The 57671-nt window shown below is 71.6% G+C and carries 49 protein-coding genes and 3 pseudogenes (2 of these 52 only partly in view); 21 read left to right on the top strand and 31 right to left on the bottom strand.

From position 1 onward, the window contains the following. The 3 genes from D6270_RS22605 to D6270_RS22590 all read right to left on the bottom strand — a co-directional run. A protein-coding gene (locus D6270_RS22605; RefSeq protein ID WP_109163781.1) for a peptide ABC transporter substrate-binding protein crosses the window boundary here: on the bottom strand, positions 1-295 show its 5' end (the start). The gene continues 1334 nt to the left of window position 1, outside the view; the window shows 295 of its 1629 coding nt (coding positions 1-295); the start codon lies at positions 293-295; its stop codon lies off the left edge, out of view. 998 nt (positions 296-1293) lie between these two features. Further along, a complete protein-coding gene (gene typA / locus D6270_RS22595; protein WP_109163783.1) occupies positions 1294-3165 on the bottom strand; it encodes a translational GTPase TypA in 1872 nt (623 codons plus the stop codon). A 377-nt stretch (positions 3166-3542) separates the two neighbouring features. After that, complete coding sequence (locus D6270_RS22590; protein WP_109163784.1) at positions 3543-5972, bottom strand: ABC transporter family substrate-binding protein; 2430 nt, start codon at positions 5970-5972, stop codon at positions 3543-3545. Between the two features lie 464 nt (positions 5973-6436). On the opposite strand from D6270_RS22590, the gene D6270_RS22585 reads away from it, so the two are divergent. Then, positions 6437-7507 (top strand): LacI family DNA-binding transcriptional regulator, encoded by a 1071-nt coding sequence (locus D6270_RS22585; RefSeq protein WP_093685982.1) that lies wholly within the window; start codon positions 6437-6439, stop codon positions 7505-7507. Between the two features lie 146 nt (positions 7508-7653). Further along, positions 7654-8841 (top strand): PP2C family protein-serine/threonine phosphatase, encoded by a 1188-nt coding sequence (locus D6270_RS22580; protein WP_109163785.1) that lies wholly within the window; start codon positions 7654-7656, stop codon positions 8839-8841. A 41-nt stretch (positions 8842-8882) separates the two neighbouring features. Here the strand turns inward: D6270_RS22580 and D6270_RS22575 are convergent, their stop codons facing one another. Further along, positions 8883-9956 carry an acetylxylan esterase gene (locus tag D6270_RS22575; protein ID WP_109163786.1) on the bottom strand — a complete coding sequence of 358 codons (1074 nt, stop codon included), beginning with the start codon at positions 9954-9956 and terminating at the stop codon, positions 8883-8885. A 244-nt stretch (positions 9957-10200) separates the two neighbouring features. Here D6270_RS22575 and D6270_RS22570 point away from each other — a divergent pair, with 244 nt between their 5' ends. From D6270_RS22570 to D6270_RS22550, 5 genes and pseudogenes are all read left to right on the top strand, one after another. Then, complete coding sequence (locus tag D6270_RS22570) at positions 10201-11445, top strand: sugar ABC transporter substrate-binding protein (protein ID WP_109163787.1); 1245 nt, start codon at positions 10201-10203, stop codon at positions 11443-11445. Positions 11446-11447: 2 nt separating this feature from the next. Then, the gene (locus D6270_RS22565; RefSeq protein ID WP_109163788.1) at positions 11448-12416 is read left to right on the top strand and encodes a carbohydrate ABC transporter permease; all 969 of its coding nucleotides are present in this window, start codon (positions 11448-11450) and stop codon (positions 12414-12416) included. Next, on the top strand, positions 12413-13288 hold the full coding sequence (locus D6270_RS22560) for a carbohydrate ABC transporter permease (protein ID WP_109163789.1): 876 nt from the start codon (positions 12413-12415) through the stop codon (positions 13286-13288). Before D6270_RS22565 ends, D6270_RS22560 begins: the two co-directional genes overlap by 4 nt. A gap of 98 nt (positions 13289-13386) precedes the next feature. After that, a complete protein-coding gene (locus tag D6270_RS22555) occupies positions 13387-14592 on the top strand; it encodes a glycoside hydrolase family 1 protein (RefSeq protein WP_109163790.1) in 1206 nt (401 codons plus the stop codon). 160 nt (positions 14593-14752) lie between these two features. Then, positions 14753-16215 (top strand): annotated as a pseudogene (locus D6270_RS22550) (glucoamylase family protein). Positions 16216-16304: 89 nt separating this feature from the next. Here the strand turns inward: D6270_RS22550 and D6270_RS22545 are convergent. Both D6270_RS22545 and D6270_RS22540 read right to left on the bottom strand, forming a co-directional pair. Beyond that, the gene (locus tag D6270_RS22545) at positions 16305-17522 is read right to left on the bottom strand and encodes a low temperature requirement protein A (protein WP_109163792.1); all 1218 of its coding nucleotides are present in this window, start codon (positions 17520-17522) and stop codon (positions 16305-16307) included. Between the two features lie 188 nt (positions 17523-17710). Further along, entirely contained in the window at positions 17711-18133 is a 423-nt protein-coding gene (locus D6270_RS22540; RefSeq protein ID WP_109163793.1) for a MarR family winged helix-turn-helix transcriptional regulator, read from the bottom strand. 192 nt (positions 18134-18325) lie between these two features. Here D6270_RS22540 and eno point away from each other — a divergent pair, with 192 nt between their 5' ends. Further along, on the top strand, positions 18326-19624 hold the full coding sequence (eno, locus tag D6270_RS22535) for a phosphopyruvate hydratase (RefSeq protein ID WP_109163794.1): 1299 nt from the start codon (positions 18326-18328) through the stop codon (positions 19622-19624). Positions 19625-19706: 82 nt separating this feature from the next. On the opposite strand, the gene D6270_RS22530 is transcribed toward eno, so the two are convergent. From D6270_RS22530 to D6270_RS22505, 6 genes are all read right to left on the bottom strand, one after another. Beyond that, positions 19707-20093, bottom strand: a complete 387-nt coding sequence (locus D6270_RS22530; RefSeq protein WP_109163795.1) for a hypothetical protein — start codon at positions 20091-20093, stop codon at positions 19707-19709. 111 nt (positions 20094-20204) lie between these two features. Beyond that, positions 20205-20657 carry a hypothetical protein gene (locus D6270_RS22525; RefSeq protein WP_109163796.1) on the bottom strand — a complete coding sequence of 151 codons (453 nt, stop codon included), beginning with the start codon at positions 20655-20657 and terminating at the stop codon, positions 20205-20207. A gap of 23 nt (positions 20658-20680) precedes the next feature. Continuing rightward, on the bottom strand, positions 20681-21088 hold the full coding sequence (locus D6270_RS22520) for a hypothetical protein (protein WP_109163797.1): 408 nt from the start codon (positions 21086-21088) through the stop codon (positions 20681-20683). Positions 21089-21092: 4 nt separating this feature from the next. Further along, on the bottom strand, positions 21093-21572 hold the full coding sequence (locus D6270_RS22515; RefSeq protein WP_225976927.1) for a hypothetical protein: 480 nt from the start codon (positions 21570-21572) through the stop codon (positions 21093-21095). Next, positions 21569-21940 (bottom strand): hypothetical protein, encoded by a 372-nt coding sequence (locus D6270_RS33295; RefSeq protein WP_204117070.1) that lies wholly within the window; start codon positions 21938-21940, stop codon positions 21569-21571. Before D6270_RS33295 ends, D6270_RS22515 begins: the two co-directional genes overlap by 4 nt. After that, the gene (locus tag D6270_RS22505) at positions 21937-22206 is read right to left on the bottom strand and encodes a hypothetical protein (protein WP_109163798.1); all 270 of its coding nucleotides are present in this window, start codon (positions 22204-22206) and stop codon (positions 21937-21939) included. The genes D6270_RS33295 and D6270_RS22505 overlap by 4 nt, the downstream gene beginning before the upstream one ends. 93 nt (positions 22207-22299) lie before the next feature. Here D6270_RS22505 and D6270_RS22500 point away from each other — a divergent pair, with 93 nt between their 5' ends. After that, a complete protein-coding gene (locus tag D6270_RS22500) occupies positions 22300-23139 on the top strand; it encodes a helix-turn-helix domain-containing protein (RefSeq protein ID WP_151414751.1) in 840 nt (279 codons plus the stop codon). Then, positions 23136-23351: a DUF397 domain-containing protein gene (locus tag D6270_RS22495; protein ID WP_109163799.1), complete on the top strand. Its 216-nt coding sequence runs from the start codon at positions 23136-23138 to the stop codon at positions 23349-23351. The genes D6270_RS22500 and D6270_RS22495 overlap by 4 nt, the downstream gene beginning before the upstream one ends. A 185-nt stretch (positions 23352-23536) precedes the next feature. Here the strand turns inward: D6270_RS22495 and D6270_RS22490 are convergent, their stop codons facing one another. Beyond that, the gene (locus tag D6270_RS22490; protein ID WP_109163800.1) at positions 23537-24244 is read right to left on the bottom strand and encodes a hypothetical protein; all 708 of its coding nucleotides are present in this window, start codon (positions 24242-24244) and stop codon (positions 23537-23539) included. A 241-nt stretch (positions 24245-24485) separates the two neighbouring features. Here D6270_RS22490 and D6270_RS22485 point away from each other — a divergent pair, with 241 nt between their 5' ends. Continuing rightward, positions 24486-25274: a D-Ala-D-Ala carboxypeptidase family metallohydrolase gene (locus D6270_RS22485; protein WP_109167305.1), complete on the top strand. Its 789-nt coding sequence runs from the start codon at positions 24486-24488 to the stop codon at positions 25272-25274. A 165-nt stretch (positions 25275-25439) separates the two neighbouring features. On the opposite strand, the gene D6270_RS22480 is transcribed toward D6270_RS22485, so the two are convergent. From D6270_RS22480 to D6270_RS22470, 3 genes are all read right to left on the bottom strand, one after another. Further along, a complete protein-coding gene (locus D6270_RS22480; protein WP_109163801.1) occupies positions 25440-26450 on the bottom strand; it encodes a YdcF family protein in 1011 nt (336 codons plus the stop codon). Between the two features lie 52 nt (positions 26451-26502). Next, complete coding sequence (locus D6270_RS22475) at positions 26503-26961, bottom strand: hypothetical protein (RefSeq protein ID WP_109163802.1); 459 nt, start codon at positions 26959-26961, stop codon at positions 26503-26505. A 173-nt stretch (positions 26962-27134) separates the two neighbouring features. Next, positions 27135-27803 carry a GOLPH3/VPS74 family protein gene (locus tag D6270_RS22470; RefSeq protein WP_109163803.1) on the bottom strand — a complete coding sequence of 223 codons (669 nt, stop codon included), beginning with the start codon at positions 27801-27803 and terminating at the stop codon, positions 27135-27137. A gap of 302 nt (positions 27804-28105) precedes the next feature. On the opposite strand from D6270_RS22470, the gene D6270_RS22465 reads away from it, so the two are divergent. Then, the gene (locus tag D6270_RS22465; RefSeq protein WP_109163804.1) at positions 28106-29089 is read left to right on the top strand and encodes a glycoside hydrolase family 6 protein; all 984 of its coding nucleotides are present in this window, start codon (positions 28106-28108) and stop codon (positions 29087-29089) included. A 175-nt stretch (positions 29090-29264) separates the two neighbouring features. Here the strand turns inward: D6270_RS22465 and D6270_RS22460 are convergent, their stop codons facing one another. After that, positions 29265-29459 carry a hypothetical protein gene (locus D6270_RS22460; protein WP_109163805.1) on the bottom strand — a complete coding sequence of 65 codons (195 nt, stop codon included), beginning with the start codon at positions 29457-29459 and terminating at the stop codon, positions 29265-29267. A 283-nt stretch (positions 29460-29742) separates the two neighbouring features. Between D6270_RS22460 and D6270_RS22455 the strand changes: the two genes are divergently transcribed. Both D6270_RS22455 and D6270_RS22450 read left to right on the top strand, forming a co-directional pair. Next, positions 29743-30150: a YciI family protein gene (locus D6270_RS22455; protein ID WP_109163806.1), complete on the top strand. Its 408-nt coding sequence runs from the start codon at positions 29743-29745 to the stop codon at positions 30148-30150. A gap of 14 nt (positions 30151-30164) precedes the next feature. Then, the gene (locus D6270_RS22450) at positions 30165-31310 is read left to right on the top strand and encodes an RNA polymerase sigma factor (RefSeq protein ID WP_109167306.1); all 1146 of its coding nucleotides are present in this window, start codon (positions 30165-30167) and stop codon (positions 31308-31310) included. Positions 31311-31331: 21 nt separating this feature from the next. Here the strand turns inward: D6270_RS22450 and D6270_RS22445 are convergent, their stop codons facing one another. From D6270_RS22445 to D6270_RS22435, 4 genes are all read right to left on the bottom strand, one after another. Beyond that, positions 31332-32072 (bottom strand): dienelactone hydrolase family protein, encoded by a 741-nt coding sequence (locus tag D6270_RS22445; protein WP_109163807.1) that lies wholly within the window; start codon positions 32070-32072, stop codon positions 31332-31334. 111 nt (positions 32073-32183) lie between these two features. Beyond that, positions 32184-33695: a DUF6056 family protein gene (locus tag D6270_RS22440; protein WP_109167307.1), complete on the bottom strand. Its 1512-nt coding sequence runs from the start codon at positions 33693-33695 to the stop codon at positions 32184-32186. A gap of 5 nt (positions 33696-33700) precedes the next feature. Further along, positions 33701-34210 carry a GtrA family protein gene (locus D6270_RS34045; protein WP_413251965.1) on the bottom strand — a complete coding sequence of 170 codons (510 nt, stop codon included), beginning with the start codon at positions 34208-34210 and terminating at the stop codon, positions 33701-33703. Next, complete coding sequence (locus D6270_RS22435; protein ID WP_413251939.1) at positions 34207-35427, bottom strand: glycosyltransferase family 2 protein; 1221 nt, start codon at positions 35425-35427, stop codon at positions 34207-34209. Before D6270_RS22435 ends, D6270_RS34045 begins: the two co-directional genes overlap by 4 nt. A 239-nt stretch (positions 35428-35666) precedes the next feature. Between D6270_RS22435 and D6270_RS22430 the strand changes: the two genes are divergently transcribed. Both D6270_RS22430 and D6270_RS22425 read left to right on the top strand, forming a co-directional pair. Further along, entirely contained in the window at positions 35667-37811 is a 2145-nt protein-coding gene (locus D6270_RS22430) for a TPM domain-containing protein (protein ID WP_109163809.1), read from the top strand. 121 nt (positions 37812-37932) lie between these two features. Continuing rightward, a complete protein-coding gene (locus tag D6270_RS22425; RefSeq protein WP_109163810.1) occupies positions 37933-38649 on the top strand; it encodes a PspA/IM30 family protein in 717 nt (238 codons plus the stop codon). Between the two features lie 4 nt (positions 38650-38653). Here the strand turns inward: D6270_RS22425 and D6270_RS22420 are convergent, their stop codons facing one another. From D6270_RS22420 to D6270_RS22400, 5 genes are all read right to left on the bottom strand, one after another. After that, positions 38654-41221 (bottom strand): SpoIIE family protein phosphatase, encoded by a 2568-nt coding sequence (locus D6270_RS22420; RefSeq protein ID WP_204117196.1) that lies wholly within the window; start codon positions 41219-41221, stop codon positions 38654-38656. 193 nt (positions 41222-41414) lie between these two features. Beyond that, positions 41415-41903 (bottom strand): ATP-binding protein, encoded by a 489-nt coding sequence (locus D6270_RS22415; protein WP_109163812.1) that lies wholly within the window; start codon positions 41901-41903, stop codon positions 41415-41417. A gap of 140 nt (positions 41904-42043) precedes the next feature. Next, the gene (locus tag D6270_RS22410; protein WP_109163813.1) at positions 42044-42448 is read right to left on the bottom strand and encodes an NUDIX hydrolase; all 405 of its coding nucleotides are present in this window, start codon (positions 42446-42448) and stop codon (positions 42044-42046) included. A gap of 166 nt (positions 42449-42614) precedes the next feature. Next, on the bottom strand, positions 42615-42815 hold the full coding sequence (locus D6270_RS22405; RefSeq protein WP_084749037.1) for a hypothetical protein: 201 nt from the start codon (positions 42813-42815) through the stop codon (positions 42615-42617). 238 nt (positions 42816-43053) lie between these two features. Further along, positions 43054-43806, bottom strand: coding sequence for a GntR family transcriptional regulator (locus tag D6270_RS22400; protein WP_109163814.1), 753 nt, complete (start codon positions 43804-43806; stop codon positions 43054-43056). 352 nt (positions 43807-44158) lie between these two features. Here D6270_RS22400 and D6270_RS22395 point away from each other — a divergent pair. Beyond that, a pseudogene (locus D6270_RS22395) lies at positions 44159-45555 on the top strand (glycoside hydrolase family 18 protein). A 90-nt stretch (positions 45556-45645) separates the two neighbouring features. On the opposite strand, the gene D6270_RS22390 reads toward D6270_RS22395, so the two are convergent. After that, positions 45646-47235, bottom strand: a complete 1590-nt coding sequence (locus tag D6270_RS22390) for a S8 family peptidase (RefSeq protein ID WP_109163816.1) — start codon at positions 47233-47235, stop codon at positions 45646-45648. Between the two features lie 236 nt (positions 47236-47471). Here D6270_RS22390 and D6270_RS22385 point away from each other — a divergent pair, with 236 nt between their 5' ends. Continuing rightward, entirely contained in the window at positions 47472-48638 is a 1167-nt protein-coding gene (locus tag D6270_RS22385) for a threonine synthase (RefSeq protein ID WP_109167308.1), read from the top strand. A 162-nt stretch (positions 48639-48800) separates the two neighbouring features. Here the strand turns inward: D6270_RS22385 and D6270_RS22380 are convergent, their stop codons facing one another. Beyond that, complete coding sequence (locus D6270_RS22380) at positions 48801-49547, bottom strand: TioE family transcriptional regulator (protein ID WP_109163817.1); 747 nt, start codon at positions 49545-49547, stop codon at positions 48801-48803. Positions 49548-49626: 79 nt separating this feature from the next. Between D6270_RS22380 and D6270_RS22375 the strand changes: the two genes are divergently transcribed. Both D6270_RS22375 and D6270_RS22370 read left to right on the top strand, forming a co-directional pair. Further along, positions 49627-50841, top strand: coding sequence for an erythromycin esterase family protein (locus D6270_RS22375; RefSeq protein WP_109163818.1), 1215 nt, complete (start codon positions 49627-49629; stop codon positions 50839-50841). A gap of 341 nt (positions 50842-51182) precedes the next feature. Next, positions 51183-53831, top strand: a complete 2649-nt coding sequence (locus D6270_RS22370; protein ID WP_109163819.1) for a glycosyl hydrolase family 65 domain-containing protein — start codon at positions 51183-51185, stop codon at positions 53829-53831. Between the two features lie 260 nt (positions 53832-54091). Here D6270_RS22370 and D6270_RS22365 read toward each other — a convergent pair. From D6270_RS22365 to ychF, 3 genes and pseudogenes are all read right to left on the bottom strand, one after another. Further along, positions 54092-55206 (bottom strand): annotated as a pseudogene (locus tag D6270_RS22365) (SPFH domain-containing protein). A gap of 64 nt (positions 55207-55270) precedes the next feature. Beyond that, the gene (locus D6270_RS22360; protein WP_109163821.1) at positions 55271-55708 is read right to left on the bottom strand and encodes an NfeD family protein; all 438 of its coding nucleotides are present in this window, start codon (positions 55706-55708) and stop codon (positions 55271-55273) included. 244 nt (positions 55709-55952) lie between these two features. Beyond that, positions 55953-57041 (bottom strand): redox-regulated ATPase YchF, encoded by a 1089-nt coding sequence (gene ychF / locus D6270_RS22355; protein ID WP_109163822.1) that lies wholly within the window; start codon positions 57039-57041, stop codon positions 55953-55955. Positions 57042-57473: 432 nt separating this feature from the next. Between ychF and D6270_RS22350 the strand changes: the two genes are divergently transcribed. Further along, positions 57474-57671 carry the start of a DUF6542 domain-containing protein gene (locus D6270_RS22350; RefSeq protein WP_376198744.1) on the top strand. The gene runs 408 nt beyond the window's last position, so 198 of the gene's 606 nt are visible here — the first part of the coding sequence; it begins with the start codon at positions 57474-57476; its stop codon lies beyond the right edge, outside the window.

The raw sequence follows: 57671 nt of genomic DNA, 5'->3' as shown, positions 1-57671 counted from the left end.
GCTTGATCGTCCAGACCTTGTTGTCCGGGCTCTCGATGGACTCCGCGGCGGCGAGCACCGGCTCGTTCTTCGCGTCGAAGTCGACGAGCGGGGTGAACAGGCCCGACAGGACCTGCGAGCCACCGGACTCCGTGGTCGACTGCGGGATGAGGCGCTTCGGCTCGGCGACGTTCATGCTGAACCCGCCGCCGCTCTTGCCCTTGCCCTCGCTGTCGCCATCGCCACTGCCACCGCCACAAGCGGTCGCAGCCAGGGCGACGACTATCGCGCACCCGACCATCTTGGAACCACGCATGGGTTCTCCTCCTCAAGAGTCCACTTTTGATCACTGCGAGAGGGGCACTGATACGTCGCCGACACCCCTGACGGCGATGAACAGTGACCCCGAAGTGTGCTCGTGAGTCGGCGCTCCCCACAGCGCGTGACCCATTGACCCGAGCTCAATGGAGCCAACTATTGAGTACGACCGGGCCGTAAACCACACTTAAAGGGTCTCGGTTTGACAACATCACCGGCCCCCGGATGCCCGAAATCCGGACAAAGTGATCCTAGACAGACGCCCGCGAAACGGACTGTTAACGCAACTTCCGGAGGGCGACGCCCGATAACCGGACACATGCATCAGGAAAATGGATTGCGTCCGAACCCGCCCCGGACAGCATTCTCCCACCGGAACCAGGGCCCCGACAGGCGTATTGCCGACCCGGCGTCCCCGCGTAGAAGACGTGCGTGCCGTTCTCCGTCAGCTGGAAGGACTCGGACTTCTTGTCGGTTCGAAGGTCACGGACTCGGACTTCCTGGTGGTCCGCCTGCCCTCGGCCTGCCGTCCGCGTCCCACGGAGCCCTCCAGGCCCGCCTGGACGGCCTTCCCGCCGCCCCCGGCCCCGGCGGTCGCCTTCACCGAGCCGCCGGCCTCCCTGACCTTCTCGGCCGCCGGCACCCTGGTCGCGGTCCCGCTCACCGTTCCCCTTGCGGATGCGCAACCTGGTCAGGTCCCCACCGTTCACACTGCCGCCCCCGCTGGTGCGGCCACCACGAATATGGTCCACACGACCAGGCAACTCCAGCTACTTGAGGGAATATTGAGGCTCGGGTGACGACGTGAACTCGGCGCACAACGGGAATGCGACCCTCCATCAGGCCGTGTCCCGGTACCCCTGCCATCGCCCCCGCGCCGCTCCCGATGCGGCCGTGGGGGAACGCGAAAGGTCCGGCCCCCACGGGTCGTGGAAGGCCGGACCGATCTCGTCGCGGGGCGCCGAGGACCCCCTCGGCGCCCCGCCCAGGGGTACGTCAGCGCTTGGCGCGGGAGGCGGCGCGGCCGCGCTCCTTCGCGTCCAGGACGACCTTGCGGATACGTACGGTCTCCGGGGTCACCTCGATGCACTCGTCCTCGCGGCAGAACTCCAGGGACTGCTCCAGGGAGAGCTTGCGGGCCGGGACCACGTTCTCCGTGGTGTCCGCGGAGGCCGCACGCATGTTGGTGAGCTTCTTCTCCTTGGTGATGTTCACGTCCATGTCGTCGGCGCGCGAGTTCTCGCCGACGATCATGCCCTCGTAGACCTCGGTGCCGGCCTCGGTGAAGATGACACCGCGCTCCTGGAGGTTGACCATCGCGAACGGCGTGACCGAACCCGAACGGTCCGCCACCAGCGAGCCGTTGTGACGGGTGCGCAGCTCGCCGAACCACGGCTCGTGGCCCTCGAAGATGGAGTGCGCGATGCCCGTACCGCGGGTCTGCGTCAGGAACTCCGTACGGAAGCCGATGAGGCCGCGGGAGGGCACGATCCACTCCATGCGGACCCAGCCCGAACCGTGGTTCGTCATGGTCTCCATGCGGCCCTTGCGGGTCGCCATGAGCTGCGTGATGGCGCCGAGGTGCTCCTCGGGGGAGTCGATCGTCATGCGCTCGATCGGCTCGTGCGTCTTGCCGTCGATCTGCTTGGTGACGACCTCGGGCTTGCCGACGGTCAGTTCGAAGCCCTCACGGCGCATCTGCTCCACGAGGATCGCCAGCGCGAGCTCACCACGGCCCTGGACCTCCCAGGCGTCGGGGCGCTCGGTGTCCAGGACGCGGAGCGAGACGTTACCGATCAGCTCGCGGTCCAGGCGGTCCTTCACCTGACGGGCGGTGACCTTGTGGCCCTTGCCGCCCTTGCCGACGAGCGGCGAGGTGTTGGTGCCGATGGTCATCGAGATGGCCGGCTCGTCGACCGTGATCAGCGGGAGCGCGACCGGGTTCTCGGGGTCGGCCAGGGTCTCGCCGATCATGATGTCCGGGAAGCCGGCGACCGCACAGATGTCACCCGGGCCCGCCACCTCGGCCGGCTTGCGGGTGAGCGCCTCGGTCATCATCAGCTCGGTGATGCGGACGTTGGACATGGTGCCGTCACGCTTGATCCAGGTGACGGTCTGGCCCTTGCGCAGCTCGCCCTGCTCCACACGGCAGAGCGCGATACGGCCGAGGAAGTTGTCGGCGTCCAGGTTGGTGACGTGGGCCTGGAGCGGCGCGTCCTCGTCGAACTCGGGGGCCGGGACGTGCGAGAGGATCGTGGAGAAGAACGGCTCCAGGCTGTCGCTGTCCTGCGGGACGGTGCCGTCCTCGGGCTTGGTCAGCGAGGCGACGCCGTCACGGGCGCAGGCGTAGACGATCGGGAACTCGATCTGGTCCTCGTCCGCGTCCAGGTCCAGGAACAGGTCGTACGTCTCGTCGACGACCTCGGCGATCCGGGAGTCGGGGCGGTCGGTCTTGTTGATGCAGAGGATGACCGGCATCTTCGCGGCCAGCGCCTTGCGCAGCACGAAGCGGGTCTGGGGCAGCGGACCCTCGGAGGCGTCGACGAGCAGCACGACCGCGTCCACCATCGACAGACCGCGCTCGACCTCGCCGCCGAAGTCGGCGTGGCCGGGGGTGTCGATGATGTTGATCGTGATCGGGTCCCCGCCGTCCTTGGGGTGGTACTTCACCGCCGTGTTCTTGGCGAGGATCGTGATGCCCTTCTCACGCTCCAGGTCGTTCGAGTCCATCATGCGATCGTCGAGGTGCTCGGCGGCGTGGGCGGCGAACGCTCCGGCCTGCTTGAGCATGGCGTCGACCAGCGTGGTCTTGCCGTGGTCGACGTGGGCGACGATGGCTACGTTACGGATGTCGTGGCGCGTGGGCATGGGTGGCTTGCGCTTCTCTCGGATCGTGGGATCAGGCGTCTCAGTCGGTCTTCGAGTCCTCGTACGCCCGCCGGGCGGCACGCCACGGCTCGTCCCATGGTACGGGCCCTGCGCGTCCCGGGCTTCCCGGGCCGATCCGCGAATGCGGTCTTCCCGTGTGATTCAGCCGATATTCAGCCCATGTCAAGAAGCGGCCGCGGCCGCTGGAGGGCCGCGTGCGGAGAGGGTGTGAGGAGGTCGAACGGCCCGGGTCGGGGCGGATACCACCTTGCCCGCCGGGGTCGCCGACGGGCAAGGGTTTTGAGCAGCATCTGAGCTTGTGCGCACCGCTGACCTGCTGTTTTCTCCGCTGACCTGCTGATTCTTCCGGTGACCCGCTACTTCTTGCGGTCTGCGGGGGAACCTGCCGCTTGCCGGTCCGTGAACCCGATGTCCTGGTAACGGGGGGCCGCGAAGCCGAAGGCGCCGGCGTTCGCGAGCTTCTTGTCCACGGCGACGAGTTGCGGGCGCTGGAAGAGCGGAATCGATCCGGCGGCGGCCCAGATCCGGGCGTCCGCCTGCTTCATCAGCTCCCGTGAGGCCTTCTCGTCGAGTTCGGCGACCGCCCGGTCGAAGAGCTGGTCGATGTGGTCGGTGCCGACCCGGGTGTAGTTCTGCTCCACCAGGAGCGACCCGTCGGTGGCCGGCTCCGGCTTGGCGTAGATCGGGCGTCCGTCGGTGGCCGGGTAGGCGGTGGCGGGCCAGGAGTAGAGCGCCAGGTCGTAGTCGCCGGAGGCGATGTGGTCCTTGAAGTAGCTCTCGTCGGGGACCTTGGTGATCTCCGTACCGATCCCGATCTTCTCCAGCATCGCCGCGATCCGATCGCCGACCCCGCGCAGCGACTGCGAGCCGGGTCCGGAGGGGAGCACGAAGCGCAGGGTCAGCGTCTTGCCGTCCTTGCCGAGCGGCCCGTTGACCGAGGCGGGGGCGGGGGCGGGGGTGCCCATGGGGGCGTACGCACCGGCCGCGCCGCCGGGCTGCTTGTCCTGGGCGGTGACCTTGGCGGCTTCGGCGGCCTTGGCGGCGGCGTCGGTGTCCCCGCTGACGGCGCCCGCCTGGCGGAGCAGGGCGATGCTCTGGGCGGCGGCGCTCCCGGCGGGGGCGAGGACGTAGGAGGCGTCGGGGCCCTGGACGGGTCCGGCACCCGGCTTGTTGTCCTGGCCGACGATGTAGAGGCCCTCGGCGCGGGAGGAGGCGCTCTCAGCGGAGCCGGAGGCGGCCTTGTCGGCCTTCTCTTCCTTGTCGTCCTTCCCGGCGTCCTTGTCGGCCTTCTCCTCGGCCTTCTTCCCCTCGGCCTCGCTCTTCTCCGCGCCCTCCTTCTTCCCGTCCTTCTCGGTGCTCTCCTCGTCCTCCTCGTCCTTCTTCTCCGCCTCGCTGCCCGCCTTGGTGTCCTTCGGCTTCTCAGCCGCACCGCCCCGGGTCCACCCCGCGTCGGCCAGCAGCGCCTGGGCCTCCTTGGTGTTCTGGTCGCCGAGCGCCCCGCTGCCGTCCTTGTAGCCGGGCTGTCCGGCCAGGGCCAGGTGGCTGCCGAGCGGCTTCGCCGGGAGCCCGAGCGGCTTCAGTACGTTCTCGGCGAGCTCCTGGCGGTCGAGGGCGCGGGCCACCGCCCGGCGGACCCGGTCGTCCGCGAGCGGGCCGGACTCGCCGTTCAGCGCGAGCTGGGTGTAGGCGGGCTCCAGGGACTTGCGTACGGCGTATCCGCGCAGGGCCTTCTGCTCGGCCCCGTACGCGGCGACGGCCTTGCGGTTCTTCTCCCGGGCGGCCTGGGCGATCTCCGCCTGCTCCTCGTCGGAGCCGTTGGCCAGGGCCCAGGAGCGCAGGGCGGCGGCCGGGGTGAGGTCGGCGCCGGGGCCGTGGGTGAGCGGCTGGCCGTTGTTGCCGTCGCGCCGGGCGAGGGCGATGCGGTTGGCGGTGGCGGCGTCGACGTCGGCGATGTGCACGGTGCCGTCGGCGAGGGCCTTGGCGCGGTCCTTGGGGGCGACCGCCCGGAAGACGAGGCTGTCCAGCTTGGCCTTCTCGCCCCACCAGCGGGGGCTGCGGACGAGGGTGACGGTGCCCTTGGCCTTGCTCACGCTCTGGAGCTGGAAGGGGCCGGCGGTGTTCTTCAGTGCGGTGCGCGCGCCGTCGTTGAAGGTGTCCGGCTTGCCGGTGATCTCCTTCGGGTAGAGCGGCGAGAAGAGCGAGCGCCAGTCGGCGTACGGCTTGGCGAAGGTGACCCGGACCTGGAGGTCGTCGGCGCCGCGTTCGATCTTCTCGATCCGCTCGTAGCCGGCGTTGCGGGCCGTCCAGAAGGCCGAGTCCTTGCCGCTGAGCGCCCGCCACTGGGCGACGAAGTCGGGGGCGCCGATCTCGCGGCCGTCGCTCCAGACCGCCTGCTGGTTGAGCTTGTAGAGCACGACCTGCTTGGGCTCGCGCTCGATGATCTTCGCGGACTCCAGGTAGTCCGGGTTGAGCTTGGGCTGCCCGGTCGCGTCCATCGGGAAGAGCGTCGGCAGCAGGGCCCCGGTGATCTTGGTGGTGGCGCTGTCGGCGTCCGCCTGGAAGGCGTTGAGGGTGGCGGGCATCGCGTCGACGGCCCAGTTCACCGTCGATCCGTCGGCGACCCGGTCGCGGGCGGCGGGGGCGATGTCCTGCGGGGCCCCCCGGGAGGTCTCCCCGGTGTCGGAGCTGCAGCCCGCCAGCGCGGGGATCGTGAGCACCCCCACCGTGAGGAGCGCGAGCGAGCGGCGCTTTCGTACCGTCCCGCGCGGGACGCCGACGTGGGACATGGCTGATACCTCCGGGGCCGGCCCGGACCACCCCGTACCGGAATGGGCCGGATAGTGCTTGTTTGGTGGCATTTGCAGTTGATCAGACTGATTCCTGCCACCCACTGAAAGCGCCTCCGCGCGGGAGGAGCGGCCGACACGACGTACGGGGGCGGCAAGCTCACCCGCCCGGAGGAACGTTCTGGCACACCCCCGCTCCCGCCTTGACCCGCCCCCGTCCCCGCCTTGCCCCGCCTTGACACCTCCCCGGTCCCGCCGTGGCGCGCTCCGGCTCACGCCATGGCGCGCACCCCGCCCCATCCTGGTCGCCCCGGATCGCCCTGTCTTGCTCCCCCGGCGGCCCAGGATCTAGGGTGAATGCGCTTTCACGAGCCCGTGATCGCAGGGGCCGGCACCGGAAGCCGCCGGCCCGGGATCAGCACCCGCGCCAGTCGCGGCGGACGAAGAAGCGGACGGTCGGTCGAGTGAGCGCCCCCACGGTGTACGACGTCGCCGAGCGGTCGGGCGTCTCCATTGCCACGGTCTCGCGGGTCTACCGGAACCCCGACTCCGTACGCGCCCAGACCCGCGAACGGGTGCTGGCGGCGGCCCGCGAGCTCGGTTACGTACCCAGCGGCAGCGCCCGGGGCCTGGCCAGCCGCACCACGGGCGTGCTCGGCCTCTGCTTCCCGGACTACGCCGACCCGGACGCCGAGAGCGCCGCCGCGCTCAACGACGCCGACGACGACCAGGCCGTCATGCTCTACTCCGACCAGATCATCCGGGGCATGGAGCGGGCGGCGAGGCGTCACGGTTACGCCCTCCTCATCGCCGCCTCGCTGGACGGCGGGCCGGAGAGCCTGGTCGCCAAGGTGGCGGGGAGGGTCGACGGGTTCGCCGTGCTGGCCCGGACCGTGCCGACCGAGGACCTGGAGGTCATATCGCGCCGGCTGCCCGTGGTGATGCTCGCCGGGCCCCGCGAGATCGACCACCTGGACCACATCGTCGTCGCCAACGCGGACGGCCAGCGCGCCCTGACCCGCCACCTCATCGAGGACCACGGGCTGCGCCGCCTGGCGTTCGTCGGGGGCGAGGACGACTCACCGGACGCCGTCGCCCGCTTCCACGGCTTCCGGCAGGCGTGCCAGGAGGCCGGGCTCCCGGTCCCCTCCCGCCCCGAACTGAGCACCGGCACCCTGACGCAGGCCGAGGGCGCACGGGCGGCCGATGCCCTGCTGGACCGCTCGGAGGGTACGGGGGTCGAACGGCCGGAGGCGATGCTCTTCGTCAACGACCAGATGGCGATGGGGGCCCTCCAGGCGCTGGAGCGGCGCGGCGTACGGGTCCCCGAGGACATCGCGGTGACCGGCTTCGACGGCATCCCGCTGAGCCGGATCGTCCGCCCGCCCCTGACCACGGTCCGCCAGCCGATCCGCCAACTCGGCGAGCAGGCAGTGGAGTTGCTGGTCCAACGCCTGGCCGACCCGGGCCGCGCCCCGGTCTCGCTGGAGCTGCCGGTCTCGGTGACACGGAGGGCGAGCTGCGGCTGCGGGTGAGCCGGTACGGCCACCGATCGGGTGACACCAGGCGGTCGGGCTCAGTCGCTTCGGGTGGTTTTATGCACATAAACCATGCAGTTCTCTAGGGCGGAGCACTGAGTCCGGGCTGGGAGGGCATAAGCAACCTCCGACCCGAGGAGGCTGTGGTGAGCGACAGGACAGGGCTGGCCGCGGTGCTGGCGGCCGCAAGGGACGCCGCGCCGGTGAATTCACTCGACGTCGTGGCGCGCGACCTCCGCACCCGGTTCGGTGCGCGATATGTGTCGTTCCTCTTCGTGGACCTGGTGGGCAATCGCCTGCTGCGGGTCAGCGACATGACCGACGGCTCCCCCAAGGACCGGACCGAGCCCGTTCCCCTGGCCGCCAGCGGCATCTACGACAAGGTGCTGCGCTCCCAGAAGCTGGTGCAGGGGCAGCAGGACGGGAGGGGCCGGCGGGTCCTCGCTCCGGTGACCAACCGCGGCGACACCATCGGCGTACTGGAGCTGTTCCTCGAAGCCGTCACCGAGGACGTGCTCGCACAGGTCGAGGAGGCCGCGCACGCGCTGGCGTACATCATCGTCACCGACCGCCGCTTCACCGACCTCTACCACTGGGGCAACCGCACCACTCCGGTCAGCCTGGCCGCGGAGATCCAACGCCAGCTCCTTCCCTCCGCCGCCTCCTGCGAAGCGGCGGAGTTCACCCTCGCCGGGGCGCTGGTCCCGGCCTCCGACATCGCCGGGGACACCTACGACTACAGCCTCGACCACAGCGCCCTGCATCTCTCCGTCACCGACGCCATGGGCCACGACGTCAACGCCTCGCTCATCGCCACCCTCGTCGTGAACGCCTCGCGCGGCGCCCGCCGGTCCGGGGTGGAGCTCGCCGAGCAGGCCCGCCAGATGCATCAGGCCCTCCTCGACCACGGCGACCACACGTTCGCCACCGGTCAGTTGCTCCGCATCGCCCTGGACGGGAGCCGCGCGCAGCTCGTGAACGCCGGCCATCCCAGGCCGCTCCGGATGCGCGACGGCTCGGTCGAGGAGATCACCCCGCAGGTCGACATGCCCTTCGGCTTCCCGGCGCAGGACGCCTACCAGGTGCAGGATCTCGACCTGCGCCCCGGCGACCGCTTCCTCCTGTACACCGACGGCGTGCAGGAACGTGAAGCGGCGGCGGTGGGCCTGCCCACGCTGCTGGTCCAGACCGCGGCCGAGCACCCGCGGGAGGTCGTCCGCACCATCGTCACCGCGGTCGCGGACGCGCACGGCGGCCGCCCGCCCCGGGACGACGCCACCGTCCTCTGCCTGGACTGGCACGGCCCCGGGGCAGCCCGACCTGACGCCTGAGGCGCCCGGCACGCCCGCCGGCAGCCACCAGCCGGCAGCCCTCACCCGGCAGCCGTCAGCCACCCCCCGAAGAAGCGCGTCCGATCGGCGTCCAGCTCCGCCGCCTCGGCCACCATCCCCCGGTACGCGAAGTGCCCCGCGCTCAGCACCTGGAGCTCGCGCTCCCCGGCCAGCGCGTTGTATACGGCGAACTGCCCCGGCGGCGGCACGGCAGGGTCGAACGGCGCCGCCGCGACCAGCGTCGGCAGCTCCAGCCGCCCCGCCGCCGTCGCCGCGTCGAAGTAGCGCAGAACGTCGGCGACTCCGGGGTGCTCGCGGTGGTGCGCCCGCACCGCCTCGCCGCTGCCGGTACAGGGCAGGGTCAGCCGCAGCGGGTGGTTGCCGAAGGTGGGGACGGTGAGCTGGGCGGCGCCGAAGCGGTCGTCCCAGGGCAGCGCGAGAGCCCCGAGCCCGCCGCCGAAGCTCTCGCCGAGGTAGCCGAGGCGCGGCCCGCCGGGGTGCCCGTCGCCGGCCGGCCGGGAGCCCGCCGCCCCCGGCCGCCCGCCACTCACCGCACCGGCACCCACGACCGCCAGTTCCGGGACGACCTCCGTGAGGGCCGAGGCGGCGCACCAGAGGTCGGCCACGCACTCCCCGATGACGTACGAGTCGCGGGAGCCGATCCCGTGCAGCACATGCTCATCGGCCAGGTCCGGGATGCCGTCGACCCGCCCCCGCTCCCCCATGCCCCGCACGCACGGCAGGATCGCGGCGGCCCCGGGCAGCGGCGGCGGGAGGTCCCGGCCCGGGTCCTGGCGGCCGCCGTACCCGTGGCCGACGACGAATCCGTACCGCACCGGACCCTCGGCGGGCAGCGCGAGCCAGCCGCCGAGCCGGACGCCGCCCACGGAGGTGTAGGTGACCGGGTGGACCCGTACGCCGTCGCGCTCCTCCTCCACCGGGCCGAGGACGGGCCGCGTCCTGACCGCACGGGCACGCGCGTACCGGTCACGCCAGAAGGCCTCGAAGTCCGCGGGGGCGGGCGGCGCCGGGACCTGGAGCAGCTGGTCGAGGGCGGTGTACCCGTGGGCGGGGTCGAACGGGAAGTCATGGGCGAAGGCGACGGGTGAGGCCATGCGGCGAGCGTAGACGCCGACTCACCGCCCAGGGGAGCGGGGCGACGAATCGGTCACATCACCTATTGTTCCACAAACAGCGCGATTACGGTGCGGGAGTGGGCGCCCAGGTGTCGGCCACGTTGCACGAGTGTGACCCAGCACCCTCTTGCGGATTCCGGAAAGCCTGGCGCAGAGTGATGTATGCGCTTACAGGCAGCGCATACATCGCGCAGCATCAGGATTGCTCAAGGAGGAGCCCTCCATGTCCCGCATCGCCAGAACCGCCCCCGCCGGCCTCGCGCTCGCGCTCGCCGTCACCCTCTCCGCCTGCGGCTCCTCCGGCGGAGATGTCGCCGCGGACGAGAAGCAGACGCTCACCGTCTGGGCCATGGGCGCCGAGGGCGAGAAGCTCGCGGACGTGGCGAAGGTGTACCAGAAGGCCAACCCGAACATCACCGTCAAGGTGACTCCGGTCGGCTGGGACGTGGCCCACCAGAAGCTCGTCTCGGCCGCGGCGGCGGGCACGCTGCCCGACGTGGCGCAGATGGGCGGGAGCTACATGGGCGAGTTCGCCGAACTGGGCGTGCTGGAGCCGGTGGACACCAAGGTCTTCGACAAGAAGGACTTCTTCCCGGCGGGCTGGGAGCAGGGCGAGGTGGACGGCACCGCGTACGGCGTGCCGTGGTACGTCGACACCCGCGTCCTCTACTACCGCACGGACCTGGCCGAGAAGGCGGGCGTGACCAAGGCCCCGGCCGACTGGAAGGAGCTCCAGGAGCTGGCCACCGCGTACCAGAAGAAGGCCGGTACGAAGTGGGGGCTGTCCATCCAGCCGAGCGGCCTGGACACCGTGCAGAACTTCTACTCCTTCCTCTACTCGGCGGGCGGCGAGATCGTCAACGCCGACGGTGAGGCGGTCATCGACAGCCCGGCTGCGGTCAAGGCGCTCAAGGAGTACGGCAGTTACTTCGACAAGGGCCTGTCCAACAAGTCCGTGCAGCCCGGCTACGACGTGGTGAAGGACTTCGGCAACGGCCGGGTCCCGATGTTCTTCGGCGGCCCCTGGCACGTGACCCTCCTCAACGAGGGCCAGCCCCAGATCAAGGGCGAGTGGGCCATCGCCAACGTTCCGGCGGACGCCTCCTCCACCTCGATGGCCGGCGGCTCCTCCCTCGTCATCTCCAAGGACAGCGAGCACAAGGCCGCGGCGACGGAGTTCATCGAGTACCTCACCGACACCGAGGGCCAGGCCGACTGGTACGAGCGGACGAAGGACCTGCCCGCCAACACCTCGGCCTGGGAGTCCGGCAAGCTCGCGGACGACGCCGACCTCCAGGTCTTCAAGAAGCAGATGGACACCGCCAAGTCCTCGCCGTCGCTGGCGCAGTGGACCGAGATCACCGACAAGGTCGACCAGGCCATCGCCAAGGTGACGCAGGGCAAGGCGTCCGCCGAGGACGCGCTGAAGCAGGCGCAGTCCCAGATCGAAGGCCTCGTGAAGCAGTAGCCATGAGCACCACGACCGAGAAGGCAGCCGCGCGGCGGGAACCGCCGCCACCCGCCACCGCGCCCGCGGGCAGAAGAGGCCGCAAGCCGTCGATGGGCGTGCAGAACGCGGCGGGCTGGCTGTTCTCCACCCCGTTCCTCGTTCTGTTCACCGTCTTCATGGCGTTCCCGATCCTCGCCACGCTGGTGATGAGCTTCACGGACTTCGGGCTGCGCAACGTGACGCGCCCGTGGGAAGCGGACTTCATCGGGTTCGACAACTACGTGAAGCTCTTCGGCGACGAGAAGTTCCTCAAGTCCCTCTTCAACACCGGGTACTTCGTGGTGGTCGGCGTCCCGCTGACCATCGCGATCGGCCTGGTCACCGCCGTACTGCTGAACAACGGCATCGACCGGGCGCGGACCTTCTTCCGGGTCGGCTTCTACGCCCCGGTGGTGACCACCATCGTCGCGGTCGCCGTCGTCTGGCGGTTCGTCCTCGATCCGAGCGACGGTCTGATCGCGGGCCTCTTCTCCGAAGTGGGCTGGACGGCACCGGACTTCCTCGGCTCCGAGACGCTGGCGATGCCGTCGCTGATCGTGATGGCGGTCTGGCGGAACGTCGGAACGGTGATGGTGCTGTTCATCGCGGGCCTCCAGGCGGTCCCGACGGAGGTACGGGAGGCGGCGAAGCTGGACGGGGCGAGCGTGTGGCAGGAGTTCCGGGGAATCACGGTCCCGCTCCTGCGGCCGACGGTCCTCTACGCCACGGTGATCACGACGATCGGCTACCTCAACGTGTTCGAGGAGCCGTTCGTGATGACCCAGGGCGGCCCGTCCGACTCGACGCTGACGGTCTCGCTGAACATGTACCGCGAAGGGTTCAACTTCTTCCACATGGGCTACGCGAGCGCCATGGCGTACGTCCTGTTCGTGGTGATCATGGGCATCACGGTGCTCCAGCTCCGACTGCTGAAGGACAACACGAAATGAGCGCCACCAGCAGCCACGCGCCCACCGCCCGGACGCCGGGGAGGAAGAGGCGGAGCGCCTCCCGCCCCCTGGTCTACGTCCTGCTCTCCCTCGGCCTGCTGGTCATGTCGGCACCCTTCCTCTGGATGGGGCTCTCCGCCTTCAAGACGCAGAGCGAGCTGTCGGCCAGCCCGCCGGTGTGGATCCCCACCGAGTGGACCCTGACCAACTTCCGGCAGCTGCTGGACAAGCTGGACCTGCCGCTGTACTTCATGAACTCGGTGATCGTGGCGGTCCTGGTGACCGTCTCGAACCTGGTCTTCTGCTCCATGCTCGGCTACGCCCTGGCCAAGCTGAACTTCGTGGGCCGCAACAAGCTCTTCGGCCTGGTGCTCGGCGCGCTGATGGTGCCCGGCAACCTGATGCTGCTGCCGCTGTTCGTGCTGATGAGCAAGCTCCAGCTGATCGACAGCTACGCCGGTCTGGTGCTGCCGTTCGCCGCCGGGGCCTTCGGGGTCTTCCTGATGCGGCAGTTCATGCAGTCGATCCCGGACGAGCTGCTGGAGGCGGCCCGGATGGACGGGGCGAGCGAGTGGTACATCTTCTGGCGGATCGTGATGCCGCTGGTGAAGCCCGCCCTGGCGACGCTCTCGATCTTCACCTTCCTGGGCTCCTGGAACAACTTCGTCTGGCCGCTGATCGCGACCAACGACCCCGACAAGTACACGCTCCCGGTCGCGCTGGCGACCTTCGCCACGGACCCCAACAAGGCCGGCGGATCGAACGGGATGCTGATGGCCGGGGCGTTCCTGGTCGTGCTCCCGGTGCTGGCCCTCTTCATCGCCCTGCAACGGCACTTCACGCAGGGCATCGCCACGGCGGGCCTCAAGTAGCGCTTCCGCCGAGGCACCTGACGTAACGAGGTCGTCGCACCCCACCCCGTAACAGCGGCGGCCACACCCCTCACCACCCACCAGAAAGACATGTCGCGATGACGAACACCCCTGCTCCCGTCCCGTTCCCCGAGGGCTTCCTCTGGGGCGCCTCCACGGCCGCGCACCAGATCGAGGGCAACAACACCAACAGCGACTGGTGGATCAAGGAACACAGCACCGGCACCCACATCCAGGAGCCGAGCCTCGACGCCTGCGACAGCTATCACCGCTGGCCCGAGGACATGGACCTGCTGGCCTCGCTGGGCTTCACCGACTACCGGTTCTCCATCGAGTGGGCCCGGATCGAACCGGTCGAAGGCTCCTTCTCGCGCGCCGAACTCGCCCACTACCGGCGGATGGTGGAGGGTGCGATCGCCCGCGGCCTGCGCCCGATGGTGACGCTGCACCACTTCACGGTGCCGCAGTGGTTCGAGGCGCGCGGCGGCTGGACGGCCGAGGGGGCGGTGGAGCTGTTCGCCCGGTACGTCGCGGCCTGCGCGCCGGTGATCTCCGAAGGCGTGGCGCACGTCTGCACGATCAACGAGCCGAACATGATCGCCGTGATGGCGGGCCAGGCCAAGCGCGGTGACATCGGTTTCCCGCCCGCCGGCCTGCCCACGCCCGACGACGAGACGACCCAGGCGGTCATCGCGGCCCACCACGCGGCGGTCAAGGAGGTCCGGGCGCTGGACGCGGGCATCCAGGTCGGCTGGACCATCGCCAACCAGGTCTACCAGGCACTGCCCGGCGCGGAAGATGTGACGGCCGCCTACCGCCACCCGCGCGAGGACGTGTTCATCGAGGCGGCGCGCGGCGACGACTGGATCGGCGTGCAGTCCTACACCCGTACGCGGATCGGTCCCGACGGCCCGATCCCGGCGGCGGACGACGCCGAACGGACGCTGACGCAGTGGGAGTTCTACCCGAGCGCGGTGGGCGAGGCGCTGCGGCACACGGCCGAGGTGGTCGGTGACGTCCCGCTGATCGTCACGGAGAACGGCATCGCCACCGACGACGACAGCCGCCGCGCGGACTACTACGCGGGCGCGCTGAACGAGGTCGCCTCGGCGCTGGCCGACGGTATCGACATCCAGGGCTATCTGGCGTGGAGCGCGCTGGACAACTACGAGTGGGGCTCGTTCAAGCCGACGTTCGGCCTGATCGCGGTGGACCTGGAGACCTTCGAGCGCACGCCGCGCCCGTCGGCGCAGTGGCTGGGCTCGCTGGGCCGCACGCGCGAACTCCCGCGCGCAGCAGCGTAATGGAGACGCCCCCTCACCACAGGGGGGCACCCCCGATACGGGGAGCCACCTGACGGCTCCCTCCGGTTCGGGAGCCGGCGGAACCTGACGACCGCCGGCTCCCGAACCGCCCGCACGAGCACCGTTCCCCCTCCCCCTTCTGCCACCAGGAGCCGGACCGATGGACCGTCGCACGTTTCTCACCGCCGCCGGGACCGGGGCCGCGGCCCTGTCGCTCGGAGCCGTAACCGCCCCGTCCGCACAAGCGGCCACCCAGCCCGGCCGGCACCTCCTGCACCACTGGTTCCGCGACACGTACCGCTCGCTGGAAGCCATGACGACGGGCTTCGGCCTGGTGACCGACAAGATCGACCTCAGCGCGGCAGGATCTCCCGCCCAGTCCGTCCAGACCTCACCCACCAACATCGGCTGCGGCCTCTGGTCGACGGTCGCGGCCGCGGGCCTCGGGGTGATCGGCGAGAGCGCGATGGTCCGCTCCCTGAACCGTACGGTCACGGCCGTCGAGAAGCTGGAGCGCCACCACGGCTTCTGGCTCAACTGGTATGACGCACACGACGGTTCGGTGCTCACCGAGTGGCCGGGCACGGGCGACCCGGTCCGCCCGTTCCTGTCCTCGGTGGACAACGCCTGGCTGGTCACGGGCCTGCGGATAGCCGCCGACGCGGCCCCCGCCCTGCGCCCCCGCATCAACCGCATCCTGGCGACGGCCGACTGGTCGTACTTCTACACGCCCTACGACCCGGCGGACCCGGTCGCGGGCCCCGGCCAACTGCGCGGCGGCGTCTGGACGGACACGGAGGAGCCGACGCCGCACCACTACGGCGCGCTCAACACCGAGCCACGCATGGCGAGTTACCTGGGCATCGCGGACGGCTCACTCCCCGCCGACCACTACTGGCACCTGCTGCGGACGATGCTGCCGGAGCACGAACAGGAGCAGAGCCCCGGCGGGGGTTACGTCACGGTCGACGGCGTACGGGTATGGAACGGCCACTACACCCACCGCGGCCGGAAGGTGGTCCCCACCTGGGGCGGCTCCATGTTCGAGGCGCTGATGGTGCCGCTGTTCGTGCCCGAGCCGCAGTGGTCGCCGCGCGCGTGGGGCCTGACCCACCACCGTTACGTACGCGGCCAGATCGACCACGGGCTGCGGGAGGCGGAGTACGGCTACTGGGGCTTCTCGCCCTCCAACGTTCCGGAGGGCGGCTACCAGGAGTACGGGGTCGACGCCCTGGGCATGGCGGTGGACGGCTACGCCTCCAACACGGACCGCACCCACACGACGGACGGCGAACCCCTCCCGCCCCCTCGGCGTTCACCAACGGGGTGGTCACCCCCCACGCCTCGTTCCTGGCCCTGCCGTACGCGGGCCGGGAGGCGGTGGCCAACTTGCGCGCGCTGGAGCGGGACTTCGGGGCGTATGAGGAGGGGCTCGGCTTCCGGGACTCGGTGAACGTGTCCACGGGCCGGGTCAGCGACTTCATGCTCGCCCTCGACCAGGGGATGGTCATCGCGGCCCTGGCCCAGGAGCTCCGCCCGGGCCTGCTCCAGCGCCCGTTCCGCACGGGCGGGTTCAGGGCGCGGGTGCGGCCACTGCTGGAGCGGGAGCGGTTCTCGATCTGACCGGGCATTTCGCGGGCGCCCGGCCAGGCTGCTGTTGAGCGGCCGGACCGGGGGAGGCAGCCCCGGTGGGCCCTCCGCGCACCCCGGGGCTACCTGACCCCGGCCTCCTCCAGCATGCGCCGCTGATGCTCGCGCCCGATCACCTCGTAGCCGACCACGGTCACGAAGGGCGCGAGCATCACGACGATCAGGCACACCGCCAAGGGGGCGTCCGTCACGGCCAGCAGGCAGGCCGCCAGCAGGACCGCCAGGGTCAGCCCGATCAGCAGCAGGTGGAAGTGGTCCGCCGCCGAGAGCAGCAGGGCGTGCAGCAGGTAGACGACCAGGAGGTAGAGGGCCACCGGGAGGGCCAGGGCGAGAACGACCGTCGCCTCGGGGATCTCCGTGTGGTGCTCCAGGTAGAGCCCGGCCACGTGCAGCCCGGCCCCGGCTCCGGCCACGCCGATGAACAGCGGGATGTGGCCGTAACCGAAGAGGTAACCGCGGTTGCGGCGGCGCTCCAGGACATCCCCGAACGGGGTCGTGAAGTAGACCCACCACATGCCGAAGGTCAGGCCGACCCCCGCGACCACCACGGCGATCGCGTTCCCGGTCCAGGCCGTACCGTCGGCCCCGCCCAGCAGTTCGCCCGACGAGGCGACCGTCCCGACCACGCTCTCACCAAGCACGATGATCGCGAACAGGCTGTACCGCTCGGCCATGTGATGCGGGTGCCAGGGCGTGCCGCCCGCCGCGCCCTGGGCGAAGACCGGCAGAGCAAGTTCCAGCGCGCCGAGGACGACGAACGCCGCGAACACGACGTAGACCGGCAGTCCGACAAAGGCCAGGACGACCCAGCCGACCTGGGCGATCACCGTCCAGCGGATGTTGGCCAGGCAGACGCCTCGGAAATCGGGGGCCTCCCGGGCGGCACGCGACCACTGCAGCACCATCGCGATCCGCATCACGACGTACCCCGCGACCATGGCGCGCAGTTCGAGGTGGCCGCCCTCGTCGACGGAGTGGAACATCGCCGGGAGGCCGAGCGAGAACACGACGACCCCGATCATCTGGAGCATCGTCAGGACCCGGTAGAGCCAGTCGTCGGTGGCGAAGGCCGAGGCGAACCAGCTGAAGCTGATCCAGGCGACGCTGATCGCGAACATCGCCATGACGAACGCGGTGACCGCGTGCCCCAGGTGTCCCTCGGACAGGAGCTCGGCGAACTGTGTCGACGCCGTCCCGACGGCGACGACGAAGGTCAGGTCGAAGAGCAGCTCCAGCGGTGAGGAGACCCGCCCGTGCTCCTCGGGGTCGCGGCCGGACATCGGTACGAGCCGTCGCCGATGAGCACCCCCGCCATCACGGTCTTCTCTGTGCCGTTCTCCACTCATAAACGGAATTATTTCCGATCCCTCGCCACCAGGGCCCGCTTCACACGCCGCCGCACGGCACGCGCTACCGGGAGCCCGTCGAGCCCTGCACACCGGCCGGCCGAGAAGGCGTCCCGTATCCCTCAGTGCGCCGCCAGCCTCTCCACCAGCCCGATCCCCCGGGCCAGCAGCTCCCGCTCCTCCTCCGTCAGCTCCGACTCGATGGCCCGCGCGAGCCAGTCCGTCCTGCGGCCGCGCTCCTCCTCCAGCAGCGCCTGGCCGGCGGTGGAGAGCTCGACCAGGGTCTTGCGGCCGTCGGTCGGGTGGGCGCGGCGGGTGATCAGGCCCTGGTCCATGAGCAGCCCGACGGCTCGGGCCATGGACTGCGGGCGGACCCGCTGGTCGGCGGCGAGTTCGCTGGTGGTCATCGCGCCGCTGCGGTCCAGGGCGCCGAGGACGGCCACCTGGCCGAGCGGCATCTGGTCCTCAAGCTTCACGCGCCGCGTGAGCTTGCCCATCGCCGTGCGCAGTTCGGCCGCGACGGCGGCGGATTCCGGTGGGGACATACCGAATTTTAACGCGGGGCAGCTGCGCGCCCGCCCCCGTCACACCGCGGGGACTGCGCAGCCAAGCTGCACAGCAAAGCTCAACAGCACAACTGAACAGCATTGCTGTAGAGTCTTGCGGAGCCGGGTACCGCGCCACCGTCGCCGCAGCCGAGCCCGGCGGAACGTATGCGACAACGGGAAGGGCATCCCATGACCGCCATCACCTCCGTCACCGGCCGCACCGTCCTCGACAGCCGGGGCAACCCCACCGTCGAGGTGGACGTGGAGCTCGCCGACGGGTCCACCGGCCGGGCCGCGGTCCCCTCCGGCGCCTCCACCGGCGCCCGTGAGGCCGTCGAACTCCGCGACGGCGACCCCGCCCGCTGGCACGGCAAGGGCGTCGACCAGGCCGTACGCCACGTCAATACGGAGCTTGCCGCCGCCGCCATCGGGCGCGAGGCCGAGGATCAGGCCGGGCTCGACGCCGCCATCGTCGCCGTCGACGGCACCCCGGCCAAGTCCCGCCTCGGCGCCAACGCCGTCCTCGGGGTCTCCCTCGCCGCCGCCAAGGCCGCGGCCGCCGCCCACCGGCTGCCCCTCTACCGCTACCTCGGCGGCTCCGACGCCCGCCTCCTGCCCGTGCCGATGATGAACATCGTCAACGGGGGCGCCCACGCCGACAATCCGCTGGACTTCCAGGAGTTCATGATCGCCCCGATCGGTGCGGAGACCTTCGCCGAGGCCGTACGCATGGGCTCGGAGGTCTTCCACACCCTGCGCCGCGACCTGCTCGCCGCCGGGCACTCCACCGGCGTCGGCGACGAGGGCGGCTTCGCGCCCTCCCTGCGCACCGCCGAGGAGGCCCTCGACTTCGTGGTGGCCGCCGTCGAACGCACCGGCTACCGGCCGGGCACCGACATCGGCCTGGTCATGGACCCCGCCTCGTCCGAGTTCTTCCGCGACGGCGTCTACGACTACACCGGCGAAGGCGTGCGCCGCTCCCCCGCCGAACAGGCCGACTACCTCGTCAAGTTGATCGACGCCTACCCCATCGTGTCCATCGAGGACCCGATGGCCGAGGACGACCTCCCGGGGTGGCGGGAGCTCACCGCCCGCGTCGGTGGCCGCTGCCAGCTCACCGGCGACGACGTCTTCTGCACCAACGAGACCATCCTCCGCGAGGGCATCGCCTCCGGCGTCGCCAACTCGGTTCTGGTGAAGGTCAATCAGATCGGCACCCTGACCGAAGCCCTGGCCACGGTCGCCACCGCCCACCGGGCCGGCTACACCGTCGTCATGTCCCACAGGTCGGGTGAGACCGAGGACACCACCATCGCGGACCTGGCGGTGGCCACCGGCTGCGGCCAGATCAAGACCGGGTCCCTGTCCCGTTCCGACCGCACCGCCAAGTACAACCAACTCATTCGGATCGAGAAGGAGTTGGGAGACAGTGCCCAGTACGCGGGCGGCCAGGCGCTGCGGGTCGGGGGCGGTGCGGCGGCAGCCTGACGGCGCCCGCCCGGCCCTGATGCAAGCCGAGAAGGGCCGGGAGCTGGTCGCTCCCGGCCCTCGTCACAGCACCACGCGTCGTTCAGTTGCCGATGCCGGAGCTGCCCACGCCCGTGTTGCCGATGCCGTGGCTGCCCAGGCCCGTGTTGCCGAGACCCGCGTTGCCGATGCCGCCGTTCTCGATGCCCGCGTTGCCCAGGCCCCAGTTGGCGATCCCGGCGTTGCCCAGACCCGAGTTGGCGATGCCCGCGTTGCCGAGGCCGGAGTTCTCGATACCGGCGTTGCCCAGGCCCCAGTTGGCGATGCCCGCGTTGCCCGCGCCGCCGTTGTGGAAGCCCGCGCTCCCGACGCCCGTGTTGCCGATGCCGGAGCTGCCCACGCTGTCGGCGCTTGCCGTGCCGACGCCGCAGATGGCCAGAGCGGCCGCGGCACCGAGCGCGGTCGTCACACGGATAAGGGTCGTGCCCATCGTGGCATACCTCCTATTTAGGAAATCTTGCTGCTATCCCTAGCACGCAGCCGGGCCGGATACGGGGATGAGCGCCTGGAGCCGCCGTACGCTCACCGGCGCGAGTGGTCCCTACGGCCCGTCCGGCGGGTCGGGCCGGGGTGCCGCCGGGTCCGGCCGGCCGCGCACGACCGCGTCCACCGCTTCCATCGTGGGGTCCACGACATCCCAGTCGTGTACGGAGGGGTGCCCGGCGAACAGCCCGCACGCGTCCTCGCTCCGCGCGTCGACGGCGGGGCACCAGGCGAGCCCCATCAGCCGGGCCCCGCGCCCGCCCCCGATCCCGGTCCCGTCGCCACCTTCGCCCCCGGTCCCGTCGCCATCCTCGCTCCCGTCCGCGCCCCACCGCACCCACACCGCCTCCCCGTTCGCGTCGTCCTCCCACAGCAGCGACGCGTGGCCGTCACCGTGGTCCTCGCATAGTTCGCACAGGACGTACCCGGCCTGCGGCGGGTTCCCCGGCGCGGCCAGGCGGACGACATGGTCCGGAGGCGGTAACAGCGCCACGGCGGTGCACTGGTTCATGGGGCGGGAGACCTCCGGTCGCGTCAGGGCTCGTCGATGCCGCCGGGCGACGCGATCAGGTCGCCGAGCGGGTCGGTCACGTGGAAGGAGTGCGGGGCGGGGTGGTGGTCGAAGTACGCGCACGGGGTGATGGTGCGGGTGGCCAGGTGGCGGAGACGGGCAGGACACACGGGCAGGACGGCCAGGCGGTGGACGCGGTGGGCGCCCGTCCCGGTCCACAGCAGCCACAGGTCCTGGTCCACCTCCGGCGTCTGGGCAGCCCAGAGGTACGCCGCGTGCTCGGTGGACTCGTCGTGCTCGCCCAGCTCGCAGAGCAGGAACTCGTCCGGGGCGAGCACATCGGGCGCGTGCTGCGGGCCGCCCTCCATCGTGGCGAGCGCGAGCAGCGCTTCGGCGTAGGGGACGTCGGTCACGGCGGTGCACTGCAACACGGCGTCAGGTCTCTTCCCTGCGGTGCCGGGGTGGTACGAAGCCCCGCCCACGGCTTCGGGGACAGTACGGCGGTGGCGGTGGCTGCGGCAGATCCGGGCCGACCGGCCATCCGGCGAGCGTGACCCGCAGCCCCACGGCCGGGTCGACCACCGTGAGCAGGGCCGGGCGGCCCGACTCCAGGGCGCTTATCGCCTCGTCCTGGACCCTCTCGTCGCCCGCCCACGCCCGCAGCCCTTCCGGTGCGTCGGAGCCGTGGAAGGTGACCGGGTGGACGTCCCGCGCCCGGAGCCAGGGATCGGGAGGAGGCAGCTCCCGCCCGTGGGCGTCCGCCAGCCGCAGCGCCTGCCGCCGGAGCCAGCGGAGGACGAGCCGGCGGTTCGGTACGGCGATCCCGCCGAGCCGGCGGGCCTGGCCGCCGGCCGTGACGGTGACGGCGGCGACGTAATCCAGGTTCCTGTCCAGCTCCACGCCCAAGCCCCTCATCCCGCACGCCCTCCCCTGCCCCCCACACCGCGGGCCTCTCCGTCCCCCACACCGCGTGCCTCCCTGTCCCCCATACCGCCCGCCCACCCCTGCTCCCCTGCCGCCCGCCCCCTCTCGCCCGCGCCCGCCAGGCGCCGCAGCCGGTCCGCCGCGACCTCGATCGCGTGCACCACCGCCTCGCGCTCCGCCTCCCGGTCGGTGATCGCCGCGGCCAACTCCGCGAAGAACAGCGCCCGGTAGGCGGGGTCCGACTCGATCCGTTGCAGCTCGGCGAAGGGGGCCTCCCGCCGGGCCCGGCTCCACCGCCTCATCGCGCGGGTCAGGCGCGCCACCCGGACACGTACGCCCCACCAGGCGTCCGGCCTCACAGCACCTCTCCCCTGCTGCGGGCGTTGAGGCGTGCGGTACGGGCGCGGAGCTGCTCCATGAGGAGCGCCGGGCGTACGTGGCCGGGCTCGGCCTCCCACTCGCGGCCGCCGCCCACCGGGCGGAGGGACCAGCGGCCTCCGGCGACCCCGCGGAACTCGCCCACGCGGTCGGCGCGGCTGGTGTCGACCACGAGGGCCCCGAGGGAGGGGAGTTGGGGGCGGTCAGGGGGCTTCCGGGTATTCGCACGCAGGTTCTCGCCGTCCACCGATAGTTCCTCTCCGTAGCTGAACGACTACCGGGACGGCTCAGCGTCGCCTAGCGTGGAATCTCCTTCAACGTTTCAGGGGTGGAGAGAACGTTGGTCAACCTCAAGGACTTGAACCCGGACGCGAGCGCGGAAGCGGCCTACGGCGCACGCCTGCGCAGTGCGCGTGAGGAGCGGGGCTGGCGGCAGGACGACCTCGCTCAGCGCATCGGGTACACGGGACGCCATGTCTCGGGGGTGGAAACTTGTCACAAGTCCCCAACCCGCAAGTTCTCGATCGCCGTTGATGTCGCACTGGGGTTCGTGGGGACGGCTGACTCCTTCGAGCGCGAGTGGCGGAAGATCAAGCACGGGGTGCTGTTGCAGGGCTTCCCCGAGTACCTGGCCCTGGAGGGCCGGGCGGCGGAGATCAGACTGTTCGAGGTGGGCGTCATCCCCGGTCTGTTGCAGACGCGGGAGTACGCGCAGGCACTGGCCGACGGAGCCGTCGACCGAGGGGTCATGACCCGCGAACAGGCCGATGAACGCGTCGCTTTCCTCATGGCACGTCAGGAGGCGCTGGTGCGGGACGTGCCGCCCCTGCTGATCGCCGTGCTGGACGAGAGCTGCGTCCTCCGGCCGGTCGGCGGCCCGGACGTCATGAAAGCGCAGTTGCAGCATCTGATCGACTTCGCCGCGCAGCCGCACACCACGCTCCAGATCACCCCGTACAGCGTCGGCGAGCGTCGGCCCTTCAACCGGTCGGTAAACCTGCTGACCCTCCAGGACCGGTCCGTGGTCTCCTACGTCGAGTCCGAGACACAGGGGCACCTGGACCGTGAACTCGGCTCCGTCATCCCGATGGTGAGGGCCTACCATCACTTGCAGAACGTGTCTCTGTCGCAGACGGATTCCGTGGACTCGATCCACCAGCATCGGAAGGGCACCCCGTGACGACCGAAACGACGACCCAGCAGTGGGTCAAGTCCTCCTACAGCGACAACGGCGGCACCTGCGTGGAGTGGGCCCCGCACACCGCGACCACCACCGGCACCGTCCCCGTACGCGACTCCAAGAACACCACCGGCCCGGTGCTCCGCATCCCCGCCGCCGCGTTCTCCGCCTTCGTCGCGGGCGTACGGGCGGGAGACTTCGACGTCGTCTGATCACCGCTCCCCCAGGGTGCCCCCGCCGCAGTGAGCGCGGCGGGGGCACCTTGCTGTCACGGGTGGTCGTGGCCGCCCCGGCTGCCGGGGCCTCGCCCTCCGGGGCGCCGCCGCACCGAACCGGACCGGCCCGCATCACCGGCGGCCGAGGCCGGCCCCGGTGGCGCCGCGCCCTCCCCCGCCACTCAGCAGGACTGCTGCGGGCCCGAGTTGAGGGTGCCGACGTGCCCGATCACGGTCTCGTCGCCGAGGCCGGCCCCGGCCGACCGGGCGATGTAGCAGGAGTACTTGGTCCGGTTGATCACTTCGAGATGGATGTGGGCCCCCGAGTCCCCGTTGACCTGGTAGCACGAGGAGTAGCGGAACCTTCCGGTCCGCCCCAGCGGGGTCCAGGGGCCCACGGTGGCGCCGACGGTGATCGAGTCGGGCTTCTGGTCGACGTGCATGACGTCGGCGCGGCCCACGACCGTGCCGGTGGAGTCGTCGCGGGCCTCCAGCCCGATGCGCCAGCCCCCGTCGGCGAGGTTACCGGTGGCGCAGCCGGGGGTGACGGTCACCACGCTCACGGTCACGGGGCCGCCCGCCGAGGTCTTGCTGCCGAACGGGGAGAGGACCGTGGCGCCGGGGTTCTGGTAGATGTCCACCGCCCAGTCGTTGAGGTATCCCCAGTTGGAGAAGACCCGGTGGTGGGAGGAGGGCGGGGTCTCGCCGAAGCGGTTCCAGAGGGACCCGCCCTGGATGGGCGGATACACCGCGACGGTGGCGGCGGCCAGCGGCCGGGCCTGCGGCTGCGGGGCGGCCTCCCGGGCCTGAGCCGTGGGAGCGGCCAGCAGGGAGACGGAGGCCAGCAGTGCGGCGGCGAGGACGGGGCGGGCGGCGGTGGGAAGGCGCACGGGGGCTCCCAGCGTGTGGGGGGAGTTGCGGGCGTACGAGTCAACCACCGCCGCGAGCCGTGGTTCAGCCCGGCGGCTGGCAGCTTCCGGACAGCTCATGGGTCGACGTACCACCCGAACCACCCCTGGGAGTCAGCGAGTTGCAGAATGTTGTCATGCGCTTGACACTCGCGTGTATCGCACAACAGGCTCGGAACCTCCCGTTCCCGTGGACCGCCTGACGACGAAGAGGTGCACCCTCATGCGATCACGCCCCATCGGATTCCTGCTCGCGACGGCCGCGGGCGCGGTTCTGGCACTCGGCGGAACCTCCGCCTCCGCCACCTCCGCGTCCCCCGGCACCGCGAAGTCCCCCGCCACGACGGCGTCCGGAGGCGTCGGAACGGCCGACGCCTGCTACACCTGGAGCGGCACCCTCCGCGAGGGCTCCAGCGGCGAGGCCGTACGCCAGCTCCAGATCCGCGTCGCCGGATACCCGGGCACCGGAAACCAGATCGCCATCGACGGCGCGTTCGGCCCGGCCACCAAGGCGGCGGTGACGCGCTTCCAGGCGGCGTACGGGCTGGCCGCCGACGGCATCGCGGGCCCCGCGACCTTCAGCAAGATCTACCAGCTCCAGAAGAACGACTGCACCCCGGCCAACTTCACCTACGCCGAGCTGAACCGCTGCAACTCCGACTGGTCCGGCGGCAAGGTCAGCGCCGCCACCGCGCGCGCCAACGCCCTGGTGACCATGTGGAAGCTCCAGGCCATGCGGCACGCCATGGGCGACCGGCCCATCACCGTGAACGGCGGCTTCCGCAGCGTCTCCTGCAACAGCGCGGTCGGCGGTGCCGCCAACAGCCGCCACATGTACGGGCACGCCGCCGACCTCGGCGCCGGGTCGCAGGGCTTCTGCGCCCTCGCCCAGGCGGCGCGCAACCACGGCTTCACCGAGATCCTCGGCCCGGGCTACCCGGGCCACAACGACCACACCCACGTGGCCGGGGGCAGCGGCCGCTTCTGGTCCGCGCCCAGCTGCGGCATCTGACACCCCCGCTCGCTGTGCGGGCCCCCGCGGACGGCCGGTCGGCCGATCGGCGGGGGCCCGCACACCGATGTGTCCCCGGAGGCCTGGCCCTCGCCGCATCCGGAGGCCCGGACCCCGCCGCATTCCGGAGGCCCGGCTCCCGCCGCATCCCCCGAGGGACAGCGGCTACCAGCGCATCCCCACCACCACCGCGAGGGCCACGAGCAGCACGCACAGGACGGCGTTGACGACGCGGTTCTCCCAGAAGACCGCGACGAACTCCCGGATGGTGGCGCTCGGCCAGAAGTACGCGGCGGTGGGCGAGCCCACCACCTGGCCGCGCACGCCCTCCCGGCGGGCGGTCATCGCGGCCCGGAACGCGTGGAAGTTGTTGGTCACCACGACGCAGACGTAACGGTCGTCGGCCTCCTCCATGATGCGGCGGCTGAAGCGCAGGTTCTCGGTGGTCGTGCGGGAGCGCGCCTCCTCGCGGACGCGCGCCGGGTCGGCGCCCTCCGCGACCAGCCAGCGCCCCATCGCCTCCGCCTCGGGCAGCTTCTCGTCCGGCCCCTGCCCGCCGGAGACCAGCAGCACGGGAGGCTCCGCGCCCCGGTCCGCCTGCTTCCGCTGGATGGCGAGGCCGGACCGCAGCCGCGAGGCGAGCAGCGGCGGGACCCGTTCACCGCCGATGAGGCCCGAACCCAGCACCACCACGAAGTCCACGTCACCGCGCACCCGGATGCGGCCGTACAGGAAGGCGTAGGCGAGGAAGCAGAGGAAGAGGAAGGCCACGTAGCCGGTGACGAGCACGACGGCCAGGATGAACGACTGGTACGCGCGCGAGCTGCCCAGGTAGTCGGCGGTGACCACCAGTGCCAGGACCGCGAAGATGGCCAGACCCGCCAGCCCCGACAGGAGGTTGGCCGGGCGCCGGCCCTCCTTGCGGACCATGGTCAGGCCGTTGACCACGAGGAACCCGCCGAGGAGCACGATCGCCAGCGCGGGCACGAAGAAGACCAGTGAGTACACCAGGACGGCCAGACCGCCCGGCAGCCGGTCCACCTGCGTCAGCAGGGCGAAGGACAGGCACAGCACGGTCAGCCCGAGCAGGACCGCGTTCCGGAACTGCCGGCGGTCCTGCCGGACGCCCCAGCAGAACCAGAGGAAGAAGACTGCTGTCGGTACGAAGGCGATCAAGGATGACCTCGGATGCGTCGGCCGCGCGGAGGCGGTAGGGGCGGGGGGTGTCCTACTCCGCGGAGGGCGACCGGCGGTTCTCCTCCATCCAGTCCCCGTTCGTCTGCCAGGCGTAGAGCGTGTGGCCCTCCACCGCGACGTAGTAGGAACCGCAGCGGCTCCGCGCCTGTTCCGCCCGGTCCGAGGGGAACCAGGAGGCGCTGATCTCCGGGTCCGGGGCCTTCTCGCCCCCGAGCGGCTCGCAGGAGCCGGGGAGCCGGTCGCCGCTGAGCGTGGCCTTGAGGATGCGCTCGCCGCCGGTGGTGCGCATGGCGTACTCGACGGACGCGGCGTCGTCGGGGAGCCAGCGGGGCACGGAGTCGCGGTCGGCCTTCGCCGCCTTGCCGGTGGCGTAGGAGGAGGTCTGCTCGTGACGGCCGTCGTACCACTCCCTGGCCTCGGGCACGACCACCGCGGCCGTGATCCCGAGCACCACCACGCCACCCAGGGCACCTATCAGAACGCCACGCATCTTCGCTTCTCTCCTCGCCGGTATCCGCTTCGTCCGCCGCGAGCCGAGGCAATGCCTCTACTCGCTTACGTCCATTTTCGTGACCGTATGGCGCGAAAACGTCAGACTCTGCGGCATATGGGGGTACGCCTCAGGTCGCACACCCCTGATACCGCCCCGGACCCGAGGCCGTTCTAGCCGCTCACGGCGGCAGCGGACCCGGCCGCGACCGCAGCCACGGTCCGCAGCACGGCGGAGTTGACCGCCTCCGCACCCCAGCTGGCCCGCTCCAGCTCCTTCGCCCGGTGGTAGACCTTGCCGGACCACGGCACGGAGCGGTGCAGATTCGGCAGGGACCCGCTCGCGGAGAGCAGGCCGATCAGCGAAGCCGTCCGGGCATCGGGCTCCGCACCGTCGATCAGGACGGCCCGGACCTGCTCCAGGAGCGCCTTCTTGTACGCGGTGTCCGCGATGGGCGTCGACGTCGTACGGAAGAGGCCCAGCGTCTTCTTCGTCTCCCGGCGCAGGGTGCCCCGCTCCACGAGCCGCTCGGACACGGTCCCGCGCAGCGGGGTGCCGATCTCGATCAGGAGCGTCTGGACGCCTCGTACCTTCTCGGAGACCTTCCTGTACGCGTCGCGCAGCAGCGGGTCCTGCGGCGGCCGGCCGACGACGGCGTGCACCCGGATGCCCGTCAGCCCCTGGTCGCCCTCGTCGACCCGGACATGACCGGCCAGCCCCAGCTCGACCAGGACCGCGCCGCCTTGCGTGTAGTAGAGGGTGCCCGCCGTCGGGATCGCGCCGGAGGCGTCGTCCATCAGCAGCAGGGTCAGGTCTTCGACGATCAGCATCTCGCCCGGCATGTCTCTTCCCACCGTCGTATAGGGGCCTTTCCGCCACGCTATCCACGGGGAGGGGGAGCGGCACGGTGCGAGCTGTCACCGGCGGCGATGACAGATGTCATGCGGGGCACGGCACCGTACGACGTGCCCGACTCATTGACAGCGCGGTGTCGCCCTGCCAACGTCTCGTCTGACGGCGGCAGTTCCCGGACCTCGCAGACCCCACAGGTCCACCGCGCGCACTCCCCCACTCCACCCCGCGCCTCCCTCCCCGCAGACCGGCCGCCGTCGTATGGGAGCGCTCCCAGAGAAGGGCCGCACTCGTGAGACGACTTCTTCGTACGCTCGCCGCCTCGGCGTTCGCCTGTCTGCTCCTGCCGCTCAGCGCCGCACCGAGCAGTGCCACGACCACGTCGGTCCAGGCCAGTCCCATCGACCTGACCAGCGGTTTCTACACCGACCCCCACTCCGGACCCGCCACCTGGGCCGCCGCCAACCCCGGCGACGGGCGAGCCGCCGCCATCCGGGACAACATCGCCTCGCGCCCCATGGCCCGCTGGTTCGGCGCCTGGAGCGGGGACATCGGGTCGGCCGTCGGCTCGTACGTGGGCGCCGCCGCCTCCGTCAACAAGCTGCCCGTGCTGATCGCGTACAACATCCCCGGCCGCGACGCCTGCGGCGGCCACTCCGGCGGTGGGGCGGGCACCCCGGCCGCGTACCGCTCCTGGATCTCCGCCTTCGCCTCGGCCATCGGCTCGCGGCCCGCCCTGGTGGTGATCGAACCCGACTCGCTGGGCGACTTCAGCTGCCTCAGCCAGGCCCAGATCAACGAACGGAACGGGATGCTCCGGGGCGCCCTGTCCGAGTTCCGCAACCGCGCGCCCAACACCTGGACGTACCTGGACGCCGGAAACCCGGCCTGGATCGGCGCGTCCACCATGGCCCAGCACCTCGACGGCGCCGGCGCCCGCGACGCACACGGCTTCTCGCTGAACATCTCGAACTACTTCACCACCGGCGAGAACACCTCGTACGGCAACGCCGTCAGGTCGGCGCTCTCCTCGTCCTACGGCTACACGAAGCCGTTCGTCGTCGACACCAGCCGCAACGGCAACGGCTCCAACGGCCAGTGGTGCAATCCGGGCGGACGCAAGATCGGAGCCGCCGGACAGATGGGCGGCGGCGCCGAGATGCTGCTCTGGCTGAAGACGCCCGGGGAGTCGGACGGCAACTGCGGGGTCGGCGGCGGGTCGACGGCCGGGCAGTTCCTGCCGGAGGTCGCGTACAAGATGGTCTTCGGGTACTGAGCATCTCGACCGTGCGGGGCGGGCCGTACGCCGTGGCCGGGGGCTACGGGCCGGCTCGCCCCGCACCCTGGGCCGGTGGCGGCGCCCGGTCCGGACAGGATGTCCGGCGCCCGGTGGCCGGCCACGGCATCGGTGCGGCCACCCCGCGCGTCAGGGTGGCCGCACCGCGCCTTCGCTACCCCTGCCGGCTCTCCTGGTTCTTCTGGCTCTCCTGGGCCCGGATGATCACCAGGACCGTGAGCCCGCCGCAGGCCAGGCCCGCCAGCGCCCAGGGGATGCTCGGTGTACCACCGTTGAGGTGGTAGCCGATGGCGCAGAAGACGAGCGTCTCGATCAGGACGATGAGCAGCCACCAGCGCCTTCCTGGCATCCGGCCCCTCCTTTCCGTTCGTGGGATCTCGGTTCACGCGATGTGGCGCTGCCGTGATTCTCCAGGAGGAGCGGAAAGCCGAACGCCGGGGCCTCGGACCTGCCCCGCAGGCCGCACCCGGACCTCCGGGAATCGCCCGACACTCCTGGCCCGCTGAAGAAATCCGCGAAGAGATTCGGCAACCATGTCGAGAACCCGCGCCCGGCTCCGTCCCCGTGGTGGAAGCAGCCGCAAGGCGACCACGAGGCGGCCCCTCCGGCCGCCGCGCACCGAGGAGAATCCCATGGCCAAGTACCTGATGCTCAAGCACTACCGGGGCGCCCCCGACCCGGTCAACAACGTGCCCATGGAGCGGTGGACGCCCGAGGAGTTCTCGGCACACGTCCGGTACATGAACGACTTCGCGGCCCGGCTGGTGGAGACCGGGGAGTTCGTCGGCGAGCAGGCGCTCGCGCCCGAGGGCGCCTGGGTCCGGTACGACGGGGAGGGGCGGCCGCCGGTGACCGACGGGCCGTTCGCCGAGACCAAGGACCTGATCGCCGGTTGGATGATCATCGACGTCGACTCGTACGAACGGGCCGTGGAGCTGGCCGGTGAGCTGTCGGCCGCTCCGGGCGCGGGCGGGAAGCCGATCCACGAGTGGCTGGAGCTGCGGCCGTTCCTCACCGCGCCGCCCACCATCGCGGAGTGACCTCACCGATGCCGATGGACGAACTGCTGCTCCGGAGCGTCGTCCCGGGCGTGCTCGGGGTCCTCGTCCGCCGCGGAGCCGACTTCGCGGCGGCCGAGGACGCCGTCCAGGACGCGCTGGTCGAGGCGGTGCGGGTCTGGCCCGCCGATCCACCGCGCGATCCGAAGGCGTGGCTGGTCACCGTGGCCTGGCGGCGGTTCCTCGACGCGACCCGGGCGGATGCCGCCCGGCGCCGGCGCGAGGAGCTGGTCGATGAGGAGCCGGAGCCCGGGCCCGCGCCCGGGACCGACGACACCCTCCAGCTCTACTTCCTCTGCGCCCACCCCTCCCTGACCTCCTCGTCCGCCGTCGCGCTCACGCTGCGGGCCGTCGGCGGGCTCACCACCCGGCAGATCGCCCAGGCCTACCTGGTGCCCGAGGCGACCATGGCGCAGCGCATCAGCCGGGCCAAGCGCACGGTCTCCACCGTGCCGTTCGACCGGCCCGGCGATGTCTCCACCGTGCTGCGCGTCCTCTACCTGGTCTTCAACGAGGGGTACTCCGGCGACCTCGACCTCGCCGCCGAGGCCATCCGCCTCACCCGCCGGCTCGCCGCCGCGATCGACCACCCCGAGGTGGCGGGGCTGCTCGCCCTGATGCTGCTCCACCACGCCCGGCGGGCCGCCCGCACCGCGCCCGACGGCAGCCTGGTGCCGCTCGCCGAGCAGGACCGGGGGCGGTGGGACACCGCGTCGATCGCCGAGGGGGTGCGGATCCTCCAGGCGGCCCTGGCGCGCGACCGGCTCGGTGAGTACCAGGCGCAGGCCGCCGTCGCCGCGCTCCACGCCGACGCGCCGACCGCCGCGGAGACCGACTGGGTGCAGATCGTGGAGTGGTACGACGAGCTGGCGGGCCTGACCGACAGCCCGGTGGTCCGGCTCAACCGGGCGGTGGCCGTCGGTGAGGCGGACGGGCCGCGCGCCGGTCTCGCCGCCCTGGCGGAGCTGGACGGTGCCCTGCCCCGGTACGCGGCGGTGGCTGCGTACCTCCATGAACGCGACGGCGACCTCGGCACGGCGGCGAAGCTGTACGCCGAGGCCGCCCGCAAGGCCCCGAACCTCGCCGAGCGCGACCATCTGACCCGGCAGGCCGCCCGCCTCAACTCCCGCCCTCAGCAGTGAGGTTCTCCCCGGCCGCGAGCCTCAGCCGTCAGCCAGGGCGCCCTTGAGGAGGGGGAGCAGGCGGTCCCAGTGGCGCTGGAGCCCGGCGGGGTCGAAGACGTCGGTGTCGGACATGGTGAACCCGTGGGCGGTGCCGGGGTAGACCTCGGAGGTGTGGTCGAAGCCCGCCGCGTCCAGGGCCTCGTTCAGCTCGCGCAGGCTCTCGGGCGTCATATCGCCTTCCGCGTGGCCGAAGTGGGCCCGCGCGGTGATCCGGGCGAGGGCCTCGGGCCCGGCGGCGCCCACGGGGGCGTGGAACGCGGCGAGCGCGGCGACCTGGTCCGGGTGGGCCGCGGCGGTGCGCGTCGCCAGGAGGCCGCCGAAGCAGTAGCCGGTCACGGCGACCGGGCCGGGGGCGACCTCGGGCCGGGTGGCGAGGAACCGGAGGAAGGCGTCGGCGTCGCGCAGGGAGCGTTCGGCGGTGTGCTCGTGGATCAGGGGCATCAGCCGGGAGAGGACGGCGGACCGCTCCTCTCCCCCGATGTACCCGGGGAGTTCGACCACCGGGGTCGGACCGTGCCGGTAGAAGATGTTGGGGACGAGTACGTAGTACCCGTGCCCGGCCAGTTCGGCGGCCATCTCCCGCAGCACGGGCCGGATGCCGAAGGCGTCCGGGTACATCAGCACCCCCGGGTGCCGCCCGCCGCCGTCGGGGAAGGCGGCGAAGGCGTCGGCCCGTCCGTCGGCGGTGGGGATGTGCGGTGTCTGTGTCCGGGTGGACATGCGGTCTCTCCTGTCGTGGCTGACGTGGGGCGCTGTGGTGAGCCGTGGGTCGGTACGACAGTAGGCGGAGAGGGTGGCATCGAGGCGATCGTCGGTCAGGGGCCCTGCCGCTCAGGGCGTCCGCGAACCGTCCGTCACCCGCTCCAGCCCGTAGAAGTCCGCCACGCACCCGCCCGGCCAGTACCGGGTGCCGCCCCCGCTGAACGGCTCCAGCATGGCGCTGATCACCAGCCGTTCGTACGGCATCACCCGCTCACCGTCCGCCGCCCCCTCCCGCAGCCGCCGGTCCTGCGCGTCCCACTTCTCCGCGCGCGCCCGCATGCCGGTGTCCAGGGTGAGCAGCGAGACGGCCGGTCCGAAGCAGACCAGCACGCAGAGCGCGGCGCACACGGCCTTCACCGGGGCCGTACGGCGTACGTACTGCCGTACCGCGAGGCCGGTCAGCGCCCCGGCCGCGACGAGGAGGACCACGTACAGCAGGAGGTAGTCGTTCCACAGGCGGTTGGCGCCCGGGTCGCTCACCCGGTCCTGGAAGACCGGGTAGGCGATCACCGTGCACAGGTAGCCGGAGAGCAGCAGGGTCAGCAGGCCGGTCCAGGCCAGCAGCGGCCAGTGGGCGGGCGGGGCGGGGGTGCGTCCGTCGCGGCGGCCGCAGAGCAGGCCGAGCAGGATGCCGACCGCGAGCCCGCCGGCGTACTGCCAGGTCGTGACCGTCTGGACGGTGATCTCCGCGAAGGCGCGCAGGGAGGCGGCGAGCGAGTCGGGGGCGAGCAGCGACGTGGTCTCCGCCCCGAACCGCTCGCGGCGGTGGCGGGAGCCGGGCGAGGTGATGAGGACGAGGCCGCCCGCCACCGTTCCGGCGATGCCCGCCCCGCACCACAGGCGGACGAACCCCCGGGCGGGCGCGGCGACCACCCGGCCGCTCACGACCAGCGTGGCCAGCAGCACCAGCACCACCACGATCGCCGTCTCCTCCGAGAGGGTGGCGAGGAACGCGCCCGCGAACAGGACGGCGGCGAGGGCGGGACCCCGGCCCCGGCGGGTGCGGGCGAGCAGCAGCGGGATCAGAGCGGCGCAGGCCAGGACCGGCGGCAGGGTATGCGAGACCGAGGCGGCGGGCCAGTAGAACGTCTTGTACGTGTTCGGCGTGACGAACAGGAACAGTGCGGTCACCATCGCCGCGACCAGCAGCGGCAGCCCGCGCGGCACCGTGATGCCGCCCCTGCGCAGCGCGACGACGGCCACCGCCCACAGGACCGCGAGGATCAGGACCCCGCTCACCGCCGGGTACCACTGGTGTCCGGCGACTTGGAACTTCGCGTACGTTCCGACCAGGAACGCGTTGGCGACCCGTCCGTTGTCGTCGAAGTAGAACTTCCCGACCAGGCCGGTGATCCCCTCGTCCCGTACGAGAGGGAGGAAGCACCAGTCGTCGGCGCTGGGCCGCACCCACCGGCCGAACCAGGACGCGGCGGCGAGCAGGGCGAGGGGCGGGAGCGCGAGGGCGCTCACCCAGAGCACGCTCCGGGGGCGGGCGTCGCGTGCCGGCCGCCCTCCCCTGTCCTCCCTGGCCTCCCCGGACTTGTCCGGCACAGCGGTCTCCTGGGTGACGTCGGTCTCCACGGTGCTCACCGGTCCTCGGAGGAGCGCACGGAGGTACGGGAGGAGGCGGTCGCCCTCGGTGCGAGCGGCCGGTCCGCAGCCACCGGGCGGCCGTGCGGCGGCTGGGCCGACCGGTCCGGCGCGGAGACCTGGGGGGTTGTGGGGGCCTCTGGTGCTGTTGAGGCTTCGGGGGCTCCGGGGGCCTGGGGCACGTCGGGTGTCCCCTTAGCCGCGGCGGCCTGGTCGCGGCGGCCCGACATGATCGCCCACCGCGCCAGCAGGAACGAGACCGGCGTGACGATCACCCCGGCCGCCAGCGCGGCGAGGTTCTTGTCCATCCCGAGACCGGTGACCGCGCCGTAGAGCAGTGCTCCGGACGCCACCAGGTTGGCCAGGCTGGAGACCGGATAGCGGACGAACCCGCGCCAGGTCGGCTTCGTCCGGCACGTGACGTAGGAGTTGAGGAGGAAGGAGCAGACGATGCTGACCGCGTAGCCGAGGACGTGGGCCACGAGGTAGGGGATCCAGCGGTTCAGCGAGGCGTAGACGCCCAGGTAGACGACGGTGTTGACGCAGCCGACGAGGACGAAGCTGGCGAACTGGCGGGCCGTACGGGACCGGGTGCCGGAACGCCCCTGATCAGCGGGCCGCCCTGGCCTGCGGACTCCCCCGGTCCTCGCAGCCGCCCCAGCTCCCCCGGCTCTCCCCGCTCTCCCGGCTCTCCCCTTCCTCTCAGCTCTCCCGTCCCTCCCGTCCCTCCCGTCCCTCCCGGCTCCCCGATGACCGGCGTCCCGGTCGGCAGGCCGCGCTCCGGCCGGGTCCGGCAGGTCGCGTCGGTCTCCCGCACCACGTACGGCGGGCGGTGTTTCGCCTCGTGGTAGATGCGGCCCACGTACTCGCCGATGACGCCGAGGGTGACCAGCTGGATGCCGCCCAGCGCCACGACGGCGGTGAGGAGGGTGGCGTACCCCGGGGTGTCCGCACCGTGCAGGACCACGGTGATCACCGTCCACAGCGCGTACGCCAATGCCGAGACGAAGACCCAGAAGCCGGTGTAGATGGCGAGGCGGAGGGGGCGGTTGTTGAAGGAGAGGAGGCCGTCGATGCCGTAGTTCAGCAGCCGTCGGCTCCCCCACTTGGACCGGCCGGCCACCCGCTCGCTGTTGCGGTAGCGGAAGCTGACCGTGTCGAAGCCGATCCAGGAGAAGATCCCCTTGGAGAAGCGGTTGCTCTCGGGGAGGGAGAGGACGCTCTCCACGGCCCGCCGCGACAGCAGCCGGAAGTCGCCCGAGCCGTCGATGAGCTCCACGTCCATGCACCGCCGCACCAGGGCGTAGTACGTGTGGCTCAGCGTGGAGCGCACCACGCCTTCGCCCGCCCGGTCGCGGCGCGGGATGACCTGGTCGTAGCCGTGCCGGTGCAGTTCGAGCATGCGGGGGATCAGCTCGGGCGGGTGCTGGAGGTCGGCGTCCATGATGACCACCGCCGCGCCGCGCGACATGCGCAGACCGGCGAGCATGGCGGCCTCCTTGCCGAAGTTGCGGCTGAAGGCGGTGTAGTGGACGCGCTCGTCACGCAGGGCGAGGGCGCCGAGGAGTTCGCGGGTGGTGTCGCCGCTGCCGTCATCCACGTAACAGATCTCGAAGGGGGCGCCGAGCCCTTCGAGGACGGTGAGCAGGGCGGTGTGGAAGGTGCCGAGCACCTCTGCCTCGTTGAAACACGGCACGACGACGGAGAGCTGAAGGCCGTTCACGGGAAACCTCCGGACTTCGGCGGCGGCCGGTCACTTACATCACATAGGGATGCTTTGCACACTTTTCCCTAGGTTTGCCCATCGGGTGAGGGAGACCGGGCCTTGCCGCCCCGGACGCGCGAGCCGCAGCACCCTTTCATCCGAACAGCGCAGACACCCGAGGGCGGCACCGAGGCCGCCGGAACTCCGGGTCGCGGGGTCCGATAGGCGGACATAACCTCGCAGACGTGACGCCATCCGTGGACCGTATCCGGAGCTCCGCGCCCGGCAGGGCCCTGCTCTCCGGCCTGCTCACCACGCTCTTCGCCGCATGCTGGCTCGCCGTGCCCGCAGCGGTTCAGGCGCGCGCGGAGGACCCGGTGGAGCTCTCCCGGGACGGCCAGATCACCGACCAGGTGGGCGCCCTCCAGGACCGGGACGGTGCGGTGGACGACGCCCTCGACCGGCTCTACGCCGAGCGGCGCATCCAGCTCTTCGTCGTCTACGTACGCGACTTCTCCGGGCGCTCCGGGCAGACCTGGAGCGACGAGACCGCCAACCGCAACGGGCTCGGCCAGGACGATGTGCTGCTCTCCGTCGCCACCCACGACCGGCAGTACGCCTACTCCGTGGACGCGGGCTCCCGGCTCACCGACGAGCAGCTGCGCGAGGTGGCGTCCACCGCGATCGAACCCGCGCTGCGCGAAGACGACTGGGCGGGGGCGGCGATCGGGGCGGCGGACGGGTACGCCTCCACCCTGGCCGGGCGGCCCGTGACCGCTCCCGCCATCACCCCGGGCCCCAGCGACCCCGGCACCGGCGCCTCCGGCCCCTCCGGTGCGGGCGACCTCATCCTGCCGGTGGTCGTCGTCGGGGGCGCGGGGGCGCTCGCCGTGTTCGCGTACACCCGGCGCAAGCGGCGCTCCACGACCCGCACCACCCCGGCCGCCACCGGCTGGGGGCGCGGCGCGGGAACGGCGGACGGGCCGGTCCCGCTGGAGGAGCTGGACGCGCGGGCGAAGCAGCTGCTCGTCGACACCGACGACGCGGTCCGTACGAGCGAGGAGGAACTCGGCTTCGCGACCGCCCAGTTCGGCGAGGAGGCGGCGAAGCCGTTCACCGAGGCGGTGGCCAGGGCCAAGGACGAGCTGACCCGGTCGTTCCGGCTGCGCCAGCAGCTCGACGACGCCTTCCCCGAGGACGACGCCACCCGGCGCCGGATGCTGGAGGAGATCCTCGCCCGGTGCACGGCCGCCGACGAGGGCCTCGACGCCGTCGCGGAGGACTTCGACCGGCTGCGCGCCCTGGAGCGCGACGCCCCGCAGGCCCTGGCCGCCGTCGCGACCACGTACAGCTCGCTCACGGGGCGCGTCCCGGGTGCCGAGGCGACGGTCACGGGGATGCGTGAGCGGTACGGGGACGGGGCCGCCGCCCCCGTCGCGGGCGCTGTCGGCCAGGCCGAGGACCGGCTCGCCTTCGCCGGCTCCGCCCTGGACCAGGCCCGGCAGGCGGTCGGCTCCACCGACCACGCCCGGGCCGCCGTCTACATCCGGGCCACCGAGGGCGCGGTCGGCCAGGCGGGCACCCTCATCGACGCGGTGGACCGGCGCGCGGCGGAGCTGGCCGAGGCGGCCGGGAAGCTGCCCGCCGCCCTCACCGAGACGGAGACCGATCTCGCCGACGCGCGCGGCCTCCTCGAAGGGACCGCCCAGGCCACCTCCACGGCCGACCTGCGGGGCCGGATCGCCCGCGCCGAGGCCGTACTCACCGACGTACGGGAGGCGATGGCGGCCGGGCCGTACGACCCGGTCGACGCGCTGCGCCGGGTGGAGGAGGCCGACGCGGCGCTGGACGAGGCGCTCGCCGGGGCCCGGGAGCAGGAGGCGGGCGGCCGGCGGGCGCGCTCGCTCCTGGACCAGGCGATGCTCACCGCCCGCTCCGCGATCGGGGCCGCGGCCGACTACATCACCACCCACCGGGGCGCGGTCGGCGCCCCGGCCCGTACCCGGCTGGCGGAGGCCCAGCGCCGCTGGGAGCAGGCCCGGCAGCTGGCCGACGCCGACGCCCAGGGCGCCCTGGGCGAGGCCCAGCAGGCGGACGCGCTGGCCCGGCAGGCGCTGGAGCTGGCCGCGCAGGACGTACGGGGCTTCCAGGGGCCGCAGGGACCGGGAGGCTTCGGCGGGTCCGGCGGCCGGATGCGGGGTGGAGGCGGGATGGGCGGGGCGGTGCTCGGCGGGATCATCCTCGGCGGGCTGTTCGGCGGCGGAGGCGGCCGGGGCGGCATGGGCGGCGGCCTCGGCGGGGGGTACGGAGGCGGCGGCCGGTCCGGCGGTTTCGGCGCCGGGCCCGGCAGCTTCGGCGGGGGCGGCACACGGGGGCGCCGAGGCGGTGGCGGGCGCTTCTGAACGATCCGGGCCGCACCGGCGGCCCTCCCCGAACGCCCCTGGCCGCACCGGCGGGGCGGCCTCTCCGAACGACCGGCACACACCACAACGCAGCTGTTCTCGAATCCCAAGGAGCCGTGCCATGACCAAGCAGACCGTACTCGGCCGCGTCACCCAGCTGGCCAAGGCCAACATCAACGCCCTGCTGGACCAGGCGGAGGACCCGCAGAAGATGCTGGACCAGCTGATCCGCGACTACACCAGCAACATCGCGGAGGCCGAGCAGGCGGTGGCCGCCACCATCGGCAACCTGCGGCTGATGGAGCAGGACCACAAGGAGGATGTGGAGGCGGCCGCCGAGTGGGGCTCCAAGGCGCTGGCGGCCAGCCGGAAGGCCGACGAGCTGCGCGGGGCGGGGTCGGGCGCGGAGGCGGACACGTTCGACAACCTGGCCAAGGTGGCGCTGGGCCGGCAGCTCCGGTCCGAGCAGGAGGCGAGCACGGCGATGCCGACGATCGCCTCCCAGACCGAGGTGGTGGACAAGCTCAGGGCGGGGCTGGACCAGATGAAGGCCAAGCTCTCCGAGCTGAAGGCCAAGCGCGACGAGCTGGTGGCGCGGGCCACGTCGGCGCAGGCGCAGAACCGGATGATGGACGCCGTGAAGAACATCGACGTCCTGGACCCGACGAGCGAGCTGAGCCGCTTCGAGGAGAAGGTGCGGCGCGAGGAGGCCCGGGCGCTGGGCAAGCAGGAGCTGGCCGCCTCCTCGCTGGACGCGCAGTTCGAGCAGCTGGACAGCCTGGGCGCCGGCGCGGAGGTGGAGGCCCGGCTGGCGGCCCTGAAGGCGAGTGGCTCCTAGCGGCTCAGTACATGCTCAGCAGCTGCTCCACCGAGAGCTCGGCGGCCGGTGCCCCGGTCGGCAGGGCCAGTTCGAACCAGACGGTCTTGCCGCGCGGGGTCCGGCGTGAGCCCCACGCCGCGCTGAGCAGGCCGACCAGCTGGAGCCCGCGCCCGCCCTCGTCGGTGTCGCGGGCCCGGCGGCGGCGCGGCTGGACGAGTCCGGCGTCCCACACCTCGCAGACCAGGGTGCGGTCGCGCAGCAGCCGGAGCCGGATCTCGCCCTCGCCGTACCGCAGGGCGTTGGTGACCAGCTCGCTGACGAGGAGTTCGGTGGTGTCGACCAGGTCGTCGAGGTCCCAGGCCATCAGCTGGGAGCGGGCCAGCTCGCGGGCGCGCCCCACCGAACGCGGTTCGCGCGGCAGCGTCCAGTCCCCGACCGCCTCGCCGGGCAGCCCCTGGATACGGGCCATCAGCAGGGCGATGTCGTCCTCGCCGTGCCGGGTGTCGAGGGTGGAGAGGACGAAGTCGCAGGCGTCCTCCAAGGGCATCTGCGGTCCGGTGAGCACGGAGCGCAGGGCGTCCAGGCCTTCGTCGAGAGGCTGGTCGCGGGATTCGACGAGCCCGTCGGTGTAGAGGGTGAGCAGGGCGTTCTCGGCCAGCTCCACCTCCACCTCCTCGAACGGCTCGCCACCGACGCCCAGCGGCATCCCCGGCGGTACGTCGATGAGCCGGGCGGGCCTGCCGGGTTCGACCACGGCCGGGGGGAGGTGGCCGGCGTTGGCGAACGTACAGCGTCGGGTGACCGGGTCGTAGACCGCGTACACACAGGTCGCGAGGTACACCTCGGAGAGGTCCGCCTCCCGCGACTTCTGCGCGGCGCGGGAGGGCCACTGGGCGCCCCCGCTGCCGCCGAGCCCCTCGCTGCGCTCGCCACCGCCCGGCGAGCCGAGGCCGCGCGCCACCTCGTCGAGGGCGGAGAGGACTTCGGCGGGTTCGAGGTCGAGGAGGGCCAGGGTCCGTACGGCGGTGCGGAGTTCGCCCATGGCGACGGCGGCGCGCAGGCCCCGGCCCATGACGTCGCCGACGACCAGGGCGGTGCGGTGTCCGGGCAGTTCGATGACGTCGAACCAGTCGCCGCCGACCTCGGTGGCGGTGTTGCCGGGGAGGTAGCGGCAGGCGATGTCGAGTCCGGCGGCCTCGGGGTCGCCGGGGGGCAGCAGGCTGCGCTGGAGGATCAGGGCGCGTTCGTGCTCGCGGCGGTAGAGGCGGGCGTTGTCGATGCAGACGGCGGCGCGGGCGGCCAGTTCGGTGGCGAGCGCCCGGTCCCGCTCGCCGAACGGCTCGCTCCCCTTCGTACGGGAGAACTGCACCAGGCCGACGACGGTGTCGTGGGCCACCATCGGCACGGCGAGCGTCGACTGCACGAACCCCATGTCGTCGCCGGGGACGTCCTCGACGTGGCCCGAGCGCAGGGCGATGGCGCAGGGCGAGCCGAAGGGGAAGCGGTGGACCGAGCCGAGCGCGGGCGGCAGGTCGTGGGGGCCCAGGGAGCCGCTGCCCGCCACGGCGGTCGGCAGGGCGTCGGCGACGGCGCTGGCGTGGGCGACCCGGCGCAGCTCGGCCGAGCCGCCGCCGGACTCGCGGTGCGGGGGCGCCCAGGATCCTGGCGCGGCCTCCTCGCCGGTGAGCAGGCCCTGGTAGAGGTCGACGGCGGCCAGGTCGCAGAAGCCGGGGACGGCGACGTCGAGGAGCTCGCGGGCGGTGGTCTCCAGGTCCAGGGAGTTGCCGATACGGGCGCTGGCCTCGTTGAGGAGGGCCAGGTTGCGGCGGGCGCTGGCGGCCTCACGGGCGGCGATGTGGCGGCGGGTGACATCGGTGGCGAGACCGGCGACGCCGACGGGGCGGCCCGCGCCGCTGTGCACCCGGTAGAGGTTCATGGACCAGTGGCGGCGGCCGGCCCCGCCGGGGGTGGGCCCGACCAGCTGGAGGTCGGTGACGGACTCGCCGGTCTCCAGGACGCGTTTCAGGGTGGCGGCCAGCCGCTCGGCCTCGGGGCCCGGGAGGTAGTCGTCGACCGTGCGGCCCCGGTGGTCGTCGGCCGCGCCGCCGAAGACGGTGGCGAAGCGCTGGTTGGCCCGTACGACGGTGAAGTCCGTACCGAACAGCACGAAGCCGAAAGGAGATTGGCCGAATATGGCCTGCGAGGCGGCGAGATCGGTCTCGATCCTCCGCAACGCCCGGACGTCCACGACGATGCAGAGCGCGGCCCGCTCACCGTCCGCGGTCTCACTGGGCATCACATAGACCTCGGCGAGCCCGTGCGCACCGCCCTCGCCCGGCATCCGGAACGGGACGAGGCCCGTCCACTCCCGGCCGTCCAGGATCTCACCGACGCGGCGGTGACCGTCCGCGCGCAGCTCGGCCGGCATGAAGGCCTCGACCGGGTCACGCCCGATCGCCTCGTCCGCGGCCATGCCGAAGAGACCGGCGGCCCGGCGGCTCCACTGCTCGATCAGACCGTCGGGGCCGATCGAGAAGGAGGCGACCCTGATGTAGTCGTAGATCGAACCGGGCGGACTGCTCTGCCACACGACGTCGCCCGTTGTCCCAGGTATTTCGCTCACGCGACCGTCCCCTCCAGCTCACACACCGGACCGGTCCTGCCCGCAGTATTCAGCACTACGGCCCCGACCGACACGGCGTTCACGATCACAGCAAGGTCTCAGTCCCTTTCAGCCAGGTTCTGCCCGACCTCTGGTGATCGCTGTGCGTCCCTCCCCACTCCTAACCAGGGAGAGCGAGCTCGAACCACACCGTCTTGCCACTCTTTCCTCGACGGGTCCCCCAACGGCGTGCGGAACAAGCCACGAGCTGCAGTCCCCGGCCACCCTCGTCATCGGGTCCCGCACTGCGTTCGGTGGGTGGATCCGGAAGCGGATCGGAGACCTCCACCAGCAGTCCGGGGGTGGCGGGAGGGGGGTCGACGGTGAGCCGGAGGTCGGTGGCGAAGTCTCCGGTCAGCCCACCGGCCCCGTTGCTCCCGGCACGCGGGCGCGTGCGCGCCAGCCGGACGCCGATGGGGCCGGAGGCGTACCGCAGGGAGTTGGTGACCAGCTCGCTGACCAGCAGAACGGCGAGGTCACCGACGGTCGTGTCCAGGCCCCAGCAGTCCAGGGCGTCGCGGACGGCGTGCCGGGCGCTGCGCACGGAACCGGGTTGGGCCGGGAAGGCCCACTCGGCGCAGTCGCCTTCGGTATCGATCACGCCGATCACTTCCCAGGGACAGCCACGGGCTCACCGCATAGATAAATAGGGACTAAATAGCCCATACCCACCATTTATTGCTTACTACCGCGGAGGCCTGCGTTTGGTGCAGACGGGGGTACGTGGCGCCGCCCGCCGCACGGCGGGGATCAGCGCAGCTCGCCCGCGGCCGCGAGGTCGTCGAAGAGGAGCTGGTCGACCGGTGGCACGCGGGGACGGTCGGCGTAGGAGAACCACGCCACCTCCTCGATCTCGCTGCTCGCGGCCAGGGTCCCGCGATAGTCGGCGTAGTAGCAGCTCATCGTGACGAGGGGGGCGCCCGGACCGTCATGGGCGTGTGCTTCGTACGTACCGGCGTGGAGGACCGTCTCCGGGAGCAGGGCGACCGTCAGCTCCTCCTCGATCTCGCGCAGGAGGGTCTCCCGATCGGTCTCGGCGCCCTCGCGCTTGCCGCCCGGGATGTAGAAGACGTCCTTGCCCTGGGGGCGGGCACAGAGAATCCTGCCGCCCTCGATCCGCACCCAGGCCACCGTGTCGATCAGCACCGGTTCCACCGCTCCGCCCTCGCTCGCTCGCCGCGCCCGGGGCGCTCGCCCCGGACGGGCGGGACCCTACCGCGCGTGCGGCAGGGTCCCGGGACGTATCAGGCGGGAGCCTCACCCCTCGGGCCCTCAAGCACTCCGGGCCTCCAGGCCCTCCGGCACTCCGGCCCTCAGCCCTTCAGGGCCGGCCGCCCTGGCCCATGCGCTCCACCCGGTAGACCTGGCGGTGCTTGCGGTCGTCGAGGCCGTCCGCGACCTTCTGCGCCTCGGCCTGTGTGGCATATCTGCCGACGCGATAGCGGTTGCCGCTGTCGTCCTGCCGTATCACCAGCCACGGGAGCACGGCACCGCTGTCGCTCATCGTGTCGCTCCCCCGCATGTCGCCCCTCTTTCCGCCGGCGCACACGTCACCGGCGCGCACGTCTCTAAGGATCCCCAGGAAACCGCAGTACGCATATGCCCGAGCGTACGCCTGACCTTCACTCAGCGCAGGCGGCTTTGCACAAAGAGATACACATCCGGCCATGACGAAGGGGGCGCATCCGCTGGATGCGCCCCCTTCACGGCATCATCGCCCCTGGTCCCGGACCCACCGCCCGGCCCGACGGGGCGTCAACTCATCTGACCGGCAAGTGATAAGCGACCCGGTAGCGATCGGCGGGCACCACCACGTCGGCCGTCTCCACAGCACGTCCCGAGGCGTAGTACGTACGCCCGATCACGATGACCACATGACCAGGCACCCCGCCGAGCGCCAGCAACTCCTCCGCCAGCCCCGGGCGCGCACCGACCTCCTCCGCCACGTTGTCCACGACGATGTCGATGGCCGCCATCCGGTCGACCACCCCGCAGCCGCCCAGCGGACCCTCCTCAGGGAGCATCACCGGCGTACGCCCGGTGACAGAAAGGGGCTCCCAGGAGGTGGAGAGCATGATCGGCTCACCCGCCTCCCGGAACACGTAATGCGTCCGCATGACCCGGTCGCCCGCCTCGATACCGAGCCGCTCGGCGACCTCGGCGCTCGCCCCCTCCTGCTCGCTGCGCGACTCCCAGGTGCCGCGCACCCCGTCGGCGGTCTGCTCCTGGCGGAACGGGCTGGCCCCCTTCCCCGGCCGGTACCCGGAGCGGGCGATCATGCGGGGGACGGGGCGCTCGCGGACGTACGTACCGGAGCCCGAGCGGCCCTCCACCAGCCCCTCGGCCATCAGGACCTTGCGCGCCTCCAGGGCGACGGTGTCCGAGACCCCGTACTCCTCCCGGATGCGGGCCTGCGACGGCAGGCGGGTATGGGGCGGCAGCGCGCCGTTCACGATCTTCTCCCGCAGATCGCTCGCCACGCGCAGATAGGCGGGCTGCTCACCGAAAGTCACAGGCCACTCCCAACAGGTTGACAGTCTGCAACAGCCTGACAACCGTGGGTTGTGCACCGCAAGCATGGGCCAGGGTTTCACTCAATGTGATGACAGTGCGGTGGATCATGCATGGATCGACCGCGAGCGCCAGAGCGGTTCCCGGACATTCGCCACCCCGGGCCCGCCACGAACCTGCCCCGAACCCCCCTGAACGACACAGCGACAGAGAGCCACAACTCCCGGACTCCTGACCATACTCTTGACCATTTTTGGTCCAGACCAATACCTTCCTGTGCACAGCACGGCTCCACATGTCCCTTCCGCATCCGCACGTCCCTTCCGTACCGGATCACGCACAGGAACGAGCCTCATGCCCCGAAGAAACCTGTCCCGACTGACCATCGCGGGCGTCACCTTCGCCCTGCTGGCGAGTGCCGCCCCGGCCGCCGTGGCCGGCCCGGACCAAGGCCGGAGCAGCGGCGGCGACCGCTCCAAGGGCCACCACCGCCCGCGTACAAGAACATCGGCTACTTCACCCAGTGGGGCGTCTACGGGCGCGACTTCCAGGTCAACGACCTGCAGACCAGCGGGTCCGCGGCCAAGCTGACCCACATCAACTACGCCTTCGGCAACGTCAGCGCCGAGGGCAAGTGCTTCACCGGCAACATCGCCGGGCAGGCCGACGCCTGGGCGGACTACGCCCGCCCGCTCGACGCGGCGAACTCGGTGGACGGCGTCGCCGACACCGACACCCAGGCGCTCGCGGGCAACTTCAACCAGCTCCGCAAGCTGAAGGCCAAGAACCCCGGCCTCAAGGTCATGATCTCGCTCGGCGGCTGGAGCTGGTCCACCCACTTCTCCGACTCGGTGCGCACGGCGGCCTCCCGCAAGGCGCTCGTCGCCTCCTGCATCGACCTGTACATCAAGGGCAACCTGCCCCAGGACGGGGTGCGTGGCGGCCAGGGCGCGGCGGCCGGTGTCTTCGACGGCATCGACGTCGACTGGGAGTGGCCCGGCTCGGCGGCCAACGAGGGCACGGTCTTCCGCCCGGAGGACAAGAAGAACTTCACCGCTCTGATCGGCGAGTTCCGCACGCAGCTGGACGCGTACGCGAAGAGCCGGGCGAAGGCCGCCAAGGGCAAGGGCCACGGGCACCACAAGCCGAAGCCCAAGCACTACGACCTGTCGGCGTACGTCCCGGCCAACCCGAAGGCGATCGACGCGGGCTTCGACGTGAAGCGCCTGATGAAGGACTTCGACTTCGTCAACCTTCAGGGCTACGACTACCACGTGTCGGGCGAGAAGAAGACGGCGCAGCAGTCGGCGCTGTACGCGAAGGACGACTTCAGCGTCGACCAGACCGTCCGGGACTGGGTCAAGCGCGGCGCCCCCAAGCACAAGCTCGTGGTGGGCATGCCGACGTACGGCCAGGGCTGGACCGGAGTGAGCGGCGGCGGCAAGGGCCTCGGCCAGCCGGCCACCGGCCCGGCTCCGGCCACCTGGGCGAACGGCTACGAGGACTACAAGGTCCTGAAGAAGCTGGCGGAGTCCGGCACGTTCACGGTCCACCGGGACACGAGGAACGGCCACGCCTGGCTCTTCGACGGGACCACCCTGTGGACCTACGACGACCCGCAGGTGCTGCGCGCCAAGACCTCGTACATCCGGGACAAGGGCCTGGGTGGCGCGATGTTCTGGTCGCTGGACGGGGACACGGACGACGGTGAGCTGGTCACCACCGTCGACCGCGGGCTCAACCGGCGGTAACCGGGCCTGGACGAAAGGAGGTCGGGGCGGTCGCGTGGTGCTGCGACCGCCCCGACGTCATGTCACCGGTTCACCGCCGGGACGCGGGGATCAGAACTGCAGACCCCAGCTGTTGATCCGGCCGGTGTCGGCTCGCGCGTTGTCGGCGACCCGGAGCTTCCAGATGCCGTTGGCCGCGACCGACGAGGCGTTGACCGTGTACGTGGTGACCACGTCGTCGGCGCTGCCGCCGGAGCCGAACGCCTTCAGGTTGAAGACCGTGCCGTTGGGCGCGACCAGGTCGATCCGCAGGTCACCGATGTAGGTGTGCGAGATGTTGACCGGGACCTTCAGCGCCGACGGGGCGTTGCCGGTGATCCCGCTGACGGTGACCGGCGACTCGACCGTGGAGTTGTCGTTGATCGGGTAGCTGGTGGTGTTCTCGAACTTCTGCCCCGGCTCCGGCGGGTTGGTGCTGCCGGTGCCGACGTACAGCAGGCGGTTCGGGGAGCCGCTGCCCGGGTTGCCGACGACGCCCGTGGTGGCCGCCGCGACGAGACCGGCGGAGACCTGGGCGGGGGTGGAGCCCGGGTTGTCGGCGAGGTAGAGCGCGGCTGCGCCGGCGACGTGCGGGCTGGCCATCGACGTACCGGAGATCGTGTTCGTGGCGCTGTCGCTGGTGTTCCACGCCGAGGTGATCGAGGAACCGGGGGCGAAGATGTCCACGACCGCGCCGTAGTTGGAGAAGCTGGAGCGGGCGTCGGTGTTGGTCGTGGAGCCCACCGTGATGGCGTCGGCGACCCGGGCCGGCGACTTGGTGTTGGCGTTGGTCGACTCGTTGCCCGCCGCGACGGCGTAGGTGATGCCGGCGTTGATGGACCGCTGCACGGCCGCGTCGAGGACCGAGTCCGCGCCGCCGCCGAGGCTCATGTTGGCGACGGCGGGCTTGACGGCGTTGGCCGTCACCCAGTCGATGCCCGCGACGACCTGCGCGGTCGTGCCCGAGCCCTGGTTGTTGAGGACGCGGACGCCGACGATCTTCGCCTTCTTGGCGACACCGTAGGCGCTGCCCGCGACGGTGCCCGCCACGTGGGTGCCGTGGCCGTGGCCGTCCTGGGCGACGTTGTCGTTGTCGATGGCGTCGTAGCCGTTGAAGGCCCGGCCGCCGAAGTCGCTGTGGCTGATCCGTACCCCGGTGTCGATGACGTAGGCGGTGACGCCTTCGCCGGCCTTGTCGGGGTAGGTGTAGCGCTGGTCCAGCGGGAGGTTCCGCTGGTCGATGCGGTCCAGGCCCCAGGAGGGCGGGTTGTTCTGGGTGGCGGAGACCGTGAAGGTGCGGTTCTGCGAGACGGACGCGACGGCCGGGTCGGCGGCGAACCTCTTCGCCTCCGCGGCGGTGGCCTCGACCGCGTAGCCGTTGAGGGCCGAGCGGTAGGTGCGTTCGATGCTCGCGCCGTACTTCTTCGCGAGGGCCTTGCCCTGGGCGGAGTCCGACTTCACGGCCGAGTCCTTCAGCGTGACGATGTAGCTGTCGCTGACGGTGCCCGGGGCGCCCGCGTTCAGAATCACGCCTTCGGGTGCGCTCTCGGCCGCGGTCGCCGGGAGGGTGCCGGCGGCGGCGAGGGCGACGGCGGCTGCGGTGGCTATGACGGTCGCCGCGGCGAGTCTTCGGGCGTGGGGGGTGTGACGCATCACTGACATGTGAGGGGTCCTCCTCCTAGGCGGTGCGCTGGTGGGGGGCGGTGCCGGAGTCGCGAGACTCCCGACAGGGGCATGACAAATCAGCCGTCCGAACGCTCCGCTTTCCGCGTCGTCCGTGACCGGCACGCCCTGCTGCCAGCGAAAGATTGACCGATCCATGGCAAACCCACAAGGGTGCCTTGGGTCGCGCCATACACACGCCATTCATCTGCCATATGCCTGACATCCTGGCGACCATGACCACCTATCACTGCCCCCAGGACGGAACCCGGTCCCCCACTTCCGCTCTGACCTGGCGCTGTCCGGTCTGCCGCGGCCCGTGGAACCTGGACTTCCGGCCGTCCCCCGGACTCACCCGGGAGGCGCTTGCCGGACGTGCCCATTCACTCTGGCGTTACGAAGAGAACCTGCCGCTCTCCGCCCCAGAGGTCTCCCTGGGCGAGGGCCGCACCCCACTCGTCCCGCTGACGGAGACCGTCTCGGCCAAGCTCGACTACCTGATGCCGACGCTCTCCTTCAAGGACCGGGGCGCGGTGATGCTCGTGGAGCTGGCCCGCCGGCTGAACCCGGACCGGGTGGTGGCCGACAGCAGCGGCAACGCGGGCACGTCGATCGCCGCGTACTGCGCACGGGCGGCGCTGCCCTGCACGGTGTACGTCCCCGAGGGCACCTCCCCCAAGAAGACCGAGCAGATCCGGGCCCACGGGGCGCGGTTGGTGACCGTCCCCGGCGGCCGGGAGGCAACGGCGCTGGCGGCCCGCGGGGCGGCGGACGAACCAGGGGTCTTCTACGCCTCGCACGTCTTCAACCCGTACTTCCTGCACGGCACGAAGACGTATGTGTACGAGCTCTGGGAGGACCTCGGCGGCCGGCTCCCCGACACCCTGGTGGTCCCGGTCGGCAACGGCACCCTGCTGCTGGGCGCGGCCCTCGCCACGGAGGAGCTGTACGCGCTGGCACTGATCACGACCCGGCCACGGCTCGTGGCCGTACAGGCGGAGGCGGTGTCGCCGCTGGCCAGGGCGTTCGGGGCGGGGGCGGAGGATCTGGTGGCGGGTGGGGGTGCCCTGGGGGAGGCCCCGGCGCGTGACCTGCGGGTCGGGCCGGGCGCCGCCGCCCCCGGGGAGGCCGCGCCGACCCTGGCGGAGGGCATCGCGATCCCGCAGCCGCCGCGCGCCCGGCAGATCCTGGCGGCGGTCCGTGCGTCGGGCGGCACGTTCCTGACGGTGACGGAGGACCAGATCCGGGACGCCCAGAGGGACTTGGCGGCGCGCGGGTTCTACGTCGAGACGACGGGGGTGGCGTGCTGGGCGGCGGTACGGGACAGCGCGGCCCACGTGCCGCAGGGGAGCGTGGTGGTGCCTTTGTGCGGGGCGGGGGTGAAGACGGGGATGGCGGGTTAGGGGCGGCGGGTTGGGGCGGGTCAGGGGTGGAGCTTCGGGGCGGGGCGTGGGGAGGCGGGTTTGGGGAGCGGGGCTTCGAGGGGTGTGGAGTCGGCACGCCGGTAGACGGGGCTTCGGGAGACCGGGCACCGGGAGGCGCCCGGTGTGCTCACCTCTTGCGCGCTACGCCTCCGACGCCTCCCGCTCCACCAGGTAAGCGTCCAGCTCCGCGGCCCCTGACAGGAGTGCGCGGCCGCGGGCGGCGAGCCGGGAGTGCCAGTCGCCGAGAGCGGCCTCCAGGGGTTCCAGCCCGCCGGCCGCCCGGACCTGGGCGATCAGCGGGGCGATCTGTTCCAGCAGGTAGCCGCCGCGCCGGAGTTGGTGGACCAGCCGGGCGTCGCGCACGTCGGCCTCGCCGTACACCCGGTACCCGGTCAGCGGGTCGCGGCGCGGGCGCACCAGCCCGGCCGCCTCCCACTTGCGGAGGGTGGCGGGCCGGATGGAGAGGCGGGCGGCCAGGGGCCCGATGAAGATGTCGGCGGAGGCGGGGCTTTCGGGCGGCCCGGACCCGGTCGCCCCGGGCCCCAGATCACGCAGAGCGCTCTCCACCGCGCGCAGGGTCCGCCGGTCGTCGAGGAGCTGGGCGTGACTCTCGTCGACGAGCAGGAACGCCTCGTCGGCCGCACCCCGGTTCACGGCCCGCATGATGCCGGTCGCCGTGCGGTGGCCGTGGCCGGGCAGGAGGGCGAGGAACGTGCCCAGAGCGCGGGTGTGCAGCGGGGTGTAGGTGCGGTAGCCGCTCCCGGTGCGCTCGGCGGCCGGGAGGACGCCGGCCTCCTCGTAGTTCCGTACGGCCTGGGTGGACAGCCCGTACGGACGGGCGAGGTCGACGGGCCGAAGGCGCACCCGACTTTGAAGGTTCTCTCCCACACCCACCCCAGAATCGCGGTGCACTCGTCACTTCCGGCGCGAAAGTCTCCAACGAAGGTTCAACGATACCGTTGAATCCATGGTCAGTGACATCGCGCGGATCGCGCCCACCGCTCATGCCGTAGAAGCAGCCGCCGTCATGAAACTGCTCCCGGCCCGCCCCCGCGTCCTCGCCCTCGGCGAGCCCACGCACGGCGAGGACACACTCCTCGACCTACGCAACGAACTCTTCCGGCAACTCGTCGAGCAGGAGGGTTACCGGACGATCGCCATCGAGAGCGACTGCCTGATGGGCCTGGCCGTGGACGCCTACGTCACCGGCGGTGCGGGCACCTTGGACGAGGTGATGGAGCACGGATTCAGCCACGGGTTCGGCGCGTCCGCCGCCAACCGTGAACTCGTGCGGTGGACAAGGGAGTACAACACCGGCCGCCCCGCCGCCGACCACCTCCGCTTCGCCGGTTTCGACGCCCCGCTGGAGATCACGGGCGCCGCCGGCCCCCGCCAGGCCCTCACCGCACTCCACGACCACCTCGCCTCCTGGCTGGACGCGGACAGCCTGCTCCCCTGCACCGCCCGGAGACTCGACGAGTTGCTCGGTCCCGACGACCGCTGGACCGAACCGGCCGCGATGACGGACCCGTCCCGCTCCTTCGGACGGTCACCCGAGGCGGCGGAACTCCGCCTGATCGCCGATGACTTGGTGTCGCTGCTCGACGAACGGACCCCGCAGCTGATCGCGGCGGCCGGACGGGAGGCATGGGACCGCGCCCGCCTGTACGGCCGCACCGCCACCGGCCTGCTGCGCTACCACTCCTGGATGGCCGACACCTCACCCGGCCGCATGACACGGCTGCTCGGCGTGCGGGACCAGCTGATGGCCGAGAACCTGCTCGCCCTGGCCACACGCGGCCCGGTCCTGGCCTTCGCCCACAACAGCCATCTCCAACGGGAGAAGAGTTCGATGCGGCTGGGCGGCGAGCGGCCGGAGTGGTGGAGCGCGGGGTCGATCGTGCACGCACACCTGGGGACGGCGTACGCCTTCCTCGCCACGGCCCTCGGCACGATCCGGCACCACGGGGTGGGCACCCCGCCGCCGGAGACGGTGGAGGGGCTGCTGTACGCACTGCCGGAGGACCGCTGCCTTGTGGACGCGCGCGGGTTGGCCACCACGCTGGGCAAGGCGCTCCCCGCACCCCGGGTCTCCCCCTGGTTCGGCTACTTCGGCCTGGACCCGGCGCAGCTGGCAGAGCTGGACGGCCTGCTCTTCGTCAAGGACGTGACTCAGGTCTGAGGGCCGTCACGGAAGGGGGGCCCGGCAAGGGGAAGGGCGAGCCGGGTCCCGGAACGGACACAGGACCGCCCGGCGACTCCGGAACAACAGAGGCCACCCGAGGGCTCCGGTACGGGCAGAGCTACCGGGGGGGCTCCGGTACGGACAGGGCCACCGAGGCTCCGGTACGAGCAGAGCTACCGACCTCCGGACCGGACAGAGCCACCAAGGGCGCCGGTACGGGCAGCGCCTCCGAGGGCTCCGGACCGTACAGGGCCATCCGGCGGGCGCGTTCACGCCACGTTTCGGGGGCGGGCGTGCCGTTCCGCGCGCGCCCGCCGCCGCCTCCCTACCTTCGTACCGTGAGCCTCTCGCGTATCTCCCTCCTCGCACTCGCACCCCTGGTCGCAGCCACCCTGATCGCACCGCTGCCGCCCCACTCCCGGGCCGCCGCCACCCCGAAGCCGCCGCCGTCCGCCGTACCCGCCTGCGGCCGCACGGACGGTCAGGACCCCACCTGGGCCTTGTCCTCCACCCGCTTCGGAGAGTCGGAGGGTTATGACCCGTACGTGGGGAACGGCTATCTGGGCCACCGGGTCCCCGCCACCGGCACCGGCTACGCGGCCACCGGCGAGAAGACGGGGTGGCCGCTCTACACACCGCGCTACGACGGCGCGTTCGTCTCGGGGCTCTACGCGCGGGACAAGGCGGTCTCCGAGGGCCGTGAGGTGATCGCCGCGCTGCCGAGCTGGACGACGATCGAGGTGGGGGTCGGCAACGAGAAATTCGGCGCGGACACAGCGGCCGGCCGGATCTCGCACTACCGGCAGACGGCCTTCCTCAGCTGCGGCCTCGTCCGTACCTCACTGCGGTGGACGACGGCGGACGGCCGGGCCACGGACCTGACGTACGACGTGCTGGCCGACCGCTCCGATGTCCACACCGGCGCCGTACGCCTGCGGATGACCCCGCGCTGGAGCGGTACGGCGACGGTCACCGGCCGGCTGGACGACCGGGGCGCACGCCGGATCACGCTGCGCAAGGACGGCACGTTCAGGACTCTCGGCACCGGCGTGGAGGGCGCGGTGGCGCAGACGATGCGCCGGGGCTCGGGGGTCGTGGAGACGCTGCGCCCGGAGTCACGTACGGCTCCGAAGCCGACGCCGGTGCGCGAGGGGTCGACGTACACCTTCGAGAAGTACGTCGGCGTCGACACCGCCCTGACCTCCGCCACCCCCGCCGACGACGCCCGCGAGGCGGCGCACCGGGCGGCGCGGCGCGGCTGGGACCGGGTGTTCGCGGCGAACGAGGCGGCGTGGCGGGAGGCGTGGTCGGCCGACGTCCTGGCCCCCGGCGACCCGGAGCTGCAACGCTGGCTGCGCTCGGCCCAGTACGGCCTGCTGGCGAGCGCCCGGCGCGGCTCCTCGGACAGCCTCGCCCCGGCGGGCCTGACCAGCGACAACTACGCGGGCATGATCTTCTGGGACGCGGAGACGTGGATGTTCCCGGGGCTGCTCGCCACCCGCCCTGAGCTGGCGCGCTCGGTCGTCGAGTACCGCTACCGCACGCGGGACGCGGCCCGGGCGAACGCCGAGAAGTACGGCCACCGGGGCCTGTTCTACCCCTGGACCAGCGCGAGCCGGGGCCGCATGGACTCCGAGTGCCAGAGCTGGGACCCGCCGCACTGCCTGACCCAGAACCACCTCCAGGGCGATGTGTCGCTCGCCGTCTGGCAGTTCTACCTTTCCACCGGCGACCGCGACTGGCTTGCGGCACGGGGCTGGCCGCTCCTGCGGGGCATCGCCGAGTTCTGGCAGTCCCGCGCGACGGCGAACGCGGACGGCAGCTACTCCATCAAGAACGTGGCCGGGCCCGACGAGTACAGCAACGGCGTGGACGACGCCGTCTTCACCAACGCGGTGGCCGCCACCGCCCTGCGCAACGCGACCCGCGCCGCCGAACTTCTCGGCCATCGCCCGCCGCCGGGCTGGAACCGGGTGGCGGACGGCCTCCGCATCCCGTACGACTCCGACCGGAAGGTCTTCCTCCAGTACGCGGGGTACAACGGCTCCACGATCAAGCAGGCGGACACGGTCCTGCTGATGTACCCGCTGGAGTGGCCGATGGAGCCCGGCGCCGCTGCCGCCACCCTGAACTACTACGCGGCCCGCACCGACCCGGACGGCCCCGCGATGACGGACTCGGTGCACGCGATCGACGCGGCGGCGATCGGGGAGCCGGGCTGTTCGGCGTACACGTATCTGCAACGCGCGGTACGTCCGTATCTTCGCGGCCCCTACGACCTGTTCTCCGAGGCGCGCGGCGAGAAATCCGGCGCGGAGGACCCCCTGTCAGGCTTTCCGGCCGAGGACTTCCTGACCGGGAAGGGCGGTTTTCTCCAGGTCTTCACCCACGGCCTGACGGGCCTGCGCCTCCGCGAGAACGGCATCCACCTGGACCCGCTGCTGCCGCCCCAGCTGAGCGAGGGCGTACGGCTGACGGGCCTGCGCTACCGGGATGCGACGTACGAGGTCGAGATCGGCGCCCGCACGAGCACGGTCCGCCTGACGTCGGGCACCCCGTTCACGGTCCACACGCCGGAGGGCCCGCGCCGTCTCACCTCGGCGCTGGCGCTCCCCACCCGCCGCCCCGACCTGATCCCGACGCCGGACGCGGCCCGCTGCCGCCCGGTGAAGGCCACGTCCGAGACCCCCGGCCTCTACGCGGAGGCGGCGGTGGACGGCACCTCGACGACATCCTGGTCCCCGGCCGGCGCGGAGGGGACCCTGACGGTGGACCTCGGCCCGCACCCCCTGCGCATCACCTCGGTGACCCCGCACTGGAGCGACGTACCCCCCGCGTCTCACACGTTGGAAACCTCTGCGGACGGTCGCTTCTGGCGCCCGTACCTGCCGGGCGACACGGCCCGGAAGGTACGGCTGACGGTGCGGTCCGAGGACCCGGAGAAGCCGGCGGGGGTGACGGAGCTGAGGGTGGAGGCGGGCCGGTAGGGCCGAGGGCATTCGGCCCTGCCCTCCGGCCGGGGGGGCGTCAGCCCTCCGCCTGGGGGCGGGGCGTAAGCCCTTCCCCGTGGCCCGGGCGTCCGCCTTCCCCCTCGCCCGGGCGCCAACGCCGCCCCCGGCCCGGGGCGGGCGGAGACCGGGACGTCAACCCTGCCGATGGCCCGGGGCCCGGACGCAGGCCCTGTCCCCGGCCCAGGAACTCGGGCGTCAGCCCTGCCCCCGTCCCGAGGCGGGAGGAGACTCGGACGTCAGCCCTGCCCCCGCCCCGGCCTCTGGGCCTCCCCCGCCGCCTCGGCCTCGGCCTTCGCGTCGCTCACCGCCGCCGCGGCCTGCTTCGCGACCTCGTCGGCGGCCGTGGCCGCGTCCAGGGCGAGCGTCGGGTCCGCCTCGATCTGCGGAGTGCCGGCCTCGTCCGGCGTGCCGCCATCGGCTTCTTCCGCACGCTGATGCCCACGCTCGCGCTCGTGCTCCGCGGAGAGGGGGGAGCCCATCTCCGACCGGTCGCCGAAGGCGCTGGTGACGGCTCGGACCGCCTCGGTCAGCTCGCCGGGGATGACCCAGAAGGTGTTGTTCTCGCTCTGCGCCAGATGCGGGAGGGTCTCCAGGTACTTGTAGGCCAGGACCTTGGCATCGGCGTTGTTGCGGTGGACGGATTGGAAGACCAGCTCCACCGCCTTGGACTCGCCGTCCGCCCGCAGGATCATGGCCTGCTGCGTGCCCTGGGCCTCCAGGATGTCCTTCTGCTTCGTACCCTCGGCGGTGAGGATCTTGGCCTGCCGCTCGCCTTCCGCGTGCAGGATGGCCGCGCGCTTGTCCCGCTCGGCGCGCATCTGCTTCTCCATCGCCTCTTTGATGGTGTTCGGCGGGTCGATGGCCTTGATCTCGACACGATTGACCCGGATGCCCCACTTGCCGGTCGCGTCATCGAGGACGGCGCGGAGCCGGGCGTTGATCTCCTCACGTGAGGTGAGGGTCCCCTCCAGGTCCATGGAGCCGATGACGTTCCGCAGCGTGGTCACGGTGAGCTGGTCGATGGCCTGCAGATAGTCGGCGACCTCGTAGGCCGCCGCCGCGGGTCGGTGATCTGGTAATAGAGCACGGTGTCGATGTTGACCACGAGGTTGTCCTCGGTGATCACCGGTTTGGGGTCGGACGAGTAGACCTGCTCGCGGACGTCGAGTTTGGTGTTGACCCGGTCCGCCACCGGAAGGACGAAGTTCAGGCCGGGCTGGAGCGTCCGGCGATACCGCCCGAACCGCTCGATGTTGTAGCGGCGCGCCTGCGGAACGATGCGCACGCTGGCGGAGACCAGAAAGACAACGACGATCGCCGCCACGAGAATCGGGATGACCACCGGATCCATGCGTCCTCCCTAGCTAGGTGTTCAGCCGTTCGGCGGCCGTTCACACGTTCATGAGTTAACGCGTTCACGGAAGAAGCTCGCGTGGGTACACGACAGCTGTGGCGCCCTCGATCTCCATGACGTCCACCAGTGCGCCCACCGGGATCACGTGGCTCTCGTCGAGGGCCCGAGCGGACCACTCCTCACCGGAGACCTTGACCAGGCCGTGGGTCGCGGTCACCTCTTGCACCACCTCGGCCCGCTTGCCGATCAGCGCATCGCTGCCCTCGTACGTGATGGGTCCGCGGTCCAGTGCCCGCAGGGCGACAGGCCGTACGAGGGCGAGCCCCGCCACCGCGGCCAGGGCGAGCGCGACCAACTGGCCGAGCAGGCCGATGCCCACTCCGGCGACGACAGCAGCGACCAGAGCGGCGCCGGCGAGCAGCCCGAAGACGAGAGTGAGTGTGAAGAACTCCGCAGCCCCAAGGGCCGCGGCGGCGAGCAACCATGCGAACCACGGCATCGAATCAGCCTCCCCAAGGGGACCCATTTGTCCCTTACCCACCGGCTCAGGGACGGAACCGCTTCTCCCCCGGTCCGATCTGAAGCCGGACCGGAGCAGACCAGACCGAACTACCGACCCGGGCCGGCACCCGGCTCCGCCCTTCAGCACGGGAAACACCAAGGGGCCGACTCCCGCAAGAGAGCCGACCCCTGCCTGACCTGCTGTATGTGCCAGGCCGCCGTCGTGGTGTTGCTTCAACCGCTCACACGTTGAACCGGAACTCCACCACATCCCCATCCTGCATCACATACTCCTTGCCCTCCATGCGCGCCTTGCCCTTCGCGCGGGCCTCGGTGACCGAGCCTGTTTCGACCAGGTCGTCGAAGGAGATGATCTCCGCCTTGATGAAGCCCTTCTGGAAGTCGGTGTGGATCACGCCGGCCGCCTCCGGGGCCGTGGCGCCCTTCTTGATGGTCCAGGCGCGGGCTTCCTTCGGGCCTGCCGTGAGGTAGGTCTGGAGGCCCAGGGTGTCGAAGCCGACGCGGCCCAGGGTGGCGAGGCCGGGTTCTTCCTGGCCCATGGACTGGAGGAGCTCCAAGGCCTCTTCGTCGTCGAGTTCGATGAGTTCGGACTCGATCTTGGCGTTGAGGAAGATCGCCTCGGCGGGGGCGACCAGGGCGCGCTGCTCGTTCTTGAAGTCCTCGTCCACCAGCTCGTCCTCGTCCACGTTGAAGACGTAGAGGAACGGCTTGACGGTGAGCAGGTGCAGCTCGTGGAGGAGCTTGCCCTTCTCCGTGGCGGCCGTGATGCCGGCCGAGAAGAGGGTCTGGCCGGACTCCAGGATCTTCTGGGCGTCCTCGACCGCGGCGAGCACCGCGACCTTGTCCTTCTGGAGGCGGGACTCCTTCGTCAGGCGCGGGACGGCCTTCTCGACGGACTGGAGGTCGGCGAGGATCAGCTCGGTGTTGATCGTCTCGATGTCGTCCTTGGGCGAGACCTTGCCGTCGACGTGGACGACGTTCTCGTCCTTGAAGGCGCGGATGACCTGGCAGATCGCATCGGACTCACGGATGTTCGCCAGGAACTTGTTGCCCAGGCCCTCACCCTCCGACGCGCCCCGGACGATGCCGGCGATGTCGACGAAGTCGACCGTGGCCGGCAGGAGCTTCTGGGAGTTGAAGATCTCCGCGAGCTTGTTCAGGCGCGGGTCCGGGACGCCGACCACGCCGACGTTCGGCTCGATCGTGGCGAACGGGTAGTTGGCCGCCAGCACGTCGTTCTTGGTCAGGGCGTTGAACAGGGTCGACTTGCCGACATTCGGCAGACCGACGATTCCGATCGTGAGCGACACTTTGGCGACTTCCTGGAGTGAGGAGGGGGTCAGGGGCGTCCGGGGCCGGCTCGGCTGTTCGGGCCGGGTCACGGAGTGGACCGATTCTCCAGTTTACGGGCGGGGGCGCGCGGCCCCGCACGGGTCCGTCCGAAGGCCGAGGCCGTGGGCCCGAGGTTCCGGTGCCTGTGTCCCGCCGTCGTACGCCGAGGGGCCTCGCGTGCGGCTCGGCGATGCCCTGTACGCACCTCGTCCGCGCCGTGTGTACACCGCCGAACAGGTCCGTTTCGGCCGTGTGGCATCGAACGCAACGCCAAGCTCAGCCAAAGGGCGTGTCCAACGCCTGATTCCTCCCGCTCCGCGACCTACGTTGTCCCCGTGGAGCAGCACAGGACACGTCCCCCGCAGCGCAGGCCGGCCCCGCAGGCCGCGTCCGCCCCTCCCGTCGCGCCTGTGCAGGGTGCCTTCGGGGAGTCCGCCACCGTCTACCGGGCGGCGGGGGGCATCGGCGGGCGGGTGCGGGCCGTGCCGCCCGTGCTGCTCGCGCTGAAGCGGTTCCCCAATCCCCGGCTCACCGGGATCGGGGCCGGGCTGTTCGCCGCGCTCACCATGTTCGTGCTCGCCTGTCTGGACCGGCTGCTGTTCGACAGC

This window comes from Streptomyces griseus subsp. griseus (assembly GCF_003610995.1).
GTDB lineage: Bacteria > Actinomycetota > Actinomycetes > Streptomycetales > Streptomycetaceae > Streptomyces.
This window is presented reverse-complemented; position numbering and strand designations above follow the sequence as displayed.

What these genes read in the sequence shown, in the direction of transcription:
- D6270_RS22530 (WP_109163795.1), bottom strand. Translation starts at nt 20,093, where the DNA reads ATGGGCACGACCCTTATCCGTGTGACGACCGCGCTCGGTGCCGCGGCC.
- D6270_RS22540 (WP_109163793.1), bottom strand. Translation starts at nt 18,133, where the DNA reads ATGTCCCCACCGGAATCCGCCGCCGTCGCGGCCGAACTGCGCACGGCG.
- D6270_RS22390 (WP_109163816.1), bottom strand. Translation starts at nt 47,235, where the DNA reads ATGTCAGTGATGCGTCACACCCCCCACGCCCGAAGACTCGCCGCGGCG.
- D6270_RS22560 (WP_109163789.1), top strand. Translation starts at nt 12,413, where the DNA reads ATGAGCGCCACCAGCAGCCACGCGCCCACCGCCCGGACGCCGGGGAGG.
- D6270_RS22445 (WP_109163807.1), bottom strand. Translation starts at nt 32,072, where the DNA reads ATGTCCACCCGGACACAGACACCGCACATCCCCACCGCCGACGGACGG.
- D6270_RS22590 (WP_109163784.1), bottom strand. Translation starts at nt 5,972, where the DNA reads ATGTCCCACGTCGGCGTCCCGCGCGGGACGGTACGAAAGCGCCGCTCG.
- D6270_RS22470 (WP_109163803.1), bottom strand. Translation starts at nt 27,803, where the DNA reads ATGCCGGGCGAGATGCTGATCGTCGAAGACCTGACCCTGCTGCTGATG.
- eno (WP_109163794.1), top strand. Translation starts at nt 18,326, where the DNA reads ATGACCGCCATCACCTCCGTCACCGGCCGCACCGTCCTCGACAGCCGG.
- typA (WP_109163783.1), bottom strand. Translation starts at nt 3,165, where the DNA reads ATGCCCACGCGCCACGACATCCGTAACGTAGCCATCGTCGCCCACGTC.
- D6270_RS22455 (WP_109163806.1), top strand. Translation starts at nt 29,743, where the DNA reads ATGGCCAAGTACCTGATGCTCAAGCACTACCGGGGCGCCCCCGACCCG.
- D6270_RS22570 (WP_109163787.1), top strand. Translation starts at nt 10,201, where the DNA reads ATGTCCCGCATCGCCAGAACCGCCCCCGCCGGCCTCGCGCTCGCGCTC.
- D6270_RS22360 (WP_109163821.1), bottom strand. Translation starts at nt 55,708, where the DNA reads ATGCCGTGGTTCGCATGGTTGCTCGCCGCCGCGGCCCTTGGGGCTGCG.
- D6270_RS22450 (WP_109167306.1), top strand. Translation starts at nt 30,165, where the DNA reads ATGGACGAACTGCTGCTCCGGAGCGTCGTCCCGGGCGTGCTCGGGGTC.
- D6270_RS22385 (WP_109167308.1), top strand. Translation starts at nt 47,472, where the DNA reads ATGACCACCTATCACTGCCCCCAGGACGGAACCCGGTCCCCCACTTCC.
- D6270_RS22475 (WP_109163802.1), bottom strand. Translation starts at nt 26,961, where the DNA reads ATGCGTGGCGTTCTGATAGGTGCCCTGGGTGGCGTGGTGGTGCTCGGG.
- D6270_RS22375 (WP_109163818.1), top strand. Translation starts at nt 49,627, where the DNA reads ATGGTCAGTGACATCGCGCGGATCGCGCCCACCGCTCATGCCGTAGAA.
- D6270_RS22545 (WP_109163792.1), bottom strand. Translation starts at nt 17,522, where the DNA reads ATGTCCGGCCGCGACCCCGAGGAGCACGGGCGGGTCTCCTCACCGCTG.
- D6270_RS22425 (WP_109163810.1), top strand. Translation starts at nt 37,933, where the DNA reads ATGACCAAGCAGACCGTACTCGGCCGCGTCACCCAGCTGGCCAAGGCC.
- D6270_RS22460 (WP_109163805.1), bottom strand. Translation starts at nt 29,459, where the DNA reads ATGCCAGGAAGGCGCTGGTGGCTGCTCATCGTCCTGATCGAGACGCTC.
- D6270_RS22525 (WP_109163796.1), bottom strand. Translation starts at nt 20,657, where the DNA reads ATGAACCAGTGCACCGCCGTGGCGCTGTTACCGCCTCCGGACCATGTC.
- D6270_RS22555 (WP_109163790.1), top strand. Translation starts at nt 13,387, where the DNA reads ATGACGAACACCCCTGCTCCCGTCCCGTTCCCCGAGGGCTTCCTCTGG.
- D6270_RS22565 (WP_109163788.1), top strand. Translation starts at nt 11,448, where the DNA reads ATGAGCACCACGACCGAGAAGGCAGCCGCGCGGCGGGAACCGCCGCCA.
- D6270_RS22515 (WP_225976927.1), bottom strand. Translation starts at nt 21,572, where the DNA reads ATGAGGGGCTTGGGCGTGGAGCTGGACAGGAACCTGGATTACGTCGCC.
- D6270_RS22405 (WP_084749037.1), bottom strand. Translation starts at nt 42,815, where the DNA reads ATGCGGGGGAGCGACACGATGAGCGACAGCGGTGCCGTGCTCCCGTGG.
- D6270_RS22575 (WP_109163786.1), bottom strand. Translation starts at nt 9,956, where the DNA reads ATGGCCTCACCCGTCGCCTTCGCCCATGACTTCCCGTTCGACCCCGCC.
- D6270_RS22485 (WP_109167305.1), top strand. Translation starts at nt 24,486, where the DNA reads ATGCGATCACGCCCCATCGGATTCCTGCTCGCGACGGCCGCGGGCGCG.